56 protein-coding genes and 1 pseudogene (1 of these 57 cut by a window edge) are annotated in these 57671 nt (G+C 48.7%); 51 read left to right on the forward strand and 6 right to left on the reverse strand.

The genetic code is table 11. The features are described from left to right. From ACTQ3A_RS00855 to ACTQ3A_RS01050, 40 genes are all read left to right on the forward strand, one after another. Window positions 1–484: the 3' portion of a hypothetical protein gene (locus tag ACTQ3A_RS00855; RefSeq protein ID WP_441494356.1), read on the forward strand. It extends 107 nt beyond the left edge of the window; only the last 484 of its 591 coding nucleotides appear in the window; its start codon lies beyond the left edge, outside the window; it ends in the stop codon at window positions 482–484. A gap of 273 nt (window positions 485–757) precedes the next feature. Continuing rightward, complete coding sequence (locus tag ACTQ3A_RS00860) at window positions 758–2140, forward strand: sodium:solute symporter family transporter (protein WP_441494357.1); 1383 nt, start codon at window positions 758–760, stop codon at window positions 2138–2140. Then, window positions 2134–2787, forward strand: a complete 654-nt coding sequence (locus ACTQ3A_RS00865) for a hypothetical protein (protein ID WP_441494358.1) — start codon at window positions 2134–2136, stop codon at window positions 2785–2787. The genes ACTQ3A_RS00860 and ACTQ3A_RS00865 overlap by 7 nt, the downstream gene beginning before the upstream one ends. Before the next feature lie 51 nt (window positions 2788–2838). Then, a complete protein-coding gene (locus ACTQ3A_RS00870) occupies window positions 2839–3741 on the forward strand; it encodes a DUF1804 family protein (protein WP_441494359.1) in 903 nt (300 codons plus the stop codon). Beyond that, window positions 3731–5257, forward strand: coding sequence for a DEAD/DEAH box helicase family protein (locus ACTQ3A_RS00875; protein WP_441494360.1), 1527 nt, complete (start codon window positions 3731–3733; stop codon window positions 5255–5257). Before ACTQ3A_RS00870 ends, ACTQ3A_RS00875 begins: the two co-directional genes overlap by 11 nt. Window positions 5258–5321: 64 nt before the next feature. Continuing rightward, window positions 5322–6674, forward strand: coding sequence for a phage portal protein family protein (locus ACTQ3A_RS00880; RefSeq protein ID WP_441494361.1), 1353 nt, complete (start codon window positions 5322–5324; stop codon window positions 6672–6674). 5 nt (window positions 6675–6679) lie between these two features. Next, a complete protein-coding gene (locus ACTQ3A_RS00885) occupies window positions 6680–7945 on the forward strand; it encodes a phage minor head protein (RefSeq protein WP_441494362.1) in 1266 nt (421 codons plus the stop codon). A 257-nt stretch (window positions 7946–8202) separates the two neighbouring features. Then, the gene (locus ACTQ3A_RS00890; protein WP_441494363.1) at window positions 8203–8727 is read left to right on the forward strand and encodes an XkdF-like putative serine protease domain-containing protein; all 525 of its coding nucleotides are present in this window, start codon (window positions 8203–8205) and stop codon (window positions 8725–8727) included. An 84-nt stretch (window positions 8728–8811) separates the two neighbouring features. Then, window positions 8812–9951 carry a hypothetical protein gene (locus tag ACTQ3A_RS00895; protein WP_441495220.1) on the forward strand — a complete coding sequence of 380 codons (1140 nt, stop codon included), beginning with the start codon at window positions 8812–8814 and terminating at the stop codon, window positions 9949–9951. A gap of 16 nt (window positions 9952–9967) precedes the next feature. Continuing rightward, window positions 9968–10390: a structural cement protein Gp24 gene (locus ACTQ3A_RS00900; RefSeq protein WP_441494365.1), complete on the forward strand. Its 423-nt coding sequence runs from the start codon at window positions 9968–9970 to the stop codon at window positions 10388–10390. An 18-nt stretch (window positions 10391–10408) separates the two neighbouring features. Beyond that, window positions 10409–11437, forward strand: coding sequence for a hypothetical protein (locus ACTQ3A_RS00905; RefSeq protein WP_441494366.1), 1029 nt, complete (start codon window positions 10409–10411; stop codon window positions 11435–11437). A gap of 19 nt (window positions 11438–11456) precedes the next feature. Continuing rightward, complete coding sequence (locus tag ACTQ3A_RS00910) at window positions 11457–11885, forward strand: hypothetical protein (RefSeq protein ID WP_441494367.1); 429 nt, start codon at window positions 11457–11459, stop codon at window positions 11883–11885. Further along, entirely contained in the window at window positions 11885–12313 is a 429-nt protein-coding gene (locus ACTQ3A_RS00915; protein ID WP_441494368.1) for a hypothetical protein, read from the forward strand. Before ACTQ3A_RS00910 ends, ACTQ3A_RS00915 begins: the two co-directional genes overlap by 1 nt. Continuing rightward, on the forward strand, window positions 12313–12684 hold the full coding sequence (locus ACTQ3A_RS00920; RefSeq protein WP_441494369.1) for a hypothetical protein: 372 nt from the start codon (window positions 12313–12315) through the stop codon (window positions 12682–12684). Before ACTQ3A_RS00915 ends, ACTQ3A_RS00920 begins: the two co-directional genes overlap by 1 nt. Continuing rightward, the gene (locus tag ACTQ3A_RS00925; protein WP_441494370.1) at window positions 12681–13061 is read left to right on the forward strand and encodes a hypothetical protein; all 381 of its coding nucleotides are present in this window, start codon (window positions 12681–12683) and stop codon (window positions 13059–13061) included. The genes ACTQ3A_RS00920 and ACTQ3A_RS00925 overlap by 4 nt, the downstream gene beginning before the upstream one ends. A gap of 10 nt (window positions 13062–13071) precedes the next feature. After that, entirely contained in the window at window positions 13072–13356 is a 285-nt protein-coding gene (locus tag ACTQ3A_RS00930; protein ID WP_441494371.1) for a DUF5026 domain-containing protein, read from the forward strand. Continuing rightward, window positions 13346–14212, forward strand: a complete 867-nt coding sequence (locus ACTQ3A_RS00935; RefSeq protein ID WP_441494372.1) for a hypothetical protein — start codon at window positions 13346–13348, stop codon at window positions 14210–14212. Before ACTQ3A_RS00930 ends, ACTQ3A_RS00935 begins: the two co-directional genes overlap by 11 nt. Before the next feature lie 13 nt (window positions 14213–14225). Next, window positions 14226–14474, forward strand: coding sequence for a hypothetical protein (locus tag ACTQ3A_RS00940; protein ID WP_441494373.1), 249 nt, complete (start codon window positions 14226–14228; stop codon window positions 14472–14474). Beyond that, entirely contained in the window at window positions 14475–15869 is a 1395-nt protein-coding gene (locus tag ACTQ3A_RS00945) for a phage tail sheath subtilisin-like domain-containing protein (RefSeq protein WP_441494374.1), read from the forward strand. It abuts the gene before it with no gap. A gap of 19 nt (window positions 15870–15888) precedes the next feature. Next, the gene (locus ACTQ3A_RS00950) at window positions 15889–16347 is read left to right on the forward strand and encodes a phage tail tube protein (RefSeq protein ID WP_441494375.1); all 459 of its coding nucleotides are present in this window, start codon (window positions 15889–15891) and stop codon (window positions 16345–16347) included. 71 nt (window positions 16348–16418) lie between these two features. Beyond that, complete coding sequence (locus ACTQ3A_RS00955) at window positions 16419–16997, forward strand: phage tail assembly chaperone (protein WP_441494376.1); 579 nt, start codon at window positions 16419–16421, stop codon at window positions 16995–16997. A gap of 156 nt (window positions 16998–17153) precedes the next feature. Next, window positions 17154–22184: a phage tail tape measure protein gene (locus ACTQ3A_RS00960; RefSeq protein WP_441494377.1), complete on the forward strand. Its 5031-nt coding sequence runs from the start codon at window positions 17154–17156 to the stop codon at window positions 22182–22184. Window positions 22185–22196: 12 nt separating this feature from the next. Continuing rightward, window positions 22197–22901: a LysM peptidoglycan-binding domain-containing protein gene (locus ACTQ3A_RS00965; RefSeq protein ID WP_441494378.1), complete on the forward strand. Its 705-nt coding sequence runs from the start codon at window positions 22197–22199 to the stop codon at window positions 22899–22901. A gap of 12 nt (window positions 22902–22913) precedes the next feature. Then, window positions 22914–24164, forward strand: a complete 1251-nt coding sequence (locus tag ACTQ3A_RS00970) for an XkdQ/YqbQ family protein (RefSeq protein ID WP_441494379.1) — start codon at window positions 22914–22916, stop codon at window positions 24162–24164. Between the two features lie 15 nt (window positions 24165–24179). Then, window positions 24180–24548, forward strand: coding sequence for a hypothetical protein (locus tag ACTQ3A_RS00975; protein WP_441494380.1), 369 nt, complete (start codon window positions 24180–24182; stop codon window positions 24546–24548). Window positions 24549–24562: 14 nt separating this feature from the next. Next, window positions 24563–24997 (forward strand): DUF2634 domain-containing protein, encoded by a 435-nt coding sequence (locus tag ACTQ3A_RS00980; RefSeq protein WP_441494381.1) that lies wholly within the window; start codon window positions 24563–24565, stop codon window positions 24995–24997. A gap of 12 nt (window positions 24998–25009) precedes the next feature. After that, window positions 25010–26140 (forward strand): baseplate J/gp47 family protein, encoded by a 1131-nt coding sequence (locus ACTQ3A_RS00985; protein ID WP_441494382.1) that lies wholly within the window; start codon window positions 25010–25012, stop codon window positions 26138–26140. A 13-nt stretch (window positions 26141–26153) separates the two neighbouring features. Then, a complete protein-coding gene (locus ACTQ3A_RS00990) occupies window positions 26154–27182 on the forward strand; it encodes a putative phage tail protein (RefSeq protein ID WP_441494383.1) in 1029 nt (342 codons plus the stop codon). A 17-nt stretch (window positions 27183–27199) separates the two neighbouring features. After that, window positions 27200–27517, forward strand: a complete 318-nt coding sequence (locus ACTQ3A_RS00995) for a hypothetical protein (protein ID WP_441494384.1) — start codon at window positions 27200–27202, stop codon at window positions 27515–27517. A gap of 12 nt (window positions 27518–27529) precedes the next feature. Then, a complete protein-coding gene (locus ACTQ3A_RS01000; protein WP_441494385.1) occupies window positions 27530–28033 on the forward strand; it encodes a hypothetical protein in 504 nt (167 codons plus the stop codon). After that, the gene (locus ACTQ3A_RS01005; RefSeq protein ID WP_441494386.1) at window positions 28033–28212 is read left to right on the forward strand and encodes a hypothetical protein; all 180 of its coding nucleotides are present in this window, start codon (window positions 28033–28035) and stop codon (window positions 28210–28212) included. The genes ACTQ3A_RS01000 and ACTQ3A_RS01005 overlap by 1 nt, the downstream gene beginning before the upstream one ends. Then, entirely contained in the window at window positions 28203–28574 is a 372-nt protein-coding gene (locus ACTQ3A_RS01010; RefSeq protein WP_441494387.1) for a hypothetical protein, read from the forward strand. The genes ACTQ3A_RS01005 and ACTQ3A_RS01010 overlap by 10 nt, the downstream gene beginning before the upstream one ends. A gap of 2 nt (window positions 28575–28576) precedes the next feature. After that, window positions 28577–29635 carry an SUMF1/EgtB/PvdO family nonheme iron enzyme gene (locus tag ACTQ3A_RS01015; protein ID WP_441494388.1) on the forward strand — a complete coding sequence of 353 codons (1059 nt, stop codon included), beginning with the start codon at window positions 28577–28579 and terminating at the stop codon, window positions 29633–29635. A 147-nt stretch (window positions 29636–29782) separates the two neighbouring features. Beyond that, window positions 29783–30124: a diversity-generating retroelement protein Avd gene (gene avd, locus ACTQ3A_RS01020; RefSeq protein WP_441494389.1), complete on the forward strand. Its 342-nt coding sequence runs from the start codon at window positions 29783–29785 to the stop codon at window positions 30122–30124. A 299-nt stretch (window positions 30125–30423) separates the two neighbouring features. Then, the gene (locus ACTQ3A_RS01025) at window positions 30424–31554 is read left to right on the forward strand and encodes a reverse transcriptase domain-containing protein (RefSeq protein WP_441494390.1); all 1131 of its coding nucleotides are present in this window, start codon (window positions 30424–30426) and stop codon (window positions 31552–31554) included. Further along, window positions 31520–31738: a hypothetical protein gene (locus ACTQ3A_RS01030; RefSeq protein WP_441494391.1), complete on the forward strand. Its 219-nt coding sequence runs from the start codon at window positions 31520–31522 to the stop codon at window positions 31736–31738. Before ACTQ3A_RS01025 ends, ACTQ3A_RS01030 begins: the two co-directional genes overlap by 35 nt. A gap of 87 nt (window positions 31739–31825) precedes the next feature. Further along, on the forward strand, window positions 31826–32158 hold the full coding sequence (locus ACTQ3A_RS01035) for a hypothetical protein (protein ID WP_441494392.1): 333 nt from the start codon (window positions 31826–31828) through the stop codon (window positions 32156–32158). Between the two features lie 14 nt (window positions 32159–32172). Then, window positions 32173–32520: a phage holin gene (locus ACTQ3A_RS01040; RefSeq protein ID WP_441494393.1), complete on the forward strand. Its 348-nt coding sequence runs from the start codon at window positions 32173–32175 to the stop codon at window positions 32518–32520. A 109-nt stretch (window positions 32521–32629) separates the two neighbouring features. After that, window positions 32630–34147, forward strand: coding sequence for a glucosaminidase domain-containing protein (locus tag ACTQ3A_RS01045; protein ID WP_441494394.1), 1518 nt, complete (start codon window positions 32630–32632; stop codon window positions 34145–34147). Between the two features lie 297 nt (window positions 34148–34444). Continuing rightward, window positions 34445–34708: a helix-turn-helix domain-containing protein gene (locus ACTQ3A_RS01050; protein ID WP_441494395.1), complete on the forward strand. Its 264-nt coding sequence runs from the start codon at window positions 34445–34447 to the stop codon at window positions 34706–34708. A gap of 70 nt (window positions 34709–34778) precedes the next feature. Here ACTQ3A_RS01050 and ACTQ3A_RS01055 read toward each other — a convergent pair whose 3' ends face one another. Next, window positions 34779–35723 carry an amidoligase family protein gene (locus ACTQ3A_RS01055; protein ID WP_441494396.1) on the reverse strand — a complete coding sequence of 315 codons (945 nt, stop codon included), beginning with the start codon at window positions 35721–35723 and terminating at the stop codon, window positions 34779–34781. A gap of 13 nt (window positions 35724–35736) precedes the next feature. Next, the gene (locus tag ACTQ3A_RS01060) at window positions 35737–36204 is read right to left on the reverse strand and encodes a DUF7698 family protein (RefSeq protein ID WP_441494397.1); all 468 of its coding nucleotides are present in this window, start codon (window positions 36202–36204) and stop codon (window positions 35737–35739) included. Between the two features lie 158 nt (window positions 36205–36362). On the opposite strand from ACTQ3A_RS01060, the gene ACTQ3A_RS01065 reads away from it, so the two are divergent. Continuing rightward, window positions 36363–36578: a helix-turn-helix domain-containing protein gene (locus tag ACTQ3A_RS01065; protein ID WP_441494398.1), complete on the forward strand. Its 216-nt coding sequence runs from the start codon at window positions 36363–36365 to the stop codon at window positions 36576–36578. A gap of 143 nt (window positions 36579–36721) precedes the next feature. On the opposite strand, the gene guaA is transcribed toward ACTQ3A_RS01065, so the two are convergent. Both guaA and ACTQ3A_RS01075 read right to left on the reverse strand, forming a co-directional pair. Then, on the reverse strand, window positions 36722–38278 hold the full coding sequence (gene guaA, locus ACTQ3A_RS01070; RefSeq protein WP_441100976.1) for a glutamine-hydrolyzing GMP synthase: 1557 nt from the start codon (window positions 38276–38278) through the stop codon (window positions 36722–36724). Between the two features lie 572 nt (window positions 38279–38850). Then, window positions 38851–39714 (reverse strand): helix-turn-helix domain-containing protein, encoded by an 864-nt coding sequence (locus ACTQ3A_RS01075; RefSeq protein WP_441100975.1) that lies wholly within the window; start codon window positions 39712–39714, stop codon window positions 38851–38853. 195 nt (window positions 39715–39909) lie between these two features. Here ACTQ3A_RS01075 and ACTQ3A_RS01080 point away from each other — a divergent pair, with 195 nt between their 5' ends. From ACTQ3A_RS01080 to ACTQ3A_RS01095, 4 genes and pseudogenes are all read left to right on the forward strand, one after another. Continuing rightward, a complete protein-coding gene (locus tag ACTQ3A_RS01080; RefSeq protein WP_441494399.1) occupies window positions 39910–42948 on the forward strand; it encodes a glycoside hydrolase family 2 TIM barrel-domain containing protein in 3039 nt (1012 codons plus the stop codon). Window positions 42949–43114: 166 nt separating this feature from the next. After that, window positions 43115–44479, forward strand: coding sequence for an MFS transporter (locus ACTQ3A_RS01085; RefSeq protein WP_441100973.1), 1365 nt, complete (start codon window positions 43115–43117; stop codon window positions 44477–44479). Between the two features lie 99 nt (window positions 44480–44578). Beyond that, window positions 44579–44782 (forward strand): annotated as a pseudogene (locus ACTQ3A_RS01090) (helix-turn-helix domain-containing protein); the annotation flags it as partial. A 226-nt stretch (window positions 44783–45008) separates the two neighbouring features. Further along, window positions 45009–47357, forward strand: a complete 2349-nt coding sequence (locus ACTQ3A_RS01095; RefSeq protein ID WP_441494400.1) for a hypothetical protein — start codon at window positions 45009–45011, stop codon at window positions 47355–47357. Window positions 47358–47493: 136 nt separating this feature from the next. Here ACTQ3A_RS01095 and ACTQ3A_RS01100 read toward each other — a convergent pair whose 3' ends face one another. After that, the gene (locus ACTQ3A_RS01100) at window positions 47494–48150 is read right to left on the reverse strand and encodes an SOS response-associated peptidase (protein WP_441494401.1); all 657 of its coding nucleotides are present in this window, start codon (window positions 48148–48150) and stop codon (window positions 47494–47496) included. 254 nt (window positions 48151–48404) lie between these two features. Here ACTQ3A_RS01100 and ACTQ3A_RS01105 point away from each other — a divergent pair, with 254 nt between their 5' ends. The 5 genes from ACTQ3A_RS01105 (at window position 48405) to ACTQ3A_RS01125 (ending at window position 55604) form a co-directional block, all read left to right on the forward strand. After that, on the forward strand, window positions 48405–50138 hold the full coding sequence (locus ACTQ3A_RS01105) for a TerB N-terminal domain-containing protein (RefSeq protein WP_441494402.1): 1734 nt from the start codon (window positions 48405–48407) through the stop codon (window positions 50136–50138). Then, window positions 50135–51466 (forward strand): ATP-binding protein, encoded by a 1332-nt coding sequence (locus tag ACTQ3A_RS01110; protein WP_441100969.1) that lies wholly within the window; start codon window positions 50135–50137, stop codon window positions 51464–51466. Before ACTQ3A_RS01105 ends, ACTQ3A_RS01110 begins: the two co-directional genes overlap by 4 nt. Window positions 51467–51479: 13 nt before the next feature. Next, on the forward strand, window positions 51480–53792 hold the full coding sequence (locus ACTQ3A_RS01115; protein ID WP_441494403.1) for a DEAD/DEAH box helicase: 2313 nt from the start codon (window positions 51480–51482) through the stop codon (window positions 53790–53792). Between the two features lie 5 nt (window positions 53793–53797). Further along, window positions 53798–54019 (forward strand): hypothetical protein, encoded by a 222-nt coding sequence (locus tag ACTQ3A_RS01120; RefSeq protein WP_441100967.1) that lies wholly within the window; start codon window positions 53798–53800, stop codon window positions 54017–54019. Between the two features lie 151 nt (window positions 54020–54170). After that, window positions 54171–55604 (forward strand): MATE family efflux transporter, encoded by a 1434-nt coding sequence (locus tag ACTQ3A_RS01125; protein ID WP_441100966.1) that lies wholly within the window; start codon window positions 54171–54173, stop codon window positions 55602–55604. Window positions 55605–55786: 182 nt separating this feature from the next. Here ACTQ3A_RS01125 and ACTQ3A_RS01130 read toward each other — a convergent pair whose 3' ends face one another. After that, window positions 55787–56311 (reverse strand): nitroreductase family protein, encoded by a 525-nt coding sequence (locus ACTQ3A_RS01130; protein WP_441100965.1) that lies wholly within the window; start codon window positions 56309–56311, stop codon window positions 55787–55789. Between the two features lie 366 nt (window positions 56312–56677). Between ACTQ3A_RS01130 and thiD the strand changes: the two genes are divergently transcribed. Continuing rightward, a complete protein-coding gene (thiD, locus tag ACTQ3A_RS01135) occupies window positions 56678–57484 on the forward strand; it encodes a bifunctional hydroxymethylpyrimidine kinase/phosphomethylpyrimidine kinase (RefSeq protein ID WP_441100964.1) in 807 nt (268 codons plus the stop codon). Window positions 57485–57671 lie beyond the last annotated feature (187 nt).

Raw genomic sequence — 57671 nt, forward strand, 5'->3', positions numbered from 1 at the left:
ACTCAAGGAAGAGGAAAAGATCAACTCAAAAAGACGCCATGACAGAAGGCTTCATAACACAGACATCCTTTTGAGAAATTATCGGATGTTCAAGCTGAGCGTGGAGGAGGCCGTATATTCCACAAAGCAGCTGGAGGAAGAGAATGCTCAGGGGATCCTTCAGCTGATGAGTGACCGATCAGACCCAGAGATCACGATTGATGCGATTCGGGAATCCAAGATCAAGACTGCAACGATAGTTGCCCACATTGACAAGATGCTTCGGATTTACAGAATTTTCTGCGATGAATCTCAGGACGATCTGGATAGACGCAGATATGAAACGCTGGTCGATAAATATATTACAAATCCAGCCCTAACAGTACAGGAAATTGCTGACAAGCAGAGCACATCAAAGGAGCTTGTATACAAAGACCTTAAGATTGCCAAAGAGCGCATGGCAGCGCTGATTTTCGGGATTGATGGAATGAATGTTCACGCATAGAAAAAATATGTTGCAACACGCATAACACAGTGTACAAAATAATTAAATTGCTTGATACAATCCCAAGTGGTAGCATGATAACTGCAAAATCCTAACAAGTGCAGTGCAGAAGAGCCTATGTCCGTGCGACGCAGGCTCTTTATGTTTGGAATTTATCCCGGAAGGAAGGTGAAAACAGAAAAAAGGGATGCTGGACGGACTGCCCGTTGCTCCTCTTCAAAGCAATACGATCGTCATGATCGTAGCAACATTGATTGAGAAGAGGAGGTACAAATGATCGGAATAATATTTCTGATTGTGTATACGATCGTCATGATCGTAGCAACATTGATTTTCTCCAAGAATGATGGGAACCGAGATAATTTTTATGTTGGCAACCGGAAAATGGGGGCTGTAAAGGCAGCTATGAGCATAGCAGCGACCTGGATATGGGCGCCGGCATTGTTTACTTCGGCACAAAAAGCCTATGAGAATGGCATTGCAGGGCTGTTCTGGTTCACCGTGCCGAACCTGTTATGCTTGCTTTTCTTTATCCCATTCACGAAGAAAATCAGGAAGGAGATGCCGGAAGGTATCACCTTATCTGGATACATCTACAGTAAGTACAAAACAAAGTCCACTAGGAACGTGTACCTGTTCGCTCTGAGCCTGTTATCCGTCCTGTCTACAGCTGTGCAGCTGCTGGCAGGTGGTAAGGTAATGAGCATAGCAACAGGATTACCGTTTCCACTAATGACCGTTATTCTGGCAGCAATCGCATATTCGTACTCCAGAATCAGTGGCATACAGGCTTCCGTAATCACGGATGATCTGCAGATGGCAATGATCTTAGGTGTATGTGCACTGTTCGTACCGATGGCATTAGCCAATGGAGGAACAACAGCCCTGGTTAAGGGACTTGGTGGCATAAGCGGTGATTACACAAGCCTTTTCGGAAGGAAAGGCGCGGAGGTTTTCTTTGCCTTTGGTCTTCCCACCGCGATAGGGCTGATCTCCGGGCCATTTGGAGACCAGTGCTTTTGGCAGAGGGCGTTTTGTACGGATGAAAAGAAGCTCGGAAAAGCATTTGGACTTGGAGCCATGCTTTTTGCTATTGCTCCGATTTCGATGGGGCTTCTTGGATTCATTGCAGCCGGATCCGGATTTATTCCAAACAGCACAGGCACTGTTAATTTTGAATTGATCACGGCACTATTTCCGAAGTGGGCGATGGTTCCTTTCATGGCCATGCTGATTTCCGGACTGCTTTCCACCGTAGATTCACACCTTGCTGCAATCTCATCACTCACTACGGATATTCTGGATCATCCGACTGAAAAGACGAATAAGGCATCAATGCTGATTCTGCTTGCTCTCGGAATCCTGATTGCCAACATCCCGGGTATGTCTGTGACACAGCTTTTCCTTTTATACGGAACTCTAAGGGCTGCCACGCTTCTTCCGACCATGATGACTCTTCATGGAACGAAGCTGTATGGAAAAGATATCACCCTTGGAGTTGTGCTCTCAATGGCTATAGGGCTTCCTATTTTCGCCTATGGGAACATTTGCAACCTTTCAGCCTATAAGACTGCGGGATGCCTACTTACCGTCCTTCTGAGCGGTTTAGTGAGCTTCTGCGGGGCAAAGCTGAGGAAGGAGCGTGCCGTATGTTAGGAAAGAAGCAGAATATAAAGAACGAGGACTGGATCGCGGCTGTTAAGGCAATTAAAGAGACAGTCAAAAAGGCTGATCTGGATGCTAAGGTAAAGGCGGCTGTAGAGGACATAAAAGAGAAGACAAAAGGCAAGAAGGCCGCTTATGGATGGTCTGCCGGAAAAGATTCTCTAGTTCTCGGGAAGATATGCGAGATGGCGGGCATTAAGAAATGCGCGCTTGTGGTATCTGACCTTGAATATCCGGCATTTGTTGACTGGATTGATAAGAATAAGCCAGAAGGCCTGACGATAATCAATACGCACCAGGATCTTCAATGGCTTCAGAATCACCCAGAGATGCTCTTCCCTCAGGATAGTACGAAGGCGGCACAGTGGTTCCACATCGTACAACATAGAGGGCAGGCGAAGTTCTATAAGGACGAGGATCTGGACATCCTGATTCGAGGAGAACATCTCCTTGAACCCATGAAACACATAGTTCAAGAGCTTCTCAAAGAGGGGAAGACAGTGGACGAGATCGGGAAACAGTTAGGAATGAAGCCTGAAGAAATCTTCCGTCTGTCGAACTTCTCCAAAGAGGACTTTTTGAAAATGATGGCTGGAGAACATGCGTTCTCAAAAGCTGAATTCATCACGAAACTGTGATGAAAGCTTAGCTATCATGCCGAAACTATACACGGAAAGGGGGAAAGGAGGATGCCAAAGTCAAATAACCCTGCACGAGAAAAAGCCCGGAAGCTATATGCGAACGAGAATAGAACTCTGAAGGAAATCGCCCAAGCTCTGGGAGTTGCCGAGGGAACAGTGAGGAGCTGGAAAAACCGTGACAAGTGGGATTCTCCGAACCCTGACCGTAATGTAAAAAAAAACGAACGCAACGTTGCAGAGGAAAAGCGCAACGCAACACCTCAAAAAGGTGCAACGTTGCAGAAGAAAAAGCGAGGCAGACCTACCAAGGCAGAGGCTGAAGCGAAAGCCGAAGAAGCCAAGAAGCCAAAACCTAGAGGACGGCCTCATAAGGGGAACACATTCGCAGTTGGCCATAAGCATGTGCAGCCGAAAGGCAACACATACGCTCTGAAGCATGGAGCCTACTCCCTGGCTAAATGGGGAGTGCTCGATGATGAGGAAGAAGCCTTCTTGGATGATATTCCTGATGACACGGAGACACAGCTAATTCAAGAGATCCAGATGTACACCATACGGGAACGCAGAATCATGAAGGCCATCAACAGATACCGCGATGGAAAGCCTGTTGCCATGTCCACGATGACAAGATCTGAGACCAAGAGATCATTCCAAAACAAAGAGGATGAGGAGAGTTACTATCGAGAAATTCAGAAGCGGATTGAAAACGGGGAACGTCTACCGGGCGAAGCATATCAGCTACAAACCACTACCGAAAACGCAGATAACTTGATACTACGGCTTGAAAAGGAGCTCTCTACAGTTCAGCGAAATAAGAATGCCGCGATCGATTCCCTCCGTGAGTACCGCAAAGAACGGGAGGAGGCTGAAGGAGGTAAGGGCAATGACATGGTTAGAGCTTGGATTGATGCCGTGAAGAAGTCGAGAGAGGAGGAGAACGGTGATTCTTGACGATGACATTCTCGAATTTCTCGATGAGTCAATTCCCATGTGGCAGTATGACCCGGAGCGATTCTTCCGGGAAGTGCTGGATTTCCATCCGGATCCCTGGCAGCTGGAAGCAGCAAATGCCCTGGCTTCTAGCCCTAAGGTCAGCATTAAGTCTGGACAGGGTGTCGGAAAGACTGGCCTTGAGGCTGCGGCGTTTCTCTGGTTCATCACCTGCTATCCGTATCCGAGAGTCGTAGCTACTGCTCCAACGAAGCAACAGCTGCATGATGTGCTGTGGTCTGAGATATCTAAGTGGATGTCAAGGTCTCCACTGCTTCAGATGCTGCTCCGATGGACTAAGACCTATGTTTACATGATAGGCGAGGAACGACGATGGTTCGGAGTTGCCAGAACAGCAACGAAGCCTGAGAACATGCAGGGATTCCATGAAGACAACATGCTTTTCATCGTGGATGAGGCTTCCGGCGTTGCAGATCCAATCATGGAAGCAATACTCGGTACCTTATCTGGTGAGAACAACAAGCTTCTCCTCTGCGGAAACCCTACCAAGTCCAGCGGAACCTTCTACGATTCCTTCACCAGGGACAAAGGGCTGTATAAGAACCTCACAGTTTCATCTGAGGATAGCCCGAGAACCAACAAGGAGAATATCAAGTCACTGATAGCAAAGTATGGATACGACAGCAACGTCGTAAGAGTACGAATCAGAGGCCTGTTTCCAAAACAGGATGATGATGTATTCATCGGAATCGACATGTTGGAAGCGTGTTGTTCAAAACTCTATGAGCTACCGGATGACAAGCGGTCTCCACTGGTCATATTCGGAGTCGATGTAGCCCGCTTCGGAGACGATGAGACAATCATATATCTCAATGATCGAGGCAAATGCAAACTAGCAGGGAGTCACAGAGGACAGGATCTTATGAAGACCGTAGGAGAAATCGTGCGGCTTTACAACAGATTCGTGTCTGACGAGCTATCAAAGCAGCGTGCAGCGAGAGAAGACGGAGAAGATTACGAGCCGTATCGAGGCAGGATATATGTCCAGATCGACGATACCGGCCTTGGAGGCGGAGTTACCGACAGACTGAAAGAGGTCAAGATCGAGCAGAAGCTGACGCAGATGATGATTATCCCTATCAATGCGGCAGAAAAGATCGAGACGGACACCCTGGACGGTAAGGAAGCTGCCAAGTATTACAACAATCTGACAACCCACATGTGGGCTACCGTAAGAGATCTTCTGAAGGAGAAGGATATCCAGATTGATGATGACGATGTGCTGCTCGCAGAGATGTCCAGCCGGAAGTACCGTACAGCTAGCAATGGAAAGCTTGAGCTGGAAAGTAAAGACGATATGAAGAAGCGTGGACTTGACTCTCCTGACCGTGGAGATGCGCTGGCACTGGCCTGCTATCTTGGGAAGATCAAGAAGCATACAGGATCTGCTCCGAGCGTAGAAGCAGTCAATACCCTTCATAAGTCGAGCTACTGGACGAAGAACAAGAAACGATAACAAGTAACTGGCGGGACTTAAAGGTCCTGCTTTTTTAATTGCCAAAGAAAGGAGGTGGAAGGCAATGAGTGAGATTGGCCGTATAGGTCAGAACCGATACGGAGGAATAATTCGAGAGGAGTTTCTTCCGGAGCTTCAAGGCCTTAACGGTATCAGGACTTACCGGGAAATGGCAGATAACGATGACACCATAGGAGCAATCCTATTCGCCATCAAGATGCTTATCCGGCACGCTACATGGTCAGTAGAGCCGAATGGAGATTCTCAGATTGACCATGATGCCGCCGAGTTTGTTGAGTCCTGTATGGACGATATGAGCCAGACCTGGACGGATTTCATTTCCGAATGTCTGAGCTTCCTCACCTATGGATGGAGTCTGCATGAGATCGTCTATAAGCGTCGAATGGGGAAGACAAGGAATCCGGAGACAAATAGCCACTACTCAGACGGCTTGATTGGATGGCAGAAGCTTCCGATTCGTGCACAGGAGACGCTTTATCAGTGGGAATTTGATGACCGTGATAACCTGGTAGGCATGACACAGCAGCCGCCTCCTGATTATGGGACATACACCATCCCAATGACAAAAGCATTGCTATTCCGGACGGAGTCCAATAAGGACAACCCGGAAGGAAGGTCAATCCTCAGAAACGCCTACCGAAGCTGGTACTTCAAGAGAAGGATACAGGAGATTGAGGCAGTAGGAATCGAGCGAGACCTTGCCGGCTTTCCTGTAATAAACGCTCCGGAAGGGGTTGATGTATGGAATGCGAATGACCCGGATATGGTGCAGATTAATTCAGCTCTCACGTCGATGGTTAAGAACATCCGACGAGACGAGTATGAAGGCTTGGTATTACCTTTCGGTTATCAGTTCCAGCTTGTAAGCACTGGAGGCGCACGGCAGTTTGATACCAATTCCATCATTGAGCGGTACGACACCAGGATTGCCATGACAGTGCTTGCAGACTTCCTGATGCTTGGTCATCAGCAGGTCGGATCTTTTGCCCTGTCTTCGGACAAGACGGAGATGTTCGGAACAGCCATCGGAGCATTCCTCGATATCATCTGCGAAGTATTCAACAACAAGGCAATCCCGGCCTTGATCGATATAAATGGTCAGCACTTCGATGGAATCACCGATTATCCGCAAATGAAGCACGGAGAAGTCGAGGATGTCGATGTCAAGGAACTGGCAGAGTTCATCAACACCATGGTTGGCGCAGGAATCATTGTTCCAGATGCAGATCTGGAGGATTACGTCAGAGATCTGGCAAAGCTGCCTGATCGGGCAGAGACCCCGCAGAGCACACCGGATGATAAACGTACTCCGAGAGAGGAGGAAAGCGATGAGCCGGATGATCCAGAGCCAACCGATGCAGAGGTTGAAGAAGCGAAGAAGCGTCTTGGGAGGTGAGGAAGATGTGGAAATACATTGTCCCACGCACCAAACTTGCCAAGGCAACCGGAGCGCATGCGGTACTACTGAAGCTGTTGGATGATTTCGTCAATCAAAATGAAACGGAGCCAATTCGTGTCCTTGTACGCACCTGGAAGGATCAGGCTCTTGTTCTGACCTATCAGCAGATTAGAACATGGATAGATTCCGGGGACGTCTCACAGGCCGATTTAGAGGCATGGAGAGGCGATTACATGAAGGCACTCGGCGAAAAGCTGAAGCCTATATGGATGAAAGCAGCGTCTGCTCCAGTGGTTCCGGATAACCCAAACTTCAAGTGGATATCCGACAGCGAATGGGAGTACAGCCCTCAAAAGGGAGGTATGGACCGATGGCTCAGAGATCACACGGCAAAGCTGGTTACCAAAATCAACGATCAACAGCAACAGGCTTTGAAAGATGTAATTGCATATGGGAAGCTCCAGAAGATGGGGGCAGATGAGCTGTCAAAATACCTCAGGCCACTGGTAGGGCTAAATAGCCCGCAGGCTATGGCAAATGCAAAGTATTACCAGACTATGAAGGCAAAGCTGGCAGAGGAACATCCGAGGATGAAGCCGGAGAACATCGAGAAGAAAGCCCGGCATATGGCTCAGATGTATGGAGAGAAGCAGCATCGTGATCGGGCAAAAATGATTGCCCAGACAGAGCTTGTGAACGTCTATAATTCGGGAAGCCATTATGCCATCATGCAGGCGATAAGTGACGGGTATATCGATGCTGTTACAAAGACCTGGGTGACAGCGAGATCTGATCGTGTATGTGCCGGTTGCGCTGCGCTTGAAGGCGTAACTATTCCGGTGGACGATTATTTTGCATTCAGAGGCATAAGGGTTTTATATCCTACGGCACATCCGAGATGCAAATGCGTTGTGGAATACAATATCAATGAACAAAAGAAGGAGAATTACGACACGTCAAATTATTACATGTCAAAAGCTAAGATTGATGACTATCTACTAAAGCCGGGTGCCAAGCATTCCAAAGAACTTTTTGATCTGGGATATTCAAAAGATGACAGTATTGCTCTTAACCATGAGATTAATGCCAAATTCCCATTAGTAAATAATGTAGAATACGTGTATAATAAAGATGGCTCATATAAATTCAGCAAATTTATGGAACTCGGGATAACTCAAAGTAAGACATTTAGAACTGTATGGCTGCAAGAACCTGGATCAGATAAACCTCGTTTTGTCACAGCATATCGTTTTACCCAAAAGAAATGAAGGTGAAAAGATTGCATAAACTTTATGATATTGTAAAGATAAAACGTAATAATTTGACTGGTACCATCGTTGACGTAGGTGTTCGCGGTGGAAAAAGGATTTATGTTGTTGAAAGCGACTCGGAGGGAGAGCGAACAGACGCAGATTATGGAGGACAATGGCCTCTCTATGATTGTACTGACGATGATATTACAACAAATTAAAACCGTCCGCCTTATTGCGGACGGTTTTTTTATGCCATAACTACGGAGGGAAGGATGAAAAGCTTTGATGATCTTATTTCCTTCAAGGAACCGGAACCGGTGATGAAGGAAAAGAAAACAAAGCTGTCAGGAAAGTTCAAGATCCAGAAGTCGGACGATGACAAGAGACTGGCCTTTGGTTGGGCTAACGTCACGGTATCGGTAGACGGTGAGGAACTGGTTGACTGGCAGGAAGACATGATCGACCCGGAAGACCTCGAAAAGGCAGCCTATAACTTCGTACTGAAGTTCCGGGCAGGCGGGGAGATGCACAAGAAAGAGAAGAAGAACAGGGCTGTACTAGTAGAGTCCATTGTTTTTACCGAGGAAAAACAGAAAGCCCTTGGAATCCCCGAGGGAACACTTCCTATCGGGTGGTGGATCGGCTTCTATGTCCCAGATGATGATCTGTGGGCGAAGGTCAAGGATGGCACCTACACCATGTTCTCAATCGAAGGCAAGGCCCACCGTGTAGAGGTAGACGAGGACGGAAACGAAGTCACAGAGGAGGAATCCGAAGATGGCGAAGAAACACAGTGATATAGCATTCGGCAGGTTCTGCACCTGCCGTTTTCTATATAAAAATTTCAGTGAAAGGAGGTAGACAGGACAGTGGCCCACAAGTTGAAAGATTTGGAAATTACAAACGTAGATTTCGTGGATGAGGGAGCAAACAAGGGAGCGGACATCCTCATCACCAAGAACAGGGACGGGAAATCCGGACTGCGGAGAGCATGGGAGACCATTGCGAAAGCCCTTGGCCTGGTGGATGAAACCGATGGCAGGGAATCTGTCGAAAAGAGTGCTCATACCTTTGAGGAGATGACAGCCGTCGCGTCACTTGAAAAGATCGATGACGAGATGCGGGAAATGACTCGAGCAGTCAGAGAATCACTCTGGTCCATCCTCACAGACACTGAAATCGCAGATGATGACCGGCTCGGTCTGATGGAGCAGAGCATCGACCAGTTTACGGCGGCGGCGAAAGCGGCGTCAGCCAAATGGGCATCAGGAAAGCTGAGCAATATCAGCAAGGTAAAGGATGGCGATGCCGTCCAGAAGAATGAGTCGAAAGGAGACATTGAAGACATGATCAAGATTGATAAGTCCAAGATGAGCGAGGAAGAGCGCAAGGCTTATGAGGCGCTTATCGAAAAGTTCAAGGTCGAAGTTCCGGAAGAGGACGAAGTGACCAAGGCAACTGGCACGGATAAGACTTCTAAGGTTGATCCTGGTGAAAACGAGGAAGAGGTCGAGGAAGAAAAGCCGGCAAAGACTAAGAAGGCAGACAAGACCTGCAAGAGCAAGGAAGAGCCTGCTGAAGAGGATGTTTACAAAGGTCTGAATCCTGCGGTTAAGGCTGAGCTCGAATCACTGAAGAAGTTCAAGGATGATATCGAGACCCAGCAGCTCACCGAGGTAGCCAAGAAGTACGAAGTCCTCGGCAAGAAGCCTGAGGACCTGGTTCCGACTCTGAAGAGTCTTAAGGCTGCCGGTGGAACCGCATACAGCGACATGATCGCAGTCCTCGATTCCGCAGTTCAGATGACTGAGCAGAGCGGCATGTTCTCTGAGATCGGCAAGTCCAGTCACGGGTCTGCTCCTGCTCACGTGGCAAAGAGTGCCGCAGAAGGAAAGATTGAGACCATCGCAAAGGGATTCATGGAGAAGGATCCGAACCTCGGCTATACCCAGGCTGTGGCCAAGGCATGGGCAGAGAATCCGGATATCTATGACGAGTATGAGTCCGAAAGCCACCAGTAAGAAAGGAGAATAAGCAATGGCAAACTTCAATGGAGTACAGATTAACCAGTCCGTAACCATCACAGAGATTGCCGGCGCAGATGTGACGGACATCCGCAACCTGATCGTCAAGTATGACGAGAACGGTGCTGTTGTTCCCGCTACTGCCGGTACTGATATCCCTGTAGGTATCGCTATCATCGAGGCTGGATATAATGATGCATCCGGTCTCGAGTCTGGAAAGGTAACCGAGGGAGACGATGTTGATATCCAGGTCAAGGATATCGGCTACGTCCTTGCCGGAGGCACCATCAAGAAGGGCGCTGAGGTTACCGCTGACAAGGACGGCAAGGCTGTAGCAGCTGCCGCAGGCAACTATGTCCTTGGCATTGCCCTTTCCAATGCAGCCGCTGGCTCTTACGTCCGCGTACAGATCCAGAAGTATCAGAAGAACGCCTGAGAATAGGAGGTCATAAGAATGGCAAGAAATACTGCTGCGGGCATTTCCGCAGAAATCGCTAAGGGGCTGTTCAAGCCACACACCGCTCTTACTAACATGGCTCTGGCATACTACCAGAACCCTGCGAATTACTTCGCAAAGAGCATTTTCCCGATCTGCAATGTAGATCTGTCTTCTGACAACTACTACGTTTTTAACAAGGAGGATCTGCTCCGTGACAACTGGAATCGGAAGCCTGCTTATGGCAAGGTTGATCCCGCTCCGGTATCCGAACACATGGAGAGCTATTCCTGCCGTGTTGATCAGATGATCATGGGCATTGACCAGATCCGTCAGACCGATCTCAGCAGACGCCAGGGACCGGCTACTATGGATCCGGCACGCCAGAGAGTCAGAACTATCGCCGAGCAGGCAAACATTCATCAGGATCGCATCTTTGCTGACCACTACTTCAAAGCAGGAGTATGGAACAATGAGTTCTCCGGAGTTGACACTACCACAGCGTCTGGGAAGAACTTCATTAAGTTCTCCAATGGTAACTCCGATCCCATCAAATTCATTGATGACCGGAAGACCGAGATGCAGGAGAGCACCGGTAGGACTCCGAACCGACTGGCACTTGGAGCCAACGTATTTAAGGCACTGAAGAACCATGCAGGAATCCTTGAGAGAGTTAAGTATGGAGGAACCACTGCAAACCCGGCATCCGTAACCATGAACGTACTGGCACAGCTGTTCGGCGTAGACCAGGTGGTTGTACTTAACTCCATCATGAACAAAGCTGAGGCTGGTGCAGCTGCAAATATGCAGTTCATCGGTGATCCGGATGCGTTCCTTCTGGCATATGCGACTGACGCACCTTCCATTGAAGAGCCTTCCGCAGGCTACATCTTCACATGGGATATGCTCGGTGATGGCCAGACCCTCCCGATCATCAAGTATCTTGGTGAGAACGGTACTCATACTGAGTTTATCGAAGGACTGATGGCATCTGATCAGAAGGTAGTAGCTAACGACCTTGGAATGTTCTTCAAATCCGCAGTCTAAGGCATAGAAAGGAGCAGACATGAGACTTTTTGCAAAGACGCCCTGCTCCTTCGGGGGAAAGAAATACTTCATCGGTCAGGAAATCCCGGCCGGTGAAGTTATCGACCCTGAGGCACAGCAGAAGATGGGAGTTGTTTCCATTGCATCTGATGATGGTACTCCGGCTGCTTTGATTCCAAACGTGGGAGAGGTCAAGTTCAAGGTGCCTGTCTCGAATGGCTCTGAGACCTCCGTAATTGACCTTACAGAGGCGGAACTGGCACAGGCCGTGGGAATAATGCAGGAGGATGTAAAGACTGCTGTAGGCGAAATTAAAGAGGCTGAGAGCGAATCCGTGCTTATCTTCGTAAATGCACTCGACAGTCGTAAGTCTGTAGTGGATGCGACAGCGAAAAGGGCAGAGGAGCTTGCCGGGGAGGTAAAGGCCGATGCGGCGGGTGACCGCTGATGATGACCTATGAGTATGACCCGTCGAAGCTCACCGAGAACGGAAAAGACCTGATGCGGTTCCAGCTTGGAGACACTATGGTGGAAGGAAAGCAGGATACCTGTGCTCTCTGTGACGAAGAATACAATGCCTGCCTGGCAATGTATCCGGATTCATGGAAACGGGCGAAGCTGGCCTGCCTTGAAACCATCTTCCGAAGATTTTCCTACGAGGTCAACACCACAGACGGACCCGTGAACCTGTCATATGGCGAGCGGGCGAAGCTGTGGAAGGAAGAGTATGCCAAGTTGAAAGCAGAGCTGGATGCTGCGAATGTCTCTCCCGAGGCAATCGCAAAGAACGGATGCGACACGCATAGAGATCCTTACTTCCGTCTCGGGATGATGAGCAGAGACCATGCGGGAGAGGTTCCGAAAGGAGGCCGGTAATGTACGATAACCCGGTAAGAGGCATGTACCGAAGGCCGGGAAACCTGTACAAGGAGTTCCGGCTGATGAAAGAGTGCACAAGGCTCTCAGATACAGGCATACCTGTGAAACACTATGAGGACACCGGTAAGGTTTTTCGTGGAATTCTGGCACAGGCTAACACGGATCAGGAACAGCGCCACATGCACCTGTGGGATTCTGATCAGCATTCATTGACACACACCATCGTGGCAAGAGGCAAGGCCGTCTGCAAGAAGGGAGATATGCTGGCTGGAAACAACCAGCTTTTTTATATTCTCCTGGTGCAGGATGTCGGCCAACTCGGTGCCACGACGATTTACTACGTGGAAGAAAGGAATGATGTGAAATGAGTCCGGAAGCAGGAGCTGCACAGCTTGGAATTGATGTAGCCAGTGGTATACAGGAGATCAATCAGGCAGTCATGTCCAGAGCCTACAAGGTGCAGAATGCGTTAAGGAATGCAGAGATTGAGGTACTTACATCCGGGAGCTATCCGCCTGCATCTGCCCCGGGTGAAGTCCCGCATATGAGATCCGGCAATCTAAGGAATCTGTGGACATTCGGCGTAAGAGGAGGGAGCGGAAATATCACTGTTTTCGGCGAACCTGGAGTTAATTATGCCGGATATCTCGAAGAAGGGACAAGGAAGATGGCTGCCAGGCCGTTTGTGGACAAGATCATTGAACGTACAGAGAAGGATATAGACGGGATCTTCGCGGACTTGTAGGAGGTGACCCATGTTAGTAACGAACGACGAAACGCCTCACTTCAACCTCGATGAGGTAAAGCGAGGAACGCTGATCTGGGCAAAGCACAGCTCATGGTCAGATGCAGAGATGGGATTTGTTACGAGTGCTTCAAAGGATGAGATTGCGGTACAGTATCCGCCGAGAATCCAGAACGTGACGAATCACTTCTTCATCCCTGCGCAAGAAGCGGCTGCTGGCCAGTGGGAAATCCGGTATACAAACGACATGGTTACCGTTTCGAAGTATCCGGAGGTGAAGGCAGATGAATCTTAAACAGCTGATCTATAAGCGGCTGGTTGAGAATGATGATCTGACTGGAAGACTGGCTAAGTTTTATGATGGACCGGCAGTATTTGACACCGAGGCACCCTCTGACCAAGACGAGGGATGGGGCGGAAAGACCCAGTATCCGAGATGTGATTACATCATCGATACGCAGGCAAATGAGGAGCGTTCATCCGTAGGCACATTAAGTATCACGGTCTACACGGAACGCACCTCTATGGTCATTTTAGCGCTGTCTGCGGCCATCAAAGACACCTTCCGGGACATTCTTCTGAACCCAGAAGGAACTGACGGGCCGTACTCCTTCGCCTGGGCGAGGACTGACGGCTTTACGCTTCCGGGAACGAATATCATAGGACAGACAACGCAGTTCGATATCGTTGAGTATCCGAACCAGGAGACAACAGATCCCGATCCGCAGGTTACACTGTCGAGATACCTGAAGGAGTTGTACCCAGAGGCAATCATCATAGGAATAGACCGTATCGGAGATATGGTTCTTTCAAAAGACGCTCCGATCATTTATACGGAAGTCCAAAGGCTTGTCATGTCAACTGGGCATAATCTTCACACAATAACCTGGCTTGACTGTCAGATGTCTGTGCATGTCTTGTGCCCGGTCAAAGCGGACAACCTAAAGATGTGCGCAGCCATTGAGCAGAAGCTTTCCATGGAAGGAGAACTGTTAATGACGGATGGGTCTCTAATGAGAATCAACGGGGTACAGTTCGACCGGAAAGCCGACTACCTTAGGATCGGACAGATTACCGTATTCACGCATTACGGTGTAGTTAAGACCACTCCAAAGCCGCACACAATCCAATCTATCAATATCAACCAGTAGATGGAGGTAAAAAATGAACGATGATACTAAGCAGGTTAATCCTGCAAAGGAAGCTCCTAAGGCTGAGCCGGTACGCGTCATCAAAGCACCGGACGAGGAGCCTCTTTATTCCCTTGAGGAGCTGGAAGAGGCTGCCAAGACACGTTTCCACACGATGCCGGAGGTAGTGTATACGGCGCTCAAGCTGGAAGGCCTTAAGGCTGCAACAATTTCTAACACTGAGAAACTGGTGAAAGAGTTTCTGGAAAGAGAGGTAAAGTAAATGGCAGGAACATTCATGAAGGGGGAAACAAAGGTCCGCCCTGGTGCTTACTTCCGTGTAGAGAAGGCCGGTACCGATGCAGTCGCCGGAGCAGATGATGGAGTGGTATGCGCTATCTTCGCAGCTGATTTCGGCCCGTTAGGTGCGGCAAAGACCCTTACGGGCACCGATAACTACCAGAATTTTTATGGCAACGGCGGAAACACCGATATGCTGAGAGAGATCTATGCAGCTTCTCCCAAGAAGGTAATCTGCATCCGTCTTGGCGATGGAGGAACAGCTGCAAAGGCTGAGGTTGCCGCAGCAACAGGAACCGTAACCCTGACCGCAAAGTATGCAGGAAGCAAGAAATTCACCTATTCCGTAAAAACCAAGGCTGCAGATTCCACCAAGAAGACCGTAGCGATCTATGCTGACGGATCCGTGTTTGAATCTCATGACTTCGCAGTCGGAGATAATGAGGTTGACGAGTTTGTAGCTGCATTCAAGGATTCTGAGAACTTCGCAGCATCCAAGGGAACGGCAACCGGAAAGATAACTGAGACCACTTCTACTGCTTTCACAGCCGGCGAAGATCCGAAAATCACCAACGCCGATTATTCTAACGCCTTCAGCATCGCCGAGAAGTTCCGCTTCAACGGTATCTGCGTTGATTCCAACGACAATGCGGTGCATCTGCTTCTCTCTGCATTCCTCGACAGGATTTACAACGTTGGCCAGATGGCTGTCTGCTTCGTTGCGCAGGATCCTTCCGAGACTCTGGCAGACAGGGAGGCTGCGGCAGCTGCCTTCAACAGCGAAAAGGTCCACTATGTGCTTAATGCGCATGTTAAGGAGTCAGAGGCGGAACTGAAGGGATATCTCCTGGCCGCCAGGATCACCGCCGAGTACGCAGTGACACCTTCCAGCCAGTCCATGACTCACAAGGTCATCAGCGGATGGACAGAACTCCTTGAGCCGCTGACTCCCACACAGATGACGGAGGCAGAGACCGAGGGATGCCTGGTTCTCTCCACGAATGCAGCTGGCCAGGTATGGATTGACTATGCAATCAACACTCTGGTTACCCCGAAGGATGACCAGGACGCCGGGTGGAAGAAGACCCGCAGAACCAAGACCAGATTCGAGCTCATGACCAGATGCAACGATCAGGCTGATTCCATGATCGGAAAGGTGAATAACGATGCGAACGGCCGTGCTACCGTTGTAGCTCAGCTCCAGACCATCGTTAACAGCATGATTTCCGAAGGGAAGCTGGTTGCAGGAACTGTTTCCGAGGATACCAATTCAGTATCCGATGGGGACTATGCATACTTCGTGATCGATGTCGTAGACCTTGATTCTATCGAGCATTTATATCTCACCTATCGGTTCCGGTTCAGCTCTATCGTCTAAGAAAAGGAGGTACGTATAAATGGCTATCAATAACAGGGCATCATCTGATGCTAGAAACGCACGTACTGGCAAGGACGCCGCCGTCTATGACGGTGACGGAAACATGCTGTACTCCGTAGATACATTCCAGTCGAAGGTATCCTACAATAACGCAAAGTATTCACCCCTCGGTGACCCGCAGGAGCATGAGACTTCCAACACCTATGGCATCACTATCACATACTCCGAAATCGTGATCGAGGATGCCGATAACTTCAAGACGCTGATCGACGCCATGCATTCTGGCGTAACTCCGCAGCTGGTGTTCCAGGGGGTCCTTAGTGGCCTCAATGGTTCAGAAGAGCGGGTAGTATATCGTGACTGCATTCCATCTGGCGATATCGATCTCCAGAACTTCGAGAACGGAGATGTCATTAAGAGGAGCTGGTCGTTGTACTGCAATGGCAAGCCAGACCTTCAGAAGACACTTTCCATCTGACCACCTTTCCCAATCAATAATGCACAGGGGCGCATGACCGGCGCCCCTTTTTTCTTATAGGAGGATAAGAAATGGCAACACTGAAGAAGACTATCACCGACACCGAAAAGGCTCCGGAAGTAGTAGACGAGGAGTTTACCGAGCAGGAGACACAGGATCAGGAGAAAACCAAACTCCGCACCAATGAGAATGACTTCATTGCCGGAATGCTTCAGGCAGCTGAGGACAGAACTGAAGTCACGAAGCTCTTTGAAGTAATCCGGAATGGCCATAAATATTTCGAATTCCACCTGCATGCGCTATCTGATGAAGAGGCCCGTCAGTGCAGAAAGAAGTACACCAAGTTCGTGCGTAACCGGTCGATTGGCGTCAAGTTCGAGGACTCTGTTGATCAGGCGAAGTTCCGGAGCTCTCTGATCTATCATGCCACCACGGAAGAAGACAGGGCGAACCTCTGGGACAACAAGAAGCTGTGGAGCGGTCTCCAGATGAAAGGGTACCAGATCGTAACTGCTCTGGATGTTATTGAGGCAGTGCTTAATGGTGGAGAGAAGGACCGTGCCCTGGAGATGGTAAACGAACTTTCGGGGTACAACACGGACGACGCTGATGAGGCTGATCTTTACCGCGAAGAAACAGCAAAAAAATGATTCGTGCCGGCGGAAGGGTGACTCTTCTTCACCAGATCTTCCAACGGACCGGATTAACCCCAACTGAGGTATATTCCAGGTCACCATGGGAGCGTGCATTCCTGCTCGCTTCTATGTCGGTCCGTCTTGAAGATGATAAGAAAGGAGGTGCGGACAATGGCCAGTAAAACGATTCAGATTGAAATTCCGATTACCGTCGAAGATAATGCCTCGGGAGCGTTGGATTCTATTCAGAGCAAGCTGAGCGGACTAGGAACAAGCGCTTCAAAGGAATCTGCGAAAGTCAATAAGTCCTCATCTCAGATGCGAAAGGGCTTTCAAGACATTGGCACTTCTGCAGAAAGAGGATTCGCTTCAGCAGAGAGGTCGGCAAAAGGATTTGAAAAAACCCTCTCACAGGCCGATAAAGAAACACAAAATTTCAACAAAGAGAAGATTGAAAAAGTAATTGCCGTAAAGGACAAGGCAACGTCCGTGATTTCTAAAATCGCATCGATGGGAAAGAGCCTTGCCGGAAAGGCGTGGAATATCACTGTCTCTGCCGCAGATAAGATTACCAGCCCAATAAAAAGTGCGCTAAAGGCAATTACAAGCCCGCTGGCAGCTGCTGGAGTGACCATCGGCGGCACAGCCATGCTCTCAGATGTAATCAGCACCTACACGGGATTTGAGGCTGAAATGAGCAAGGTGAAGGCAATTTCAGGCGCTACAGAAGCGCAATTTGAAGCCCTCACCGCCAAGGCTAAGGAAATGGGCGCCACTACAAAGTTCACTGCGGAGGAATCCGGACAGGCCTTCGAGTATATGGCCATGGCAGGATGGAAGCCTCAGCAGATGATGGACGGCATCCAGGGTATCATGAACCTTGCAGCCGCTTCCGGTGAGGATCTGGCCACTACATCAGATATCGTCACGGACGCACTGACAGCCTTCAACCTGTCAGCTGAGGATTCTACTCACTTCGCTGACGTTATGGCACAGGCATCTGCCAGCGCAAACACGAATGTCGGTCTTATGGGACAGACCTTCCAATATGTAGCACCAATCGCGGGAGCCATGGGATACAGCATTGAAGATACAGCTCAGGCTATCGGACTTATGGCAAACTCCGGAATCAAAGGAGAGAAAGCCGGCACAGCATTAAGAAGTATGCTCACAAGGCTTGCTGACCCGCCAAAGGATGCGGCAACGGCTATGGAGGCTCTGGGAATCAGTATTACGAACCAGGACGGATCCATGAGGTCGCTATCTGACGTCATGGGACAGCTGAGAAAAGGCTTCTCCGGTCTCACAGCAGACCAGAAGGCCAAGTATGCGTCCGATCTGGCAGGACAGGAGGCAATGTCTGGACTGCTGGCTATCGTTAATGCTTCTCAGGACAGCTATGACCAGCTTGCCGATTCGATATCAAATGCAGATGGAGCATCCCAGAAGATGACAGACACCATGCTCGACAATGTGCAAGGCAAGTGGACCATCTTTAAGAGCGCCCTGGATGGAGTAAAGATTGCTCTTGGTGAAAGGCTGAAACCGTATCTGATGGATGGGATACAGTGGCTCACAGACCATATGCCTGATTTACAGGAAGGGTTGATGGAGGCCATGGATAAGCTTGACCGGTTTGTGGGTGACGCGAAGAGAAAATTCAAAACACTCACGAATTCCTCAGAGTGGAAGAACGCAGACATTTTCGGGAAACTAAAGCTGTCATTCGATACTCTGATTGGTGATCCATTTGAGAAATGGTGGAGCACAAAGGGCAAGCTCGGCATCATGAACAAGGCACAGGAGATCGGTAAAGGCCTCGGGACGGGGATCTCTACTGGAATTCTGACTCTCCTTGGAATAGATGTATCGAGCACGATAGACGATGGGGCAAGTGTTGGAGCATCGTTCGCAAAAGGATTCGCAGAAGGATTCAAGGGTTCTGATATACAAAGCGCCATCACTTCCAACCTGAAGGGACTTCTTACCAATGCCTCAGGGATTTTCTCGTCCAGCCCGGAGCTGTCCTCCTTCCTATCGGCCGCGTTGCTTGCAAGGATCGGAGTACCGCTTATCAAGGGAATCGGGCAGCTGATTAGCGGAGGAAAGACCTTATTCGGAGCGGGCAAGAGTGCGCTCGGATCCTTCTCACTTGGAAGCCTTACCGATGCTACGGGGACATTTGTTGGACCGGTAGCCATGCAGGGCTCAGGCATCCTTGGTACTCTTGGAAAGATCGGAGCAGGAGCAGGAGCTACCACTACAGCGGGTTCGATTGCCCTTGGAGCAGGAGCTGTAGGTGGAGGAATTGCTGCCGGAGTAGCTGGTGTGGATACAGTACGACAGGGTATTACATCCTACAAGGCGTACAAAGAGGGCAACACAGAGAAGGGCAAGGCCTATAGAAATGGAGCGCTGGCTACCGGAGGCGGAATTGCTGCCGGAGCGGCAACCGGAGCTATTATAGGCTCAGTGGTTCCTGGCCTTGGCACTGCTATCGGCGCACTTGTAGGTGCCGGTGTTGGTGGTATCGCTGGAATGATCGGTGGCCACAAGATCGAAAAGGACTACGAAGAAGAAGCGAAGAAGATCCAGAACTATTCTGACAAAGCAAAGTATGCATTGAAAGGTACAAGATTCGAGAGTGAAGAGCTTCAGAAGCAGTTCAAAGATACAGAAGTAGCTGCGGATCAGTTTGGCGCTGCTCTACAGAATGCAGCAAGTGAGAAGACGAGGGAAGCTTTCGGGGACATTAAGCTGACATCTCAGGATATCTCGGACATAACGAAAGGCCTGCTTTTCGGGAAGGACACATCAGGCTTGGATAACTATATGCAGGCTGCTAGTGATGCATCCAGCTCTCTACAAGACCTTCAGTCCGCTCAGGCCGATGTACAGAAGCAGAACTGGAAGCTGAAAAACGGCTTCCTCGACACCGAAGATGGAATGCAGAGCTACATTGATACCGCAAAGACTCTGCAGAAATCATCAAAACAGTTCTTACAGGATAGCCAGTATGAAGCGAATGCAGCATTTTCACTGATTATGCCGACTCCTAATTATGCTCTTAAGAATCCTGGCATTGATTGGAAGGGAGCATCTAATTCACTCTATGAGAGCCTCAACAATCAGTACCAGGCGATTAGCGACCAGATGGATGCAATTATGTCTGATGGCGTAATCTCTCCGGATACGAAGGTTAAGGTCAGAATCAACGGCTTTGACTGGGAGATGAACGAACAGGATGCTATGCAGGAACTTCAGAACCAGATGAAAGAGCTCACGAGCAAGTTTACAGATGCACAGTTCGAAGCGAAGCTATCTATGCTGAATGTGAAGTTCTCTGGAGCTGCCTTGGATGTAGACTCCTACAACGAGCTGCTTCAGTCCTTGCAGTCGAGCGCTCAGAGCGCGTCAGATCAGTACGATCAGGCGTTCACGGTAACACTGACCAACCTTAACCTCCAGTTGTCTGAGGGAGCCATCACACAGGATCAGTACAATGAAGCAGTACAGGAGGCAACATCAGGTTATACAGCACAGATACAAGGGTTGCAGGTCAAGATTGAGAGCTTTGCTTTCCAGTCTATAGCCGATGCATGGGGTACTTCCCTTGATGGGATCCTTCCGGATCTGGCAGGAACAACCGCAGAGAAATTGCAGTCTGTATTTGACCAGGCATTGTCGAGCGGAACGAATCTTGGAACGATGTCTACCACAGAGATTTCCAATATGTTCGGGCTTACAGGGCTTAGTGGAGAAGCACAGACAGCAATTTCGAATGAGATCCAGCAGATTTATAGCAGCCTTCCGGACCAGGTGAAGAATCTGGATACTTCCGGGGTAGCATCTGCAATCAATGATTCCCTGTCCGATGCACTTACTCAGGGAACATCTGGTGCCGGATCGAAAGGAGGAACGGCAACAGCAGGAGTATCGAGTGCTCTTCAGAACATGCTGAATGACGCTGTAAACGGTGTAGATATGACCGAAGCAAGCTCCACGCTGAATTCCAAGCTTGGAGAATCACTCTCCGGAGCAGGAGGAAGCGGAGGCGGGTCTGATGCAGCATCACAGGCTATCAGCGCATTGACACCGGGTATTGAGTCCTCAGTGAATAGCGCAATTCAGAGTGCAGACCTTAGCTCAGCCGGATCCGAATTGCAGACCAAGTTGAATGAGGCCATGAACGCAGGAACTGCTTCATCTGGAGAAGGAGGGAGCGAGGCAGCTTCCGGCCTTACCTCCGGAATTGAGTCTTCTGTGAACAGTGCCGTAGAAAGTGCAGACTTCAGCCAGGCAGGAGCCACGCTTAACTCCAAGATTGGAGAATCGCTTAGCTCCGGTTCGGCATCCGGAGGAGACACAAGCGGAGCTGCCAGCGGTCTTACAAGCGCCCTGGAAACGTCCGTAAACTCGGCAGTAGAGGCAGTTGATCTGACAAGCGCAGGCACAAGCCTTCAGACGAAGCTCAATGCTTCTGTGCTGGCCCTTACTTGGGACTTCTCAGGTATCTCCGGGCCTATCGGCTCGGCAATTGGTACAGCTGTAGGAGCTGCCACAGGATGGGAGAGCGGAGTATCCACGCTCCATAGCAACGTAGGAAGCGCTATAACCTCCCAGTTCGCAAGCGGCTACGATGTAACAACATCCGTAAGGGTGACGATTGCATGGAGCATTACCAATCCTTCAGCAAGCATCAGCACCAAGGCTTCGGGAAAGTCAGTAAGCGCAAGCATCGCAGGCTTTGCGAACGGCGGATTGATCAGTGGCCCTCAGCTCTCCATGGTGGGGGAAGATGGGCCGGAAGCGATCATCCCTCTCGGAGAAAAGCGAAGAAACAGAGGCTTGTCACTCTGGAAGAAAGCCGGAGAAGAACTTGGCGTTCCTATGAATGCAGATGGAGGCCTCTATGGCGGGTCTTCTTACTCGAATGTACCCGTCAGTGTTCCGGAGAATGATTATCCAACTGCCGTTGAGTCGTCAGAAGGAAAACCGGACTCACAAGGAGCTAGCCCCAGCGGTAATGCTCCTCAGGTAGTAGTAAGCAACCCGCAGTTCAACTTTACTGTCAACGGCAACGATGGGGACGCAAGCCATGTTATGGCAGTCATCCGTAAGCACATGAACGAGATCGCAGACGAGCTAGGCGGATCCATCGCGGACCGGCTGAGCGAAGTCTTCTCGAATATGCCGGCATAAGGGAGGCGGAAAATGGAGATTTGGCTTTACAAGAACGACAACGGCAGAAGATCATCCGGATTCTGCTTTCCGACTCTACCGGAAAAAATCAGAGTGTCTGATGAAACATCGTACCAGGAATTTTCAATCATCTCTAAGGGATCTGTAAAGATCCCGAAGGGGATGAACCCAACTAGCGTCAGTTGGGATGGGACGTTTTTCGGACCATCAAAGGCTAACGAAACATGGCTGGTGAAACGCGGGCAGTATAAGACGCCTACGGAATGCGAGACTATTCTGAGAAAGTGGCAGGCATCCGGGCAGATATTGCAGCTGATAGCGACCGACTGCAACATCAACATGGATGTTACGATATCGAAGTTTGACTGTGATAACACAGGAGGCCTTGGAAACAAGGATTACTCGATTGAGTTCGCTCAGTACCGGGAGTTGAAGATCTACACAACTGACGAGTTAAAGATCGTGAAATATACGAAGCCGAGGCCAGCACCAGCCCCTGCTCCGTCAGCCCCGGCAAATAAGGGCAACTATACCGTGAAAAGCGGCGATTGTCTGTGGAACATTGCCCGTAAGTATTACGGAAACGGTACGCAGTGGACAAAGATCAGGGATGCCAATATGGGCACGATCCAAAGCTGGTGTAATCGCTATAACCACGGTAATACCATTGGAGGAACACTGATCTATCCAGGCGAGGTGCTCACCATACCAAACTAAGGAGGCGAAAGGATGGCGATTGATCTTAACAGCATGTCCTATCGCCTTGTGGTTATGGACGAAAAGGGCAGTCAGTTCAATATTAAGGATTATGTACAGGATCTGGGTTGGGAAGAGTCCGACAGGGAAATCTCAACCCGGATCTCTTTTAAGGTTCGGAATGATGAGACATCAAAAGGTATTTTATCATCCGTCATTAAGTCCGGATGCCTGTGCGGAATCTTTGCTACATCAAGTACTAAGAGTGACGAGGTAGCCAGGGGATATGTCGTCGACTGGAATCCGAAGTTGACGAATGCTGCCAATGATCTAACGATCAAGTGCTATGACAGGCTCTATCCCCTACAGGAATCACAGGATAACCTGTATTTCCCAGAAGGAACAGGTACAGGGACCATCATCAAGAAAGTATTCGATGATTGGGAGATCCCGCTTGGAAGCTACCAGGGACCGAATGTATCCCACTCAAAGATCACGTATAAGTCACAGACTTTGGCAGACATCATTACCGATGTATTGGATGATGCCTACGATAAGGGTGGAGAAAAGTGCTTTATCCAGGCAAGAAAAGGGAAAGCCTATGTCTTACCATACGGAACGAATAATGACCAGTACCACATTGATGTGGACTCGGCGATATCAATAAATCACTCCAAGTCAACTGACGGTATGATCACCCGTGTGAAGATTATCGGACAGGCAGACGATGATGGCCAGTCCTCTACTGTGGCTACGCTGAACGGAAAAACTCAGTATGGTATTCGTCAGGCCATTGTAGTGCAGGCAAAGGACGATACAGAAGGCAAAGCACAGAAGGACGCACAGACGAAACTCTCAGACAAGGGAGACCTGATTGAGAGCATCGAAGTACAGGCACCGGATATTCCATTCGTCCACAAAGGAGATGTAATTCATGTGAGTGGAGCGACCCTGAGCGGATATTACGTAATAATTGGATGCAGCCATGATGTTGATCGGAGGACGATGACATTATCGCTACATCTTCCATACAGGCCAGCTTCCCCAGTTTCGTCACCCTCCCCGGCGAAGAAATCCTATAACGTGGGAGACATCGTGAATTTCCACGGCGGAACCCACTACGTTAGCTCTTACCCTGGGGCCAGAGGTTACAGCGTATCAGCCGGGCAGGCGAAGATAACTATAAAAAATGGATCGGGGAAAGCCCATCCATGGCATCTGATTACGACGAACTGGGCGAAAACTCATGTCTACGGATGGGTAGACGATGGAACATTTGACTAATGAAAGGAGGATAAAGTGGCTTTTGATGATCACAGGGGAACCAACCGCCTGGCCAAGACTCTGACCGATCGAATCAATCAACAGATTCCATCAGACCTGAAGCTGGACTTTGGAACCATCAACGGAGACTGGAGCCTAACCACGAATACCTTTCCGGTCAAGATTCCGAAAGGCCAATGGACGGTGAATAAGTTCTGGTCTGGCCTATCGGTGGGAACCAGCTCAAATGGAGCCCATGGAGGACACAACGGAACTGAGACCAGGGGTGGGCACAGCCATACGGTGCCAATGCCGAGACTGCATACAGGTGATCGTGTTTTGGTAGCCTGGGTAGGATGTGAAGCGTGTGTGATCTGCTCGATCACATCATCAAGTAGTTTGTGAGGGAGGTAGATGGAATGGCTGAAGCCCTGTTTCCGGTCACGGAGTCCCCCTCTTTTTCAACAGAATCCCAAGCGTACGATACGGAGTACCATAGAACGCTCAAATGGGATTATGAGAAGATGGACTTCGCCCTGGATGGCAAAGGAGATATTGAAGAGTGCGACGGAACGGAAGGATTCAAAGCGTGGTGCGCTAAGATGGCATATACCGAAAGGTACCAATGCCTGGCTTATCCCAGCGATATTGGAGTGGAGATGGAAAAGGCACTGTCCAGGCAAGGAGAAAAGGTGGTTGAGTCCGAGATTGCAAGGACGATCACCGAGGCTATCGAGGTCAATCCCAGAACGGAATCCGTCACGGATTTTCAGTTCGATTGGAATGGAGACTGTGTTGGCGTTTCCTTCCTGGTTGCCGGAATAGATGGCAGCAAATTTACAGTAACAGTCTAAAGGGGGCAAAACATGGCAGTAGAATTTGAAGCTCCGGATTTTGTACAGAACAACAGTCCGGAGGAAATACATGAACGAATGATGAATATGCTCCCGGCAGACATTGACAATATGCCGGGAGGATTTCCTTATGATCTGACCATGCCGGCGGCGGTTGAGAAGTCCATGCTGGTAGAGTTCCAGATTACAAGAGCTCTGCAGCTGATGTTTCCGGAGTGGGCTATAGGAGAATTCCTTGATCTGCACGCTAAATGCGCAGGACTTGTACGGAAGGAGGCTGGAAAGGCCTCAGGATATGTGACTATTACAGGAACATCCGGAACGATTATTCCGAAGAGCACAGTGGTGTGCACGGAGGCAACAGCAGACACCCCATCAGTTAATTTTTCTACTGATGAGCAGGCTATTATTCCTGATACAGGTTCGATAAACGTGCCCGTTACTGCGATGGCAGCCGGGACGGCCTCTAACGTGGCCGCAGGGACAATTTTATTTATGCTGAGTGGGATTAAAGGGGTGGAAACATTGACCAACCCGAAACCCGTCTCAGGAGGCACAGACAGGGAGTCTGATGATGCTCTAAGGGAGAGGATCGACTCGGCAAATGCTCAAGCAGGTGAGTCCTTCGTAGCTAATGATACTGACTATGTAAGGTGGGCCAGGGAGGTAATCGGAGTAGGCGACTGCATAGTAATTCCGACTTGGAACGGACCTGGAACCGTGAAGCTGGTCATCATCGACGAGAACGGAGAACCTGCGAATGACTCCATAGTTAAGGCTGTGTACGATCATATTGTCTCACCGGATGATCGCAGCCGCAGGCTTCTACCAACAGGAAGTGCTCAGCTTACCGTGGTGGCAGCCACGAACGTGAACGTGTCCTATACGTGCACGGAGCTGAAGTATGACGAGACCACGAATATTGACCAGATAGTTAGCGCTTTCAAGATCATGGCCAAGGGAGAATATGCCGAGGCCAAGTCCACAGGCAGGAACGTCCTGTACTACAACCAGATGCGCGGCCATATAACGGAGATCCCCGGGGTCATTGATTTCGGAGATTTCAAAATGAATGGAAAGACGGAAAATGTCTCTCTTAGCCAGGAAGAATACGCTATTACAAAATCGGTAGATTTTAGCTGAAAGGAGGGCGGACATGGACTTAGATCATTTTCCAACCTCGGAATCAGCGAAGCTGATGATGTCGTATATAACGCAGAGCTGGTATGACAGGTCATACGTGGCAAAATGGCTCTTCCAAGTGATGGGTGTTGAGTATGACGATTCCACGAAGCTGTGCGAAGAACTGATTGATCAGGCATTCCCGGAAACAGCCACATGGGGAATGAAATATCAGGAAATAAAATACGGTCTGCCCGTTCAAGAAAATCTCCCGCTTGAGGAAAGACGAAGACGAGTCATCAATCATCGTGATGACCGAGCTCCAATAACTCCGTGGAAGATGGAGCAGATACTACAAAACGCCCTGAGCTGCACAGCAAAGGTAATTGATATCAATGAGGATCCGAGCATCGAACATCCAAATCTGTTCCGGGTGGAAATTACAGATACCGGGTCTGGAATCGACATAAAAAAAGCATTCGACAGGCTGCGGCAAATCAAGCAGAGTCACACGACATTCTGCTTATGTGATGTAACCGATGTTACCGTGCGGGTCATCGTCGGATCTTCTGTATTTGGCGCGGAGATACCGCTGACAGGTACTCTTCCCGATACTGCTACAGGGCTGGTGCTTACCAGGGAACAGCTACAGCTAATGGTGGCTACAAGAGAACACGCTCCTGTTATCCCAAGGTCTGGAGAAGCTGAGACTGGCGTCCATCCAATTACAAGCACTGGACTGTTGCTTGATGGGTCTGATATCAAGCTCTTGACCGCAATAAAGGACCATAGAGCGGTTGTTCCTGTGTCAGGAGAGAAAGAGACCGGCATACATCCGGAAACAAACACCGCACTTCTGATAGATGGCGAAGGTATCCAGCTCACAATGTCCGTAAAAGACCATAGAGCGGTCATTCCAATGCCGGGAAATAAATATACTGGCGAATATCCAGACACCTCTACGGCGCTCACAGCGTCACCAGGAGGCATGTCGTTCAATGTATCAGATACCTCATTCGCTACGGATCTTCCGGTCTGTGGCGATGAAGATATAGATGTCTAAGAGAAAGGAGGCAGAGTATGGCGCTTTTAACTCAGGCAGCCATGACCGGGTTCCGGGAGTACGTAAAAAGAACCGTCAGCTATGCGAGATACAAGATGAATGGTTATTACGTAAAGACGGAACTCAGCGATGTGACTGTCGATTCCTCTGGTGTGGTCCGGATCAGCTTTATGATCTACCCCAAAACAGGAACAGAGACCGTAACGGAGGTGCAGCTTTACGACACGAGCGGAAACCTGTGGCTCTCACAGGCGAAAAACCTCACGATGAAGTCAGTCGGTGACGGCTTCTACGAGCTGGTTAAATTCCGAATCGTGGAAGTGGATGAAGAATAGAGGTGAAAGAGAATGGAAATACCAGTAATTTGGAAAGACAGAGTAGTTGAGCATCCTCACACCGTAATCCTCACGCCGATCAAGATCGACGGGAAGGACTGTTATGTCATTGAGAAGTACCCTGGTGAGGTAGTTGAACAGGGAACTCCGATGAATGCGAAGAACCTCAATGACATGGACTTCAAGGGGATTGAGGGTATTCTTATCGGCCTGCACAATTCGGATTATATCCGAAAACTTCAGGATAAGGTCAACGGCCTTACCGGTGAGCAGATTCAGGTGACGCTCACGAATACCAAGAATTACCCCTTTAATAACAGCAAAAAGACGGTGCCGCTTGGATATCTCCGGAACACGAAGGACTACTCAGTAATTGTCGAAGTCCTCTCAAAAGATGGAACCGGTGGCGTTGGGGACATTACAGTCAGCGATAAGCAGCTTAACGGATTCAAGGTTGAATATTCCGGTGGGGCCTCATCTGTGACTGTGAACTGCATCGTACAGGGAGGTGTCTGATGGCATATATCATTATCAAGTCCGATGAGAGACGGGCCGACGAAGAAAAGGTTTGCAGGTCTTTCGGCGTTAGTGGCAGCAACTCAGAAGGAAGAGAAGCCTGCGAGGTCATTGCTGCCAGGTCAAGAGAAGCCCTTGAACAGGGCAGAAGAGAAGGAGGAATAAAATCATGGTCGTAAAGAAAGTCCCTGAGAATGCTGAGAATGTTCTGGACTACTCCGTCCGGAATAACACGATCACGCTGAATGACGAGATTTCCCTTAATCTCCAGAAGAAGGAGAGGGATGACGATGTGCATATCGATGTCTGCTTTGACTATCTGGGCGGTCTCGTATGCACCGTAGGAGCGGATACGAATACCTATGCTGCACAGATCGATATCCCCGCAAGAAAATACGAGGAAGTCGAGGAAGAGAATCCGAATTACGATGCGAACCAGGATGAGAGCAGCATGAACCAGAAGACGATCACAAAGAAGGTTGCGGTGCCGTTCAGCATGGACAATGTGACCCTTACCCTGTGGGAAGTTGAGGAGGTGTAATAATGGCAAATTTCGATGACGTGAAGCTAGCTGTTGAGGCTCTGACGGGCGGAAAAAACACTGTCATCATGGATGACATGGGGATGCCGTCCATCATGGTTGTATGGCCTAAGCAGAACAATAAGGATCTGATCGTTGGCGGTTCAGACCGAACGCATTACGGATCCATTGTAAATGACGTCGAGAAGACGATGTATATTTCCAAGTACGTCAATATCATTGTAAATGATCGTGCTTACTCTCTTCCGTTCCAGGATCCGGCAAACAGTATGGATTTCGACAGAGCTGTTTCTGTATGCCGAAACAAGGGCAAGGGATGGGGGTTGATGCCCTATTCCCTGTGGTCTGAGGTCGCACTCTGGAGCAGAAAGAACGGCACAATGCCGAGGGGCAATAACAACTTTGGCCAGGATTATGCATATCCTCTTGAGAAAGGCGTACCGATTCCTGGAGTTCTTGACCAGGGAAGGGTTGCAAGAACGGCCACAGGCACCGGTCCTGCAACGTGGAATCACAACTGGCTTCCAGATGGAATCTCCGACATGAACGGAAATGTATCCGAATGGGTAGCTGGTTATCGCAGCAATAATGGCGAGCTGCAGATCATCCCGAACGCGAACTGCATGGATCCCGAGGTTTCCCTCGGAGCTAATTCTGCGGCTTGGAAGGCAATTTTGGCCGACGGATCTCTGGTTGATCCTGGTACTGCCGGCACACTGAAATATGATGTAGTAAGCAGCCAGATCCAGCTTTGCACGGATATCAAGACTCTGGATATCACTAAAGACGTTGGAAACTGGCTGCCATATACATCTATGACACTTGCATCTGGAGTTACCGCCCCGGAGATTGCAAAGGCTCTGATGATTTATCCGGATGAGCCGGGCGGAGACTACGGCGGTGATTATCACGGAATTAACGTCAACGGCGAACGAGTGGCCTCCATTAACGGCTACTGGGGCTATACCTCCGGGGGTGGGGTCTTCTATGCGGGCCTCGACAACCGCCGTTCCGTCACGTACGGGGGCCTGGGCTTCCGCTCCGCTTATTGTGACCTGTAACCTGTTGCAGTGTATCCTGTAAGGCTCCGCGATAGCGGAGCCTATAATTTTTAAGGGTTCCAATAACGGAATCCGATATTCCGTAACGAAAACGCACAAAAATATCAAAAGGCGATAAAATGAAACGCATGCGGTATGGAGGACCATATGAACGAAACCTTTTCAGACATGCTCGAGCGAAAATTGTATGACATGATGGACTATGCCTACGATGCTCTCGCTCAGTATCCAAAGAGTGAGAAATTCGCGATGGCGGCAGACATCAAGCACAGCATGGATACGCTGGTTCACCTTTGCGAGGAAGGCCTCAAGAAATATTACAAAAAGACCACGCTTCAGCAGCTCGATGTAGAGATTGCTACGCTCCGGTTTTACATAAGACTTTCCCACAAAAGAGGATGGGTGTCAGACAGGAAGTATGACAGATGGTCCGGCATGGTGGATGAAATCGGAAAGATCACAGGATCATGGATAAAGAATCAATCGTAGGAATAAAAGCAGGGACAGCGATATAAACGAGTGGCCTACATTAACGGCAACTGGGGCAATACCTCCAGGGATGGGGTCTTCTATGCGAACCTCAACAACCGCCGTTCCGACACGAACAGGAACCTGGGCTTCCGCTCCGCTCTACCTTCAATGTCAGATGCTGCACACTCAAGGGTGTGCTCCCAGTACGGGAGGTGTAAAGGATCGCTGCTCCTTTCCACAAGGAAGAAAATCAAAATGACATGGAATGCCGGTAGTAGCCTCAGGCGAACCCTGCAATGCCTCTGAAAGGAGATAGTGTGTCAATTAAAAATGTATTCCCGGAGATTGCCTCTTTTGAAGGACTCCTGCAAGCCAATCACGACATTCAGCTGGGCCGAAGATACGGTGTAGAAGAATTGCATTATTGGCACGATTTGGAAGGTTATACCCACCGTATATCCGATATGCTTTATGCGGGTGAATATCCGCCGGATACATACCGCACTTTTTATGTTTATGAGCCAAAATTACGGAAAATCGTCAGTAGTGATTACATCACCAAGCTGATACAGAGATCAGCCTATAATGCTCTCAATCCAAGACTTTGCAAGACCTTTATCGAGGACACTTACGCCTGCATCCCAGGGCGTGGAAATCTCAAGGCTGCACTTAGATTACAGGACTGGATCAATTATTGCGCTGACTCCGGCCGGAGGTGGTACTATTACAAGACAGATGTCAGAAAGTTTTTCTACCAGATTGACCATGAGAAACTCATGGAACTCCTCGAAAAGAAAATCTCCGACAGAAGAACTCTCGCTCTGCTGAGACATTATGTCTGCAATGCGTCCATGCCTTTCGGCCTGCCTCTTGGTGTTGATAATCCAATGACGGTACCGGACGAAGAAATGCTGTGGGATGTCGGCATCACAATCGGCGGCGGCCTCTCCCATATGGAGGGCAACGTCTATCTCGATCCGATAGACCAGCTGGCAAAGCGGAAGCTTAAGATACCTTTTTATACTCGAGGTATGGATGACATCATTTTCCTTGGAGATGATAAGAGCCAGATGCACGAGCAGTTTGATGAGATCGAGGAATTCGCAAATGACGAACTGAAACTCGAATTTAACGAGAAAACAGCCCTGCGGCCGATCGGTATCGGTGTTGAGTACCTCGGCTACATCATCCGGCCGCATCACATGACGATCCGGAAGAGCACGAGCCTCCGGATGAAGCGGAGGCTCAAGAAAACGATGGAGGATTACAACGATTACTCCATCGACTTTGCCAAAGCGGACGCAACGGTACAGTCCTACTCGGCCATGATGAAATGGTGTGACTGCACCGATCTACAGAAAAGCATTTTTGATAATTTTGTGCTTACCCATAATTCAGAACCAGGAGGTATCGATGCCGAAAGACAGGAATCTGCTGGAACTTATTGATGCCTATGCAAATATCATCGAACAGCAAAATCACCTGATCCAAGAGCTGATCGATCTGACTAAGCACCAGGCAGAAGAGGTTCAGCAATATAAAGAACTCGCGGGATGTGAGGATTTTTCACAGAATAGCGACCTAGACAATATCATATCTGAGGCATCGATGCTTCGAGATGAGGAACCCTGAAAAGGGTTCCTTTTTTATGCAAAGAAAGGAGATTTCCTTTGGAACCAATTATAGAGCGGACACTAATTCACTAGAAGGAGAGCACGAATGAATCCGGCAGAAGTAAGCGACACAATAACAACGATCATGACCACGGCAATCCTTTTATCAAACTTCGTCCTCATGCTGCTGATGTGGATCGATAAGGCCAAGCAGCCTAACCGGACGCAGGACGAAAGGATCGCTCAGCTTGAAGGGCAGATTGAGAATTTCCAGACCTATTTTTCCAATGATGACAAGCGAATTAAAGCCATAGAAACAGGTAATAAGATTACCCAACAGGCCTTACTCGCTTTGATGAGCCATGCAATAAATGGAAATGACGTGGACAAGCTCAAAGCTGCCAAAAGTGCGCTAGAGGATTACCTGATCGAACGATAAGAAGGAGGCTTAGAATGAACCCTATTTTGTATGAAATTATTACTACATTACTGACGGCATGCGGAATTGCAATCGCAGGCTTTGTGATCCCGTACCTTAGAAAGGCTGCACAGGCCGCAGAAGCAAAGCTCAGGAACTCTGATCATGAACTGGCAGCCGAAATCATCCATGAAGCCGTGTATGCGGTGGAGCAGACGATACAGGGATTCCATCGAGGGGATGAAAAATATGATGCTGCCTCGAAAGAGATCCATGACAGGCTTGCCGAGAAAGGTATTTCACTTACAGATTCAGAGATTGATACCATGATTGAAGCTGTTGTTGGCCAGATGAATAAGGATAAAAAGCCTACTGAACAGTGAGAGGGGGTGATCCTCTATCTCGGCGGTCCTCTCCGTAAAGCAGGACATGCAGGTAAATGCCGGAGACGGAATCACCCGCTCCGGTTGTTTGTTTCCGGGAGGAAAGACGATGACGGAAAAAGAGTTTGTAGATTATATCGGTCCGCTTGCAAGGGAAGACATGAAAAAGACTGGTGTTCTTGCCTCGGTGACAGCTGCACAGGCAATCCTAGAGTCGGCATTTGGTACATCTGAGCTGGCCCGTAATGCACACAACCTGTTCGGCATGAAAGCCAGCTTATCGGGCAATAACTGGGCATCAGATTGGGATGGCCAGAAATATGCCAAGAAGACAAAAGAATGGGATGGATCAAAGTATATAGCCATCACAGCCGATTTCAGAAAATATGTTTCAGATGCACAGAGCATAAAAGATCATTCGGATTATCTAAGAGGAGCGAAAAAAGGCGCTTCACTTAGATATGCAGGCCTTATAGGAGAGACAAACAGCAGAAAAGCCGCACAGATCATCAGGGACGGAGGATATGCAACCAGTCCAACATATGTAGACAACCTCTGCAGGGTAATCGAAAAATGGGGACTTGAGCAGTTCAATGCAAAGGAGACAGAAGCTATGAACATTATCAAGAAAACAGCAACGCACGGTATGTATACCGGCCACAGGGACATCAAATATCTGGTCATCCACTACACAGCAGGAGTGACCAGTAAGGCAGGCAGCGCAAGAGCTACAGCCTCATGGTTTGCCAATCCGCAGTCCGGTGGTACAGCGGATTTCATTGTGGATGATGCGGAAATTGTACAGTACAATCCGGATCCTCAGAATTACGCCTGCTGGGCAGTGGGAGGAGGAAAGTACAACAACAGGGGTGGCCGGCTCTATGGCCAGGCAACCAACAAGAATTGCATCAGCATTGAGATCTGCAGCTGCAATAAGACTGGCAGAGTTACCAACGCAAATGACGGCAACTGGTACTTCACCGACGCTGCTGTTACTAATGCAGTAGAGCTTGCTAAGTACCTGATGGCACAGTATGGAATCAGCGCAGATAGGGTAATCCGCCATTACGATGTTAATGGAAAACCTTGCCCCGGCATTCATGGGTGGAATGAGGATACCGGAGATGTATCAGCCTGGAACGCATTTAAGGCTCGTCTCGGCGGCGCTGCTCCCTCCGTAACGCCTTCTCAGCCTTCCGCTCCTGCCTCGCAGCCTTCCTCTGGGGAGTTTAAGTACAAGGTTAATATTCCAGACCTTCGTATTCGGAAAACCCCCAATGGTGATCCTACAGGATCCTATACAGGCAAAGGGATTTTCACGATCACGGAAACATCCGGAGAATGGGGCAAGCTGAAGAGTGGTGCCGGCTGGATCTACCTTGGAGGTGGATATGGTGAAAGGGTAGGAGGCGGCTCTACCCCAGCTGCGCCAGCTCAGCCCTCCACGTTCCAGTGGGAGGTCACTGTACCTGACCTTCGGATCCGTCAGACACCTGGCGGGACCTTTACCGGTAAGTATACCGGAAAGGGCAGATTTACCATTGTGGAGCAGTCTAATGGCTGGGGCAAGCTGAAATCCGGCGCAGGATGGATCAGTCTCGACACTAGATACGGCCACAGGGTCTAACTGGCATTTTCGGTCAGGCGTCGCACATCGTCTATTCCTCCTCTGACGATAAGGCCTAAAAGCTTCGGCATCTGGCCGTTGATAACTCCCCTCCGTGGGTTGGACATTAAGTCCGGCTTGCGGAGGGGTTATTTTTTCTATAAATTTCACTTCACTGCTTTCGATTCCTAAATTTCATTTCCAAACAGCCTCAAGATGTACGCAATAGCGTTACAATATATCGTCATTCGATATTAAGTAACAAATCGCCCATAGATATCCTTAATGCTGTTAAAGTTTAACAGGAGGAGCAACAGCATGATTAGGATTTTGCTTTCCAGGAAGTTGGGCGAAAAGAGGTGGACGCAGAGAGATCTATCCCGGGCTACGGGAATCCGTCCGAACACCATCAGCGAGTTGTACCACGAGCTGACGGACCGAGTTAGTCTTGAGCAGTTAGACCTGATATGCGAGGCATTAGACTGCGATCTCGACGAGCTGTTGGAAAGAGTACCGAACGACGAGATAAAAGCCCGAGATCGCTATACCGGAAAACCATTAACCCAACATCCAAAAAAGTAAGTGCTGCAACACTTGCTTACAAGAAGAGGAACCTCGAAATTGGAAGGCTCCTCTTTTTGTGTTTATTTCGTCAAGCCGTTCTTCCAATCCGAGTTGTCATACCTGCATGGTCTTTTAAGTTCTTCATCATCCAAAGCCGGCATGTCTTGAATTCTTCACCATATAGCCCGAGCCTTTTAGTAAGAATGTTTCTCATGATCGTAACTTTCTGAGAAGGAGAATAATTCTGCAATTTGCGGAATACGATATGCTCATCTGAAGTAATAGCCCATCCGGATACTGCCAGGCAAAACTGGATATAGGCTTTTATTTTTCCTGCATGGAGAGTGGAGTTGAAAAGACGGAACTCAACGGTTCCCTTGGAGAAGAATGCGTGGAGATTGCATCCATGGTATCTGGTGGAATTATAATGTTCTGCGGACACTCCGCCACAGTAGCCGTCATTGGCTTCGCTGTACCAGATCTGCTTTATTGAGTTGGTAGTGAGATACTTCTCGGCCTTCAGTTCCTTTAGAAGCTCTCCATCCAGCTTCCTGCACCATCTGGAAGACCTGTCACTTGATATCCCGATGGCTTCATAAATCAGATCCTGACGGGATGTCATGAAGTTGATTAGGCGTCTTATTGATTCTGGCGTGTGATTCGCGCCGTCAACATGAACATGAATCCCACATGAGCCATTGGTCTTACCTCCTGCACTTCGAATATCCCGCACGATTTTCTGCAGAGATTCGATGTCATCATATTCCAGTGGAGGGGTAACCAGCTCAACTCGGTACTCGTCCATATCCTCATTACCTGCATTCCGCTTCGGAAGGATAGAAGAATCTCTCATGACTTTCCATGTTCTTCCCTTCGTATCACTTATTTTTCTCGTATGATAACAGGATGAATCTGGCCATCCGGGAACCGTCCCATAATGTCCGGCAACAATGTAAGCTGCCGTCTTCCTCGAAATACCTGTAAGTTCAATCTCTACTCCGAACTTCTGATTCTTTAACATGGAATTTGTCATGATTGTATCCTCCTTATGCGATAGTAAATTCGATTCCATTCTTTCTTTCGGGTTCATCTGAACCGAACCTGTAATCTTTTTCCCGGGTGATTATCCTTAGGCCTCCCATCTGGCATCCGCTGGCCACCAATCCATAGATGCCTTCCATAAGGCCCGTGCTCTGGTCTGTAACTATGAAGCGCTTGATTCCTGCGGCCTTGAGCGTCTCAACAAAGTCCTTTATATCTTTTGCCCAAGGGAGATCATCAACCTCAAAGCTATCAGATCCGCGTTCTTCGGAATTCCGGTAAGACTGAAAGGCCTTCATCGCTCCGTCTGAGAAGGGAAACGGATTTGATTCTGTGAAAGCTTTCATTACAGCCGTCCCTTCATCATATTTATCCTGGTCAAAGAGAGCTCTGCGCTGCTTTTCGGCTTCATCTTTCTTTTCCTGGTATTTGCATCCTTCCTGATACATCATGCTGAAATATGTATTATTCATCTTGTTTCCTCCTTTATTGTTCCCGAACTTCTGGTCTGTTTCTGTATTCATATTACAATATGTACAGGTGGTGTCAATATAAAATAGAAATATTTTCTAAAAATGTAGAAATATACACGGCGATATAGTATACTATGTTATGAAAGAAGAAATATGCCATGAAGGAGGAGCCTATGATCTCTTATAAGCCACTTTGGAAGACACTGATAGATCGAGATATGACAAAAGAGCAGCTGAGATTAAAGATAGGAGTGAGCGCCCAGACAATGACAAATATGTCCAAAGGGATGCCGGTCAATCTAAAATACATCGACCGGATATGCCAGGAACTAGACGTCGGAGTGAATGAGGTGCTGGAATATGTCCGTGAGTAAAAGCCCCGTTCGTGCGACAGGATTTTTATGGTGAAGATGAAGGAAAATGAAGAAATTCCAACTATGTGTCGCAAAACTGTCGCACGAAGAAAAGAAGAACTCCGGAAAGCCAGTAAAATCAAGGATTTCCGGAGTTTGTTCTATTATTCAAATTCGATGGTCCCCGGCGGCTTTGAGGTGATGTCATAGAATACTCTGTTGACGTGATTCACTTCGTTTACAATCCGGTTCGTTACTTTTTTCAATACCTCATACGGAATTTCCACGGCGTCGGCGGTCATGAAATCTACAGTGCTGACTGCGCGAAGGGCAATAGCATAGTCGTAGGTCCGCTCATCCCCCATGACACCGACCGATCTCATATTGGTCAGAGCGGCGAAGTACTGACTGGCGACCTTATTCATTCCGGCCTTGTCCATTTCTTCGCGGTAGATTGCGTCAGCCTCCTGAACAATCTGTACCTTCTCAGGCGTTACTTCTCCGATGATACGAATACCTAATCCCGGTCCGGGGAAGGGCTGTCTCATAACGAGTTCCTCCGGGATTCCGAGATGGAGGCCGACCTTCCGGACCTCATCCTTGAAGAGGTCGCGGAGCGGTTCAACGATCTCCTTGAAATCGACATACTCCGGAAGACCTCCGACATTGTGATGAGATTTGATCGTCGCAGATTCACCGCCCAGACCGGATTCCACAACATCCGGGTAGATTGTTCCCTGGACAAGGTAATCGACCTTTCCGATCTTTTTTGCTTCCGCCTCGAAGACACGGATGAAATCTTCTCCGATGATCTTACGCTTTCTCTCCGGCTCTGTCACGCCCTTGAGATCAGCAAAGAAGCGATCTCCGGCATTCACGCGTACAAAGTTCAGATCATAGGGGCCGTCAGGGCCGAAGACCTTCGATACCAGATCTCCCTCATCCTTCCGAAGCAGTCCGTGGTCCACGAACACGCAGGTCAGATTCCTTCCGATTGCCTTCGACAGCAGAACAGCAGCCACAGAGGAATCGACTCCGCCGGACAGGCCGCACAGAACCTTTCCGTCTCCAATCTTCTCGCGAAGCTCCCGGATCGTCTTCTCTGCGAAGTCATCCATTTTCCAGGTGCCTTTGCAGCCGCATACGTTCCATACGAAATTGCGAAGCATCTCTTTTCCGAACTGGCTGTGGAGCACCTCCGGATGATACTGAAAAGCATAGAGCTTTTTCGAGGTGTTCTGAACAGCAGCATACGGACAGTTCGCGGTATGTGCGATCACTTCAAAGCCGTCGGCGATTCTTGTGATATAGTCGTTGTGACTCATCCAGACAATGCTCTTCTCCGGAACCCCTGCAAATACAGGGGAATCCGGCCGGTCGATGATAAGTCCGGTTTTCCCGTATTCCCGCTCGGGCGCCTTCTGCACGTCGCCGCCCAGAACATACATCATGAGCTGTGCTCCGTAACAGAGTCCGAGAATCGGAATTCCCATCTCAAACAGTTCCTTCGATGCCGTAGCCGCACCCTTCTCATATACGCTGTTCGGACCGCCGGTTAGAATGATACCCTTCGGGTTCATTGCCTTGATCTGGTCCAGAGGCGTCCGGTAGGAATAAATCTCACAGTACACATTGCTCTCACGCACCCGCCGCGCGACAAGCTGATTGTACTGACCGCCAAAATCAATGACGATTACTTTCTCCTGATCTGCCTGTGCCATCTAAAATTCTCCTTATACCAAAATACATATGTCATCAATATTAGAATAATAATATCAAATGCCTGTATTTGACAATTATACCCCCTATACAATCTTCTGTCATTATAGAATTTCCATCAGCTCTTTTAGCATAGAATTTCCATCAGCTCCTCTTTTTCTGTATGGAGTGGCTCTGATGTCCCATCGGCTCCGGCGTTGTACGATTTATGTTTTTTTTATTTGAGGAGGCTCGGATTCAGGCATATCTCATCGGTCGGGATGAGAGTGAGTCCGAGCTTTTTTAATGTCTCCTCGCCGTATTGGAAAGCGAACACTTCGTAGGGACTTTTATCACCGAAAGTTTTTCGCTTATACGAATTGATATGGCTCATCATAAGAGATATCTTTTCCTGAGAATACGGTGTTATATCGGTGTGTTTTGGGATGATTCGGCAGATCATCTCATGACGGACTTCGCGCCGAGCCTTGATTCAGATAATACGGTAGTGTACTCATCCTGCGCCGATTCAGCATTATATGTACGCTTTTCAAGGTACGGATTGTTTACCGCTTACTTTATGACATTATAGATTTCATAACCTATTTCTTATTTTTCGGTATTCTCTTGGCGAATATCCTTTCAGCTTGTGAAAAAGCCGGCTGAAATAAAGCTGGTTATCATATCCGACAATCTTAGAAATCTCATTGATGGAATAAGTTGTTGTTTCAAGTAACATCTGAGCATTGTTGATGCGGATTCCCACAATGAATTGCATTGGTGTAGAACCGGTATATTTTTTGAAATTTCGGATAAACCAGCTGACACTCATGCCTCGTGAGGCAGCATAATCATCAATATTGATATTTTGATTGTAGTTTTCACGGAAAAAGATAACAGCATTATCCATCTCATGATCAAGGTATTCATTTTTTAATATGTGCTCTCTTGTCAGTTCCCGGTGGAAACTAATCAGAAGATGACGTAGCAAAAGGACAAGCATTTCCTCATAATTATCCTGACAGCGTTGGAGCTCGATAATAATACGCTTGAAAATTTGTTCATATTCATTAGATGTACCAACTTGAAAGACATGTTCTTTATCTGGAAACCCATATTGACGTAAGATATTTTTTACATTGCTTCCTGTGAAGTGAATCCAGTATACTTCTGTCTTATCTTCTCCGTAATATTCATATTTTTGGAGTTCTTTCGGTCTGTACAGTACAATGTTGCCGGCCGGAACAATCGTTTCATTATTTACATTATCAAAATGAAAATGCCCACAACCAGCAGTGATATATATAATCTGATAATCCAGACGACCCCTTGGACGGTAGGTCGGAAGTTTGGGATATCTGGAAAGACGGTAAGTACCACAGCTACCGACAATCAGCGGACGACTTTTGTCTTTGAAATCCATATGTGAGTGGTTCAAATAACCGGTGTTCATATACATAGGGCAGCACCTCTTTTCATACTTTTATCATTGTATCATTTAGTGCATATTTTGTCTAATCCAATTCATAGATATATTTTGCGAATTAGGATAAGTTATATATAGCATAACTAAGGAACGTAAACAAAAAAAGCATAAGGCTTGCTTTAGGAAAACAAAGAACAAAAAAGTGTATGTATTGGAGGAGAGCTGTTTATGATCGTACCACGTTATTATGAAAATCTAAGCGTACTGCACGAAAACACAATGCCAGCCAGAGCCTATTATATTCCGGCATCCAGAAGAATGGATAACTTGGTGGAACACAGAGAAGAGTCAGATCGTATGCAGTTATTGAATGGAACTTGGAAATTCAAGTATTTTAACAGCATCTATGACATTCAGGATTCTTTCTTTGAGAAGAATTATGATACAGAAAATTTTGATGAGATTCAGGTTCCAAGTGTATGGCAGATGGCTGGATATGATACACACCAGTATACAAACATCCGGTATCCATTTCCGTTTGATCCACCATATGTGCCACAGGACATTCCGTGTGGAGCCTATGTACATACTTTTGAGTACAGTAGAGATGAGAAAGCGCCAAAATCTTTTTTGAACTTTGAAGGAGTAGACAGTTGCTTTTACGTATGGATCAATGGCTCTTACATAGGATACAGCCAGGTTTCGCATATGACCAGTGAGTTTGATGTTACCGATGTACTTCAGGATGGAACGAATACGGTGGCAGTGTTGGTAATGAAGTGGTGTGATGGTTCCTATTTGGAAGATCAGGACAAATTCCGTATGAGTGGTATTTTCCGGGATGTGTACATTTTGAAACGGCCAAAACAGGCAATCAGTGATTATCATATTAAAACAAGAATTGAGGATAGTCTTGCGAAAGTAGAACTTGACATGAAATTCTACTCTCCCTTAAATGTAAAAATTTCGATTGAAGATAGAAACGGAGCAGTTGTAGCACGAGGAAGTATTGCTGAAGAAGGAACAGTTGCATTAGAAATCGCGAGTCCGGAACTTTGGAATACAGAAAATCCATATCTATATAAACTGATTCTTGAAACAGAGAACGAAGTAATTGTAGACCACATTGCATTAAGAAAGATAGAGATTCAAGACCAGGTTATTTATTTAAATGGACAGAAGATTAAATTCCGTGGTGTCAATCGACATGATTCCGATCCGGTTACTGGATTTACAATCAGTCTGGAACAGATTACAACCGATCTTACGTTAATGAAGCAGCATAATTTTAATGCGATCCGTTCCAGCCACTATCCGAACGCACCATTTTTCTATGAACTGTGTGACAAGTATGGATTCATGGTAATAGATGAAGCAGATATTGAAGCTCATGGTCCATTTATGATCTACAGAAAAGAAGACACTGATTACAATCGGTTCAAACGATGGAATGAGAAGATTGCAGATGATCCGGTATGGGAAGAGGCAATCGTTGATCGCGTAAAACTCATGGTGGAACGTGACAAAAACCGTTTCTGTATTGTTATGTGGTCAATGGGAAATGAGAGTGCTTATGGCTGCAACTTTGAAAAAGCACTGGAATGGACAAAAAATTTTGATCCAGACCGAATCACACAATATGAGAGTGCAAGATATCGTAATTATGATAAAACATATGATTACAGCAATCTGGATGTGTACAGCCGGATGTATCCGGCGCTTTCCGAAATTCAGGAATATCTGGATAAAGATGGAAGCAAACCCTTCCTTTTGGTAGAGTACTGTCACAGTATGGGAAACGGACCTGGAGATTTTGAAGATTACTTCCAGATGATTCAGGATAATGATAAAATGTGCGGCGGTTTTGTCTGGGAATGGTGTGACCACGCGATTGCTCATGGAACTGCTGAGAATGGAAAGACTATATATGCTTATGGGGGCGACCATGGCGAAGAAATTCATGATGGCAACTTCTGTATAGATGGATTAGTATATCCGGACAGAACGGTACATACAGGGCTTTTGGAATACAAGAATGTTTATCGCCCGGCAAGGGTTATTTCCTATGACAAAGAAAGCGGAGAACTGGTGCTTCATAACTACATGGATTTTGATGACTTGAAAGATTATGTGAAGATCAGTTATGAACTGACGCAGGACGGGCTTGTAATCAGCAAAGGTAAACTGCCAGAAGTTTCAGCAGCACCACACAGTGAAGGAAAAACAAACCTGAAGATCAATGTGCCAGAGAGTGGAAAATGTTATTTAAAATTTATTTACCATCTGAAAAAGAAATTGCCACTGTTGGATGAAGGCCATATTCTTGGATTCGATGAAATTGAGGTAAGCAAAGACGGTGCAAAATGTAAACTTGCTGAGAAATGGCTACAAAAAACAGCAATGGGCTCTGAATTACAGGTAAATGAAAATGATACACAGATTCATATCAAGGGGCGTGAATTTGCTTATACCATAGACAAACGTACTGCACTCTTTACAGAGATGAAATTCGCAGGGCGGGAATACTTGAACCATCCGATGGAATTAAATATTTGGAGAGCTCCAACAGATAACGATATGTACATCAAGTCTGAATGGAAGAAAGCTCACTATGATAAAGCTTATACAAGAGCCTACACGACAGAGGTTGTGCAGGGAAAACATGGTGTGAAAATTACAAGTCGTGCATCCGTTGTGGCAGAGACAGTCCAGAAGATTCTTGATGTGACGATAACATGGAAAATAGAAGCTGCTGGAAAGATTGATGCAGATATTGCAGTAACAAAAGACGATGAATTTCCGGATCTGCCAAGATTTGGTGTGAGGATGTTCCTGGATAAAAATCTTTCATCTGTTAGATACTTTGGAATGGGACCACAGGAAAGCTATTGTGACAAACATCAGGCTGCGAGCCACGGCTTGTACCAGGCAAATGTAGACGATTTGCATGAGGATTATATTCGCCCACAGGAAAATGGAAGCCATTATGATTGTGAATATGTAGAGCTTAATAACAGCCGATATGGAATTGTGGTATCCGCGGAAAATGCCTTTTCATTCAATGCTTCTTATTATACACAGGAAGAACTTGAGAAGAAAGCACATAATTATGAACTGACAGAATCAGATAGCGTAGTATTTTGCGTTGACTACGCATTAAATGGCATTGGTTCTAATAGTTGTGGTCCAGTTGTATTGGATCAGTACCGATTTGATGATGCATTATTCCGGTTCCAGTATACGCTGATACCGTATGTAAAGGGATAATAAAGTTTCATGTAACCCGTAAACAAAGAAGGATAGTCTGATTGAGATGTAAAGTCCGGATATACAGAGCAATCAGACAAAAACAGAGAAAAATTAGAATTAGGCATCATGCGGCTAGACATATTGAGATTCTAAGTGCAATGAAGATGAGGAGCAAAGAAATTCGATGGAAGAAAAAAAGTATTTGAAATGGTATAACAAAATTGGATATGGATCAGGTGATATTGCAGGCAATGTAGTCTATGCGTTCCTGACATCTTTTATGATGGTCTATCTGACGGACTCGGTAGGACTTGCTCCAGGTGTCGTGGGTACCCTGATTGCCATATCAAAAGTATTTGATGGTTTTACGGATATATTTTTTGGATCAATGATTGACAAAACACACAGTAAAATGGGAAAAGCGAAACCCTGGATGCTATACGGATATATTGGCTGTGCCATTACGCTGGTCTGCTGCTTTTCAGTACCGGTGAGTTTGGGAACAACGGCTAAATACGCATGGTTCTTTATTTCTTATACACTGTTAAATTGTGTGTTTTATACAGCAAACAATATTGCTTACTCAGCACTTACGTCACTGATTACAAAGAACAGCAAAGAGCGTGTGCAGATGGGATCTTGCCGTTTTATTTTTGCATTTTCAACAAGTCTTCTGATTCAGGCGATTACAGTTGGATTTGTAGATAAATGTGGTGGAGATGCTGCGGCATGGAGAACGGTTGCTATTATCTATGCAATCATTGGTCTGGTCGTAAATACGATTTCAGCACTTTCTGTTAAGGAACTTCCGGAGGAAGAACTTAATGAAGGAGAAGTAAAGAATGATAATGAAAAGTACGGAATGGTACAGGCATTCAAGCTTCTTGTCAAAAACAAATATTACATGATGATTTGTGGAACATATATTTTACAGCAGTTATATGGTGCCATGATTGGAGCTGGCATTTATTACATGACATGGGTACTGAAAAATAAGAATTTGTTTGGACAATTTGCATGGGCAGTAAATATTCCTCTGATCATTGCCCTGATTTTCACACCGACATTAGTTGGTAAGTGGAAAGGTATGTATAAACTGAACTTAAGAGGTTATGTCTTAGCAGTCATCGGTAGAGCACTTGTTGTTGTTGCAGGATATATGGGCAGTGTTCCGCTGATGATGGCATTTACAGCTCTTGCAGCCTTAGGTCAGGGACCATGGCAGGGAGATATGAATGCAGTTATCGCATCCTGCTCTGAATACACTTATCTTACACAGGGAAAGAGAATTGACGGAACGATGTACTCTTGTACTTCTCTTGGCGTAAAAATCGGTGGAGGTATTGGAACCGCTGTTGTTGGATGGATGCTTGAGTTTAGTGGATATATCGGAACAAATGCAACTCAGCCGCAGTCTGCACTTGATATGATGCAGTTTATGTATCTTTGGCTTCCGTTAATCTTTGATGCATTGATTATGTTTGTACTTTCAAGAATGAATGTAGAAGATGCAAATAAAAAACTGAAAGCAGAAAAAGGAATTAAATAAGAAACTGGCAAGGATAGGACTTGATGTGCCAGAAGAACATTTTTATGCCAGCGCATTGGCAACAGCCGCTTTTTTAAAGGAACAGGCGGCAGGCTGTTCAGCATGATTGATGCGCGGAACAGAGAAGGCTTAACGCAGAAGGAATTGTCTGATAGGACAGGTATCACTCAAGCGGATATCAGTCGTATTGAAAATGGCACCAGAAATCCTTCACTTGGAATGGTAAAACGGCTGGCAAATGGCCTTGGCATGAGATTAAAGATCGAATTCATCCCAGGAGGTACAGTAAAGCCCGCAGAATAAACCTGATTGGCGCATATACTTGCGGAGAGGCAGCACAGCAGTGATATCAATGATGTCATGAAGAATTTTCCTCGCACTGTAGCGGTATTTTCCCTGCAGATCAATCCACAACTCCTGCATTTCAGATACGCCAGAAGCAAGATAAAATAATACAAAATTTACTTGACAAAATAGTGCAATGTGCCAGTATAAATTGCGTAGACTACCATTAAGAAGAGGCTTGATAATGATGAAATTTCTGGGACGTATGTTTTCTTTCGTGCTCTCAGGCATCACCGCATGCATGCTGGGATTTGCACTATTTTTTTCACTCATCACGGGGTTCGGAAGAGGACTTCCGGATATGGCGGTAGAGGGAATCATACAGCGCTTTCCGGAGACCTGGTCTTCTGTTGAGATCTGTGTCTTTCTGATTGCGCTGATTCTGCTGTTTGTGGGATTTGGTTTCCTGGCATTTGCCTGGATTGATCGTGTGGGTCATAGGAAAAGGCTGCTGATGTTTCTGATTCTTGGCGGCGTATTTCTGGTGATGCAGCTTTTCATCGCGTTCGGACTGCATACCATTCAGAATACGGATGCCTTTGAGGTTCAGGATCAGGCGCTTGCTATCGCGCGGGGCGTTCACCAGATCGTCGATTATACAAAATCCACCTATTTTGCCAAATATGGAAATAATGATCTTTACCTGATTTTCTGCGTTCAGGTCTTCAGGGTCTGTATGTTGCTGCATATTCATGCGTATCGCACGGTGTTTGCGGTGCTGAATGTGGCCGCCGTTGATCTTGGCATTCTCATGACCTGGAGGACGGTTTTTCTTCTGAGAGGGCCGAAGGCAGCGCTGAAGGTATTTGTGCTGAGTGTTTTCAATCCGCTTAATATTCTTCTGATATGCTGGCCCTATACCTGTACGCTCAGCATGCCGCTGATGATGCTGAGCCTGTGGATGGCTGCAGCGCTTCTGAAGGGGAAGGACAGCGGAGCACTGCATTTTGTGGAGTTTCTGGTGATCGGGCTGACGGCTGTGACCGCATATTATTTTCGTCCGACAGCCGCGTTCCCGGTAATCGCTCTCGTTCTGTGCGGCGTATGCGCGGGCGTGCAGAAGCTTTTCTATCGGCCAGAGATGTCTTCCGGCGACTCGCAGAATTCCGCTTCGGGATCCGGACAGATGCCTGCTGGCACGCGGATGTCTTGTTCCGGTATGAAACAAACGAACGTTCAATCAAGAGAATTATCTTTCTATACAATGGGAAAGAACCGGAAATTGCGGAATCTTATCAGAAAAGGTATCCTTGCTGTCTGCGTGATTCTTCTGATGGCAGTGACATCGTCTGCGATCCGAAACGCTTCCCTGCGTCTGGATCCGGTGACAGACACACAGTTTCCGACCGTATACTGGCTGATGCTTGGCGCTTCGGAGACCGGACGGGTGAATTCGGAAGATATGAATTATAACCGGCGTATGTACACCGAGAAGGAGAACAGGGAAGCGGACATTGCAGCAGTCCGACAGATTCTGAAGGAACGAGGTCTGGCTGGCAATGTGAAGCACTATCTGGAAAAAACAGGGCTGACATGGTCGGATGGAACCGCGGAATATCTCAGCCGCAGCATGGGATCAGAGAACAGCCTGCCGTGGCTATATCAGCTCCTGAACGGGCCGGGCGCCGGAATTCTTTATCTGTGGTGCCAGGCATATCGTATGGTGATGCTTTTTATGGCTCTCGCCGGGATTTTGGTCTGGCTTTGTTCCGGGAGAAAATCGGGATGTGCCGGCAATTTTATCTTCCAGGTATGCGTTATCACCCTGCTTGGAGGTTTTGTCTTCTATACATTCTGGGAGGGAAAACCGGTTTACAGCTATCCCTTCCTGCCGTATCTGATTCTGGTCAGCCTGCCCGTGTGGGAAAAGGCCTGCCGCATAGATGAGGGAAAATATCAGGATGCGCCGTCTTCCGTGGGAACCGTACGTCGTCTCGTACTCGTTGTTCTGCTTGTCGTAACCGGGCTCGGGCTGTTTCAGAAGTACGTCATTACAGCGGAATCGGGCGTTTTCGATGTTCCTTCCATTGTAAGTGACAGTACGGCTCTGGCCGACTGGGTCAGTGTCCCGGAAGGTCAGACGCTGACGCAGAGCTTCTATCCTTCGGGAGCATTTAATACCATCCTGATCCGGGCAAGAACGGCAGGCAGAGGAAATACGAAGGACAGGTACCGAATTGTCGTGGTTTCCGGTGATTCTGGAGAAGAGGCGAATTCCGCCGCTTATCGCCCGGAGGAAGTCATTGCGGATAAAACAATTCAAGCTGGCAAGATAAAGGATCGAAGGATCATCCTGAATTTCCCGACTGTTTTTCCGGCAAAAAACGAAGCCTTCCGGATCATTGTCACGAATCTTTCCACAGAGGGAAAAGGGCAGGACGGACTGCAGTCTACAGTACGTTTCGGGACCAGGCTCTGTTATGTGATGGATGAGTATAAGGGGAACTGTGTTGTCAAGGGCAGGAGGCATGCCGGTGATCTTCTGATTCGTGTAAGCCGGATAGATGAACCGGTTGTAAAGGAACGCGGGTAAGCACATGACGAACCGGTCCGGACGGAATGCGGGAAACCGGATAGATGAACCGATTCGGATGGAACGCGGGTAATCGCATAACGAACCGGTGCGGATGGAACGCTGGTAATCGCATAATGATCCGGTTCAGATGGAATCAGTCCGGACGAACCGGGGCATGGCGGGAAACAGGGGTGATCATCATATCGTCCAGCATTTCTGCGGCGATTTTCTCCGGATCTGAGTCCGGGCAAATCCAGTCCCCGATTGCCTCTCGAGGAAGGATGACAGGCATGCGGTTGTGAATACGCGCGAGTTCCGGGGTCGGCTCTCTTGTGAGAACGGTGAAGACCGGATATGTCAGGCCGCTCGTCTCTTCCATGTGGTACAGCCCGGCAAGGTAGGTCAGATCGGATGCTTCGGGACGGATTGCGTACTTTCCGCCGGTTTGCACCCGTCCGCCGGACGTACGGATATGTTCCCATTCGAAATAACAGGATGCTGGAATGATACAGCGATGTCGCCTCCAGTCAGAGGAGAACGAGACCTTCTCCTTCGCAGATTCGATTCTGGCATTTACGACAGGCCCTTTCACACCGGGGATATGATATCCCCATATCATCGGATACACAGCTTTTTCTGCGGAAGCGGAGGGCGCAATTACGGCGGCGATATCGGTCGGACGGATTTCTCCGGATGTTCTGAATTCTCTTCTCAGCCGATCGGTCATTCTGCGCAGAAGCGCCGTGCTGCCCGCTGCCTCCGTGTATTGATTCATTTCTTCAGAAGGTTCGATAAAAAATCGCGTACACATATTCGTTTGAACTTCCTTTTTTTCATCAGGTATAAAGCGTCTGCTCGTCTCCTATACAATACCACACAGAGTCAAAACAGATCCCGCAATAATCGAAAATTTGTTCTTTTTCATTGCAGCTGATATAATAACTGAGAATATAAAGGGATCGGATTTCAGGACTTACGATCGTAAAGAATCGTGTTCCGGATTTTGAGATTGGAAAAGTATCGGATTGTGGATTTGTTGAAGGAAATGCCATGGAGAGGTCGGGATTGACTGCCAGTATTGTGGTGGACAATACAGGGAAGGAAAAAAATAAAGGAGAAGACGTATACCGGGATACACCGCTTCCATTTGCGGGCAGCATTTCCGGGCAGTTCCCGCGCAAGGAAAGAGCAGCCAGGTGCAATGCAGAAGCAAAACAGGGTGCAGAAGCAGAAGGAAGCCTTTCAGCAGGCCGGGGTTTTTCGGCGGAAGAAAGTCATTCAGCGGGCCGGGGTTCTTCGGTGGAAGGAAGTCATTCAGCGCGGCGAGGTTCTTCGGTGGAAGAAAGTCATTCAGCGGAACGGAACGGATACTCCTCTGATGTACCCGGACAGATTCTGGAGATGATCCGTCTGTATGAGTTCGGGGACGGTTCGCCCGAACACCGTGCCAGGATGTTCTGCAGGCAGGGAAAATTCATGGAGAAGTATGAGGATGATTTCCCCTGGAAGGGTGATTTCAGACGTTATTTCACGACTTATCATGATCTGAATATCCGTCAGCTGCGCGGCTATTTTACCTGGAGAACCGGAATACGAAACGGAGAATACCGCCCGATCTCCACGTCGCTGGCATATATGTACCTATACGAGCTTCTGTGCGGCATCGGCGCGTCATCGGTTGACGATGTGCTTCAGAAGATGGAGACATTTGAGGAAAACTATGTGAATGCCGGCATCAGTGATCCGGGGATGCGGAAAAATATCCGCCGGTGGATGTTTGAATATGCGGTGCTTCATGGCCTGCCGGCAGAGAGGGTTCGCTCATACGCAAATCCGGAAGCTTTGGATTTTGATCATTCTCTTGTGATCCTGAAAAACCCGAAGAATCATTCGGATGAGGAGATTTTTCATGCGATGAGCCGCTTCACAGGACAAACGATTGAAAAATCCGCCGTTCTGACCCGCAATAGAAAAAGGGGCATTCATCTTCTGGCCGGGATGTGGAGGTATCTCTCTGAACATTTTGAGGATAACGGGAGGGATATTTTTATGGTGTGTTTCGGCACACGGAAATGTTATCCGTGGCATCCGCTCTCAAATGCGGTATACTGGGAGGAAATGGAACTTCCGGACATGGATTTCGAGATGGATGAATGCAGAACATTTCATCTGCGGGACGGGAAGTGGCAGGAGGAGCGGTACGGCGGTCTTGGATTGCATCTGGACTGGTTCCGTTCCCTGCTTCGCGCCTCGGACAGGATTTTGCGCAGAAAGCTGAGAACGGGACATTATCTTCGGGAAAGAATGGACGAGCAATGGGCGGTTCCTTACATCGAAGCTGCGCTTCGGGAGATGGAGGCGGAAGAGCAAAGAGCAGCGATGCCCGTGATTGAAATAGATTATGCGGGTTTGAAGCAGATCCGGGAGGATGCCGCGATCACGCGGGACAGCCTTCTGACCGATGAAGAGATAGAGGAAAGCCGGGAGCCGGAGACCGATTCTGTTGTGAAGAAGATCCGGCAATCACCGGGTGAAGCAGATAGAGAGGCAGGAGAAAATAAGGAAACCGGTGCGGACAGCCTGTACCGCCGGATTTTGCTCATGCTTCTCGACGGGCAGCCCATAAACGATGTGGTAAGAGAAAATCATCTGATGCCTGCTGTTGTCGCGGATGCGATCAACGAGGCGTTTTTCGATGAAATCGGCGATAGTGTCGTCGAATGCGACGGGGATGAGATCTGTGTCGTTGAGGATTACAGAGAGGATATAGTTCAGGCGTTAGGGGAGATCAGCTTATGAGTGATGAGCACAGAAAAGTACCGAAGAGAATCGCGCAGACGGTTCTGAATTCGCTGAAGGGCGGCGTGGTTCCGAGGATCGGACTGCCCTATATCGCAGTCGGCAGAAAGAACGAGATTGAGGCGCTTTTACATGATGTAGACATTATCTCAGAGGGAGGCGCATCCTTCCGGTTCATCGTCGGAAGGTACGGATCCGGCAAGAGCTTTTTGATTCAGACGATCCGGAATTATGTGATGGACCGCGGCTTTATCGTGGCGGATGCGGATCTTTCGCCGGAGCGCCGTCTTCAGGGAACGCGTGGACAGGGCCTCGCGACGTATCGGGAACTGATTGGAAATCTCTCCACGAAGACAAAGCCGGAGGGAGGGGCTCTTACACTGGTTCTGGATCGGTGGATCAGCGCGGTGCAGGCGGAGGCCTCAGGGGAGACGGGACGGATGCCGGGCGATCCTCTGCTCACGGAGGCGGTAGACCGGAAAATCGTCGCTGTCACCTCGCAGATCAGCGAGCTGGTGCACGGATTTGAGTTTGCTTCCCTTCTGTCGCGCTATTACCATGCTTACATTGATGGGGATGACGAGACAAAGGGAAAGGTTGTCCGCTGGTTTCGGGGCGAATACGCGCTGAAACGCGAGGCGAAGGAGGAGCTCGGCGTAAATATCATCATCACGGACGATGACTGGTACGATTACCTGAAGCTCTTCGCCGTTTTTTTCCGCCTGGCGGGCTACTCGGGGATGATGATCATGATCGATGAGCTGGTGAATCTGTATAAGATCCCGAATGCCATCACCCGACAGTACAACTATGAGAAGATGCTCACCATGTATAATGACACCCTGCAGGGGAAGGCAAAATACCTTGGCATCATCATGGGAGCGACGCCGCAGGCGGTGGAAGACAGGCGCCGCGGGGTGTACAGCTACGAGGCGCTTCGGTCCAGACTTGCGGAGGGGAAATTTTCGAAGCCGGGGGCGCGAGATCTCCTCGCGCCGGTCATCCGGCTTGATCCTCTGACTCCGGAGGAAATGCTGGTCCTGTGTGAAAAATTGTCTGACATGCATGCCGGACTGTATCAGTACGAGAGAAGAGTTACGACGGAAGAGCTTGGCGATTTCATCAAGCTTGAGTATGGACGGATCGGAGCGGATCAGAACATCACGCCCAGAGAAGTGATCCGTGATTTTATCGAGCTGCTTGATCTGCTGTATCAGAATCCGTCCCTCGACATGGAGAAGATGCTTGCATCGGACGCATTTACGTACACGAAGTCGGAAGCTGTATCGGATCAGACAGACAGCAGCTACGCGACCTTTACGATCTGAAAGAGAGCAGGGAATGAATGTATTCGCAAGGTATGCACCATTTATTCAGGATTATATTTACCGCTCCGGCTGGCAGACGCTTCGGGGCGTTCAGAACGCGGCGGGAGAAGCGATCTTCGGCTCTGACCAGAATGTTCTTCTGACTGCGCCGACTGCCTCGGGCAAAACCGAAGCGGCTTTCTTTCCCGTCCTGTCTCTATTGGATGAGGAACCATCCCGAAGTGTCGGTGTTCTGTACATCGCGCCGCTCAAGGCTTTAATCAATGATCAGTTCGGGCGGCTGAATGAACTGTGTGAAGAAGCCGGGATCGCTGTCACCCGATGGCACGGAGACGCGGCACAGTCGGGGAAGCGAAGGCTTCTGAAGAAGCCCTCAGGTATTCTGCAGATTACACCCGAATCTCTGGAGTCTCTGATGATCAATAAACATATGGAGATTCCTTCTCTGTTCGGCGATCTGCGATTCATCGTGATTGATGAGATTCATTCGCTTCTGCGGGCGGACCGGGGCCTCCAGACCTTCTGTCTGATCGAACGGCTCTGCAGACTGGCTGGGTGCAATCCGAGGAGAATCGGGCTGTCCGCCACTATCGGGAATCCGGAGGAAGCGGGGAAATTCCTGTCGGCCGGCAGCGGAAGAGGCTGCATCATTCCGAAATTCGAGGGCGCGAAAGAGGTCTGGCATCTCTCGATGGAGCATTTTTTTAACACCGCTCCGCAGGCGGATGAGGGGAAAACGATTCCGGAGAAGCCACCGGCTGCCGGAATAACAGCCGGTGCCGGACCGAAGGCTTCGACAATGGAAGAGGCAGCCGGTGCCGGGCCGAATGCCACAGCAATGGAGGAGCCGACCGATTCCGCGCCGAAGGCAGCCGATCCCGGAATCGGGTATATTTTTGAACACACCCGGGGAAAGAAATGCCTGATTTTCACAAATTCACGTGAGGAATGCGAGGCGGTCTGCCAGCACCTGAGGCAGTACTGCGAGGCGGTGCACGAGCCTGACCGTTTTCTGATTCATCACGGAAACCTGTCGGCATCCTATCGGGAGAGTGCGGAAGAGGAGATGAAGGAGGAGAATTCCCTGATGTCGGTGTGCGCCACGGCAACACTCGAGCTCGGCATCGATATCGGAAAACTGGAGCGCGCCTTTCAGATCGATGCGCCGTTTACGGTGTCCGGTTTCCTTCAGAGAATGGGAAGGACAGGCAGAAGGGGCAATCCTTCAGAGATGTGGTTCGTGATGCGTGAGGATCACCCGGAACCCAGAGCCATGCTGCCGGAGATGATCCCGTGGTATCTGATACAGGGGATTGCCCTGGTTCAGCTGTATCTTGAGGAACGGTTTGTCGAACCGCCCCGCACGGGCCGGCTCCCGTTCAGCCTGCTGTACCATCAGACCATGAGCACACTTGCGTCCTGCGGAGAGATGACGCCCGGAGAGCTTGCGTCGCGTGTGCTGACACTCTCGGCCTTTCATCGGATCACGGCTGACGATTACCGTGTGCTTCTGCGGCATCTGCTGGAGATCGACCATATCAACCGGACCGAAAACGGAGGGCTGATTGTGGGAATAGCGGGCGAGAGGATTGTCAACAACTACAAATTTTACGCCGTCTTTCAGGAAAACATCGAATACACCGTGCGCTCCGGATCCGAGCAGATCGGAACCATCGTGAAACCGCCGCCTGCAGGGGACAAAATTGCCATCGCCGGCCGCGTCTGGGTGGTGGAGGAAGTGGATCATAAGCGCAGAGAGGTGTATTGTACGCTCGTCAAGGGAAATATCCCCGCCTATTTCGGTGATGTGGCCGGAGATATACACACCCGCATTCTGGAACGGATGTACGGGGTGCTCTGTGAGGAAAAATCATATCCGTATCTCATGTGTCACGCCGTGGGAAGACTTTCCGATGCCAGAGAGACATTCCGGAAATCCGGGATGGCGGAGCATCCGCTGGTCCATCTCGGAGGAAACATGTGGGCGCTTTTTCCCTGGCTCGGAAGCTACGCGTTTCTTGCGCTGGAGCGTTTCCTGAAAATCCGGTGCGCAGGGCGGCTGGGTCTGAAAGGGCTGAATGCGTCCAGACCGTATTACATGCAGTTTACCATGAAAACGGACGAGACGGAGTTTTACCGGATCGTATCTGAGGAGGCCGGGAAAGATATCGACCCGCTTGAACTTGTATATCCGAAGGAGGTTCCGGTTTTTGAAAAATATGACGAATACGTTCCGGAAGAACTGGTCCGGAAAGGGTTTGCGTATGGAGTGCTTGATATCGAAGGAATGCGGGATCGTGTGCTCTCCTGGAGCAGGGAGGTGTAGAAAAAATGTTTGGTCTTTTGCTGCTGATATTGATCGTGATCGGACTTTTTAAGCTGACAGGCATTATCTTGCATGCTGTCGGGAAGATCCTTGGCGGAGTTCTGGGCATTTTCGGCTGGCTGGTTCTGGCGGGACTTGCGGCAACAGTATTCGGATTTGGATTGTTTATGTTCGCGATTATCCTGATTGTCGGGGCGATCGCATTGATTATCAGTGTGATGACATAAAGAAGATGAGAGGTTAATTGAATTGCTTTGAGAAATCATACCCAAAACCTATACGGTAAACGGCCATACGATAAGTCGTGCCACATTCTGTATAGAGGCAGGAGGACAAAAATGACAGGATTTGATGTGATTGACGGGGTGTGGAGGAATCATGAGAAGTGAAGGCGGATCGGCGCTGAGCAGTGAGAAGAAGGATGCGGGCTTCTTTCTGCACAGCAAAGAGTTTTATAAATCTTTTTTTGTCATGATGGCACTTCTCGTCTTCCAGAATATCATTACCTATTCGGTAAATGTGGCTGACAACATCATGCTTGGCGGTTACAGTCAGACAGCGCTGTCCGCCGCTGCTGCCTGCAATCAGATTCAGTACATTCTGCAGCAGTTTACGGTTATGGGACTCGGCGAGGGAATTGTTATTCTTTCCAGCCAGTACTGGGGAAAAAAGGACACGGAGATGATTCAGAGAATCTCCGGCACGGCGATGCTGTGCGGGATACTCGCGGGAGCGGTCCTTACGGCGGCTGCGTTCGTCGCGCCGGACCGTATGGTCGGTATCTTTACTGATGATCCGGATATCATCCGGATGGGAGTCTCTTATCTGTCGATCATCCGGTATACGTATCTGATCTTTATTGTGACGAATCTGATCCTGTCAACGCTGCGCAGCGTTCAGGTTGTAAGGATTGCGTTTCTGCTTTCCTGCCTGGAGCTTGTGATCAATGCGGGAATCAATTACTGCCTGATCTATGGAAAATTCTGCTTCCCGGAGATGGGAATTCATGGCGCGGCGATCGGTACGCTGATCGCGAATCTGACGGGGCTTGTGGTGCTTGTGTTCTATTGCCGGTTCAGCCGGAACGTCCCGCTTCGTCTGGATCTCCGGAAGATGATGCGGGTGAACGGAGATATCCTGAAGAATTATCTGAAGGTGGCGCTTCCGTGTGTGGTTTCCGCCATTGTGTTTGCCAGTGCGGTGGCGATTCAGACCGTGATCTTCGGTCATCTCTCCAGTGATGCGTTGGCAGCCTCCGGAGTCGCTGGAACCTTTTTTCAGTATGTCAAGATGATACCGGTCGGCGCTTCGTCTGCCGCTGGCGTGCATGTGGGCAAAACCGTTGGGAGCGGGAAACTCAGAAAGCTCAGACAGATGGTGCATTCGCTCCAGGCAATTTTCCTGGTGGTCGGCTGCATATCGTGCGTGATTCTTCTGGCGCTCCGGTATCCGGTACTGTCTCTGTATAAGCTGACCGATACGGCATATTCGTATGCGCTGACACAGATGACGATACAGGCCTTCATTGCGATCGGCATGTCTTTCCAGATGCCGGAGCAGATGGGAATCATCCGCGCCGGCGGGGATACCCGTTATTCCATGATCAGCGATATTGTGTACAGCTGGATTGTCGTGATTCCGATGGGCCTGGTCGGCTGTTTCGTGCTCGGCTGGCCGTTCTGGGCGATGGTGCTCTGGCTGAACATGGATCAGATCCTGAAATGCTTTACCGTGACGCACAAGGTCTCCACCTATTCGTGGATCCGGAATCTTGCGGGCGCGGAAACTGCGAAAGACGTAAGCGGACTTTGATTTACGCGAACAGTGAGCCGCAGCCGAATGCGAAGCATTCGTGTGCGGCGAGCGTCGCGATAGCGAGATAAAACTCGCGCAGCGTGTTTTATCTCGTTTGCTGCCGGCAGATGTCATCCGTCGGCTGTGCTTCTGGAAAATACTGTGTCCGGCCGCTTTGGAGAAACTGCCGGCAGCTGGCTTCAGTCGACGGTGTTGCAGGAGAATTTATGCTTCTCCGGAATTTCACGGTCGGAATATCCGGCTTCGGTCTGGCCGAGAATAATGGAACCGGTGGGAGTGAAGCCTTCCGGCAGGTTCAGCTTCGCGACGATCGCCGGATCCTGGGAGAGTGCGTAAGTAGCACCGTAGATATCGCAGTGACCAACGCCCTCCTCTACGGCGGCGAGGGACATGTTCTCGATAATCATGGCTACGTTGGCACTTGCCACATTGCCCTGATCGCTGGAGGAAACGACGATCAGCATCGGCGCGCCGTAGAGCGGGTGCATGGACGGATTCCCGAAGAATTTTGCGCCCGCCTTGTCGATGGCGTCCAGAAGCTCTTTGTTTGTCACGATGGTGAGGTGGATGCTGTCATATTTTCCCATGCCGATTGGTGATTCATATGCAGCTGTAAGTATAGATGCAAGCTGAGCGTCGGTAATGGGTTTTCCGTTATAGGAGCGGATTGATTTTCTGTTGTTCAGTGCTTTCTTTAGTTCCATGATGGATACCTCCTTGTTCTACATTGAATGTGCCATCGGTATGCGGGGGTAAAGCCCGCATGACCGTTTGCTGCGGTATGGTCCGGATACGCATAATCGCTGTGATCCGGATGCGCATAACCGTTGTGATCGGTATGCGTATTACCGTTGCTATTATAGCATATTGCAGAGAGCATTACGATAAGGGGGTCTGCGGATAGTATGGGGATCCTGCGGATATTCCTGGGGTTTTGCGGATAGTATGGGGATCCTGCGAATATTCTGGGTTCTGCGGATAGTCTGGGGATTCTCTGGATATTCTGGGGAAAGACGAAGAGATGGCTGACATTGGCAGAGAAACAGCGAATCAAAGTGGAGGTTGAGCATATGAAACGAAGAACAGCTTTATCGATTGCGGGAAGTGACTGCAGCGGGGGTGCCGGCATTCAGGCGGATCTGAAGACGATGACGATAAACGGTGTTTATGCCATGAGTGTGATCACGGCGATGACGGCACAGAATACCACCGGGGTGAGAGCGGTTCAGGAGGCAGCTCCTGAATTCCTGAAAGAACAGATCGATGCGGTTTTTGAAGATATCTTTCCGGATGCCGTGAAGATCGGAATGGTTCCGTCGGCCGCGCTGCTGCACGTCATCAGTGACAGGCTCCGGTACTACGGGGCGCGAAATGTGGTTGTAGATCCGGTCATGGCAGCAAGCACCGGGTCTCTTCTGACGAACGAGAATTCGGTAAAGGCAATGACAGAGGAATTGCTTCCCGTTTCTTCCCTTGTCACGCCGAATATTCCGGAGGCACAGATCCTGTCGGGCATTTCCATTGAAAACAGGGAAGATATGGTCCGTGCCGGGAGGGAGATCAACAGCCGTTGTCATTGTTCTGTGCTGGTGAAGGGAGGACATATCGCGGGGAACGCGGATGACCTTCTGATTGATCAGGGTGAGATCTACTGGTTCAGCGGAAAACGGATTGAAAATCCGAACAGCCATGGAACCGGCTGCACGCTGTCGAGCGCGATCGCGTCGAATCTTGCGAAGGGAAGCACAATGTATGACGCGGTGCAGAAGGCGAAGGACTATCTGACGGGCGCGCTTTCTGCCATGCTTGATCTTGGAAAGGGAAGCGGCCCCCTGGATCACGCATTCTGTCTGAAAAAAACTGCATTTTTTCCATAAAAAGGCAGAAAAAATCTTGACATGAGGAGTCTGATTCGATACGTTTGTAATATAAATTATGTGTTGTATCCGGCTATAAATTACATGTTGTATCCGGCCCTGATAGGTTACGGAATTTATCCCGTTCATACCGGGTAGAGAGATGAGCGTGAAGCCATGTGAAACAGGGCGAAAACGTGAATATGCG

It is taken from the genome of Bilifractor sp. LCP21S3_F8 (assembly GCF_052117805.1).
GTDB lineage: Bacteria > Bacillota > Clostridia > Lachnospirales > Lachnospiraceae > Bilifractor.

What these genes read in the sequence shown, in the direction of transcription:
- ACTQ3A_RS01030 (WP_441494391.1), top strand. Translation starts at nt 31,520, where the DNA reads ATGCCGAAAGACAGGAATCTGCTGGAACTTATTGATGCCTATGCAAAT.
- ACTQ3A_RS00865 (WP_441494358.1), top strand. Translation starts at nt 2,134, where the DNA reads ATGTTAGGAAAGAAGCAGAATATAAAGAACGAGGACTGGATCGCGGCT.
- ACTQ3A_RS01075 (WP_441100975.1), bottom strand. Translation starts at nt 39,714, where the DNA reads ATGTATATGAACACCGGTTATTTGAACCACTCACATATGGATTTCAAA.
- ACTQ3A_RS00925 (WP_441494370.1), top strand. Translation starts at nt 12,681, where the DNA reads ATGAGTCCGGAAGCAGGAGCTGCACAGCTTGGAATTGATGTAGCCAGT.
- ACTQ3A_RS00980 (WP_441494381.1), top strand. Translation starts at nt 24,563, where the DNA reads ATGGCTGAAGCCCTGTTTCCGGTCACGGAGTCCCCCTCTTTTTCAACA.
- ACTQ3A_RS01050 (WP_441494395.1), top strand. Translation starts at nt 34,445, where the DNA reads ATGATTAGGATTTTGCTTTCCAGGAAGTTGGGCGAAAAGAGGTGGACG.
- ACTQ3A_RS01005 (WP_441494386.1), top strand. Translation starts at nt 28,033, where the DNA reads ATGGCATATATCATTATCAAGTCCGATGAGAGACGGGCCGACGAAGAA.
- ACTQ3A_RS01015 (WP_441494388.1), top strand. Translation starts at nt 28,577, where the DNA reads ATGGCAAATTTCGATGACGTGAAGCTAGCTGTTGAGGCTCTGACGGGC.
- ACTQ3A_RS00860 (WP_441494357.1), top strand. Translation starts at nt 758, where the DNA reads ATGATCGGAATAATATTTCTGATTGTGTATACGATCGTCATGATCGTA.
- ACTQ3A_RS00985 (WP_441494382.1), top strand. Translation starts at nt 25,010, where the DNA reads ATGGCAGTAGAATTTGAAGCTCCGGATTTTGTACAGAACAACAGTCCG.
- ACTQ3A_RS00885 (WP_441494362.1), top strand. Translation starts at nt 6,680, where the DNA reads ATGTGGAAATACATTGTCCCACGCACCAAACTTGCCAAGGCAACCGGA.
- ACTQ3A_RS00995 (WP_441494384.1), top strand. Translation starts at nt 27,200, where the DNA reads ATGGCGCTTTTAACTCAGGCAGCCATGACCGGGTTCCGGGAGTACGTA.
- ACTQ3A_RS01100 (WP_441494401.1), bottom strand. Translation starts at nt 48,150, where the DNA reads ATGTGTACGCGATTTTTTATCGAACCTTCTGAAGAAATGAATCAATAC.
- ACTQ3A_RS01055 (WP_441494396.1), bottom strand. Translation starts at nt 35,723, where the DNA reads ATGACAAATTCCATGTTAAAGAATCAGAAGTTCGGAGTAGAGATTGAA.
- ACTQ3A_RS01065 (WP_441494398.1), top strand. Translation starts at nt 36,363, where the DNA reads ATGAAGGAGGAGCCTATGATCTCTTATAAGCCACTTTGGAAGACACTG.
- ACTQ3A_RS01000 (WP_441494385.1), top strand. Translation starts at nt 27,530, where the DNA reads ATGGAAATACCAGTAATTTGGAAAGACAGAGTAGTTGAGCATCCTCAC.
- ACTQ3A_RS00960 (WP_441494377.1), top strand. Translation starts at nt 17,154, where the DNA reads ATGGCCAGTAAAACGATTCAGATTGAAATTCCGATTACCGTCGAAGAT.
- ACTQ3A_RS00940 (WP_441494373.1), top strand. Translation starts at nt 14,226, where the DNA reads ATGAACGATGATACTAAGCAGGTTAATCCTGCAAAGGAAGCTCCTAAG.
- ACTQ3A_RS00950 (WP_441494375.1), top strand. Translation starts at nt 15,889, where the DNA reads ATGGCTATCAATAACAGGGCATCATCTGATGCTAGAAACGCACGTACT.
- ACTQ3A_RS00910 (WP_441494367.1), top strand. Translation starts at nt 11,457, where the DNA reads ATGAGACTTTTTGCAAAGACGCCCTGCTCCTTCGGGGGAAAGAAATAC.
- ACTQ3A_RS01080 (WP_441494399.1), top strand. Translation starts at nt 39,910, where the DNA reads ATGATCGTACCACGTTATTATGAAAATCTAAGCGTACTGCACGAAAAC.
- ACTQ3A_RS00955 (WP_441494376.1), top strand. Translation starts at nt 16,419, where the DNA reads ATGGCAACACTGAAGAAGACTATCACCGACACCGAAAAGGCTCCGGAA.
- ACTQ3A_RS00930 (WP_441494371.1), top strand. Translation starts at nt 13,072, where the DNA reads ATGTTAGTAACGAACGACGAAACGCCTCACTTCAACCTCGATGAGGTA.
- avd (WP_441494389.1), top strand. Translation starts at nt 29,783, where the DNA reads ATGAACGAAACCTTTTCAGACATGCTCGAGCGAAAATTGTATGACATG.
- ACTQ3A_RS00915 (WP_441494368.1), top strand. Translation starts at nt 11,885, where the DNA reads ATGATGACCTATGAGTATGACCCGTCGAAGCTCACCGAGAACGGAAAA.
- ACTQ3A_RS00920 (WP_441494369.1), top strand. Translation starts at nt 12,313, where the DNA reads ATGTACGATAACCCGGTAAGAGGCATGTACCGAAGGCCGGGAAACCTG.
- ACTQ3A_RS00945 (WP_441494374.1), top strand. Translation starts at nt 14,475, where the DNA reads ATGGCAGGAACATTCATGAAGGGGGAAACAAAGGTCCGCCCTGGTGCT.
- ACTQ3A_RS01035 (WP_441494392.1), top strand. Translation starts at nt 31,826, where the DNA reads ATGAATCCGGCAGAAGTAAGCGACACAATAACAACGATCATGACCACG.
- ACTQ3A_RS00935 (WP_441494372.1), top strand. Translation starts at nt 13,346, where the DNA reads ATGAATCTTAAACAGCTGATCTATAAGCGGCTGGTTGAGAATGATGAT.
- ACTQ3A_RS00880 (WP_441494361.1), top strand. Translation starts at nt 5,322, where the DNA reads ATGAGTGAGATTGGCCGTATAGGTCAGAACCGATACGGAGGAATAATT.
- ACTQ3A_RS01125 (WP_441100966.1), top strand. Translation starts at nt 54,171, where the DNA reads ATGAGAAGTGAAGGCGGATCGGCGCTGAGCAGTGAGAAGAAGGATGCG.
- guaA (WP_441100976.1), bottom strand. Translation starts at nt 38,278, where the DNA reads ATGGCACAGGCAGATCAGGAGAAAGTAATCGTCATTGATTTTGGCGGT.
- ACTQ3A_RS01045 (WP_441494394.1), top strand. Translation starts at nt 32,630, where the DNA reads ATGACGGAAAAAGAGTTTGTAGATTATATCGGTCCGCTTGCAAGGGAA.
- ACTQ3A_RS01115 (WP_441494403.1), top strand. Translation starts at nt 51,480, where the DNA reads ATGAATGTATTCGCAAGGTATGCACCATTTATTCAGGATTATATTTAC.
- ACTQ3A_RS01060 (WP_441494397.1), bottom strand. Translation starts at nt 36,204, where the DNA reads ATGAATAATACATATTTCAGCATGATGTATCAGGAAGGATGCAAATAC.
- ACTQ3A_RS01040 (WP_441494393.1), top strand. Translation starts at nt 32,173, where the DNA reads ATGAACCCTATTTTGTATGAAATTATTACTACATTACTGACGGCATGC.
- ACTQ3A_RS00890 (WP_441494363.1), top strand. Translation starts at nt 8,203, where the DNA reads ATGAAAAGCTTTGATGATCTTATTTCCTTCAAGGAACCGGAACCGGTG.
- ACTQ3A_RS01110 (WP_441100969.1), top strand. Translation starts at nt 50,135, where the DNA reads ATGAGTGATGAGCACAGAAAAGTACCGAAGAGAATCGCGCAGACGGTT.
- ACTQ3A_RS01010 (WP_441494387.1), top strand. Translation starts at nt 28,203, where the DNA reads ATGGTCGTAAAGAAAGTCCCTGAGAATGCTGAGAATGTTCTGGACTAC.
- ACTQ3A_RS00900 (WP_441494365.1), top strand. Translation starts at nt 9,968, where the DNA reads ATGGCAAACTTCAATGGAGTACAGATTAACCAGTCCGTAACCATCACA.
- ACTQ3A_RS01095 (WP_441494400.1), top strand. Translation starts at nt 45,009, where the DNA reads ATGATGAAATTTCTGGGACGTATGTTTTCTTTCGTGCTCTCAGGCATC.
- ACTQ3A_RS00905 (WP_441494366.1), top strand. Translation starts at nt 10,409, where the DNA reads ATGGCAAGAAATACTGCTGCGGGCATTTCCGCAGAAATCGCTAAGGGG.
- ACTQ3A_RS01085 (WP_441100973.1), top strand. Translation starts at nt 43,115, where the DNA reads ATGGAAGAAAAAAAGTATTTGAAATGGTATAACAAAATTGGATATGGA.
- ACTQ3A_RS00870 (WP_441494359.1), top strand. Translation starts at nt 2,839, where the DNA reads ATGCCAAAGTCAAATAACCCTGCACGAGAAAAAGCCCGGAAGCTATAT.
- ACTQ3A_RS00965 (WP_441494378.1), top strand. Translation starts at nt 22,197, where the DNA reads ATGGAGATTTGGCTTTACAAGAACGACAACGGCAGAAGATCATCCGGA.
- ACTQ3A_RS00970 (WP_441494379.1), top strand. Translation starts at nt 22,914, where the DNA reads ATGGCGATTGATCTTAACAGCATGTCCTATCGCCTTGTGGTTATGGAC.
- thiD (WP_441100964.1), top strand. Translation starts at nt 56,678, where the DNA reads ATGAAACGAAGAACAGCTTTATCGATTGCGGGAAGTGACTGCAGCGGG.
- ACTQ3A_RS00990 (WP_441494383.1), top strand. Translation starts at nt 26,154, where the DNA reads ATGGACTTAGATCATTTTCCAACCTCGGAATCAGCGAAGCTGATGATG.
- ACTQ3A_RS01120 (WP_441100967.1), top strand. Translation starts at nt 53,798, where the DNA reads ATGTTTGGTCTTTTGCTGCTGATATTGATCGTGATCGGACTTTTTAAG.
- ACTQ3A_RS01130 (WP_441100965.1), bottom strand. Translation starts at nt 56,311, where the DNA reads ATGGAACTAAAGAAAGCACTGAACAACAGAAAATCAATCCGCTCCTAT.